Source organism: Sphingopyxis sp. CR5 (assembly GCF_059693785.1).
Map to the genome: position 1 here is coordinate 226,129 of NZ_JCATIE010000006.1, position 57,671 is coordinate 283,799.

Sequence of the window (57,671 nt, forward strand, 5' to 3'; positions counted from 1 at the left end):
GCGCCCGAGCGTTTCGCTCCAGCGACACGGCAGCGCATCGGCGTTGGCACAGCCGGCTACGTCGGTGATCGAATCGCCGAAGGCCACGACGACAGGCTTCGCCGCAGCCCCGCCGACATCGATCCCGGCGACGAGCGGGCGTAACGGCGTTGTGGCGATCGCCGACCAGTCGCCCGCGCCGCTATGATCGCCGGGGCCGGAGATGCGCGTCGGATTGCCATAATCGCCGTGGATGCCGGCGAGAGTCGTCGGCCCGGGCAGATGGACAGAAATGTCGATCACATCGAACGCTGCAACGGTAACCCGCACCGGATCGCTGACCAGCGGAGCGCCGATCGCAATGCGCCCTCCGGTCTTGCCGCCGAAATGCACCGGCATGGTCCGCCCGTCGGCCAGGCGAAGGGTGACGGCACCGAAGTGGACCGGCATCGTCCCGAAATCATTGGCGAGCCAGATGCGGAGCGCGGTCCCGGAGGCGCCGACCCGCGCCTGCATACGGATCGTCTGATTGTCGAGGTCGATCGCCTTGTCGGGCGGAGCTTGCCATAGGCTCGACGTCCAGGCGCGCGTCCAAGCGTCCTGCGCCGCGGCGGGCAAGGACGGGACAAGCAACGCAGCCGCCAGCATGGCAGCCGCGACGCGGGCTTTCGTCAGCGCGCCTCGCCGCCGGCTTGCGCCTCGTCGAGCCAGCCGCCCTCGAACCCGATCCGCCTGAGCCCCCGAACGATATGCGGGTTCTTTCGCATGATTTGCCATATTAATCCGCTCCGATGATTTTCCATCATCGCGAGGATCGGCCCTTGGTCAATGCCTAAATAGTCGTTCGCGACCCAGCCCTGGCGGGGATCGACCGCGCCCGACCGCGATTGCGCCTGGGGAAAGGTGAAACTGGGGTTGATCGCATCCTTGAAACCATAGCGGGTGTAAAGGCGCGCCCCATATTTCGCCCGCATCGCCATCAGCGCCGGGATTGCGACCTCGGGAGCGAAGGCGACCGAGCCGCCGGGCGCGGTCGGCACGACCGTACCGTCGTCGACGATGCGAACGCTGCTCACACCGCGGGCCATATAGCCGTTGAAGCTGCGCAGGCGGCCGTTGACGCTGTATTCATCCTTTGAATAGCCCGGCCCGTCGGAGGCGGTCCATCCCCAGATGTCGGCGCTGTAATCGGTCCAGCGGTTCGGATTGTCGGCGCCATAGGCACGCTGCGACAGCGTGGCGCGGCGGCTGTTCTCGAAATAGTCGATGCCCTTCCGGCGCATGAAGTCGTCGCGAATGCCGCGAAAGTCGACCCAGACATGGCTGTACTGATGTCCGAAGAGCGGTTCGAACTGCAGGAACTGCTGGCCGTAGAAGCTGCCCCAGTCCTTGTCGAGATGCGCCGCCCAGCCCTTGTCCCACGCCTCTTTGCTCAACGCGTGGGTCGGCGACCCGAGCGCCAGGATATAGACGAGCATCCCTTCGTTATAGCCCACCCAGTCATGCGTGCCGAAATCGCCGCCGTTGCCGCGCTCGGGGTACCATCCCATCGCAATCGCCTTGGGCCCGCCGCCGTTCCCCGACGGGATGTCGCTGTTTTCGCGCTGGACGAAGCTCCAGTCGACGCGGGCGTAGATCTTCTCCGCCAGGTCGCGGATCTCCGCCTCCACCGGCGTATCGCGATCGTAATAGCTTTGCGCGAACAGCACGCCGCCCAGAAAAAGCGACGTATCGACGGTCGACAACTCGGTCTTGCCGTGCCGCGTCCCGTCCTCGTTGTTCAGGAAGTGATAGAAAAACCCCTTGTAGCCGGTGACGCCGCCGACCGCCGCGCCCTGAGGCGCGTTCCAATAGAAGTCCAGGCAATCGCGCGTCCGTTTCGCCGCCTCGTCGCGCGCGACATAACCGCGCTCGGCGCCAATTCCAAAGGCGGTCAGCGCAAATCCGGTCGATGCGATCGACGAAAAGGGATTGCTCGGCCAACGATCGGGCGCGAGGCAATGGGTGCGGTCGGTCGTGTCCCAGAAATAATCGAAGGTCCGCTTCGTAAGCTCTTCGGAAAATTGCGCCTGGGTCAGGTCGGGAAGCGCCTGTGCCGGGGGTGTGACGCCCGTGGGCGGCGCGCTGGTCGCGGTGCAGGCCGCCAGCGCGAAAAGAGGCAAGGCGAGCGACCCGAGCCGGAAAGACATTCGATACTCCACATATAGAAAAGCGGGCGGCCGGTCACGGGAGGGGGGTGTGACCGGACGCCCGCAATTTCAGCCGGTCAGAATTGGAAGCCGGCCGAAAGCTTGATCGTTCGCGGTTGACCGTCAATGCTGACATTGTCCCAGTTGCGCAGACCGGTGGCCGCGTCGAAGCTGTTATAGTTACGGTCGTTGAACAGGTTGATGATGTCGATACGGAAGCGCAGCCGCGCCTCATCGCTGACGAATTTGATCGGTACATATTTGGTGATCGAAAGGTCCATTTGGCGATAGCCCCAAAGATCGCCATTACCCTTCGTCTCCGTCGAAATCACGTCGCGCGACGCCGGCGTGTCGCCGTCAGCTGCGGTCGATACAAGCCGGGCAAGATATTTGGGCGATGCAATCTGGAACTTGCCGGAAAGCGTGAACCCGCCCGGGATATCGACCGTACCCGCGACGACAAAGCGATGCTTGCGGACGCCGGTCGACGTAATGAACGGATAATCGTCCATGCTCGGAAAATCGAGGCTGAACGTTTCTCCGAACTGCCGGTTCTCTTCCGCATCGGTGAACGTATACGTCGCATCCAGACTCCACGGCGACGCCACCGTATAACGCTTGGTCAGCTTCAGATACGCGGTGTTGGCGCGGGTTTCGATCCCGTTGGTCCCAATAATGATGCTGCCGAACGGCGACGGATTGAAGCCGAACGGCGACCCCGGAATACCCGTCGTCGGATTGATGACGAAAAAGCTCCCATCTTCCTGTCGATTGCCGAGAAGATAGGCGAAACCGTCATGGCTGGCGACATAGCTGTACCCGACTTCGGCTTCGAGCAGGTTGAAGCGACCGCGCACGCCCAAGCTGAACTGGTCCGAATATGGCATCTTGAGGTCGTTCTTGATGAAACGAAGTTCACCACCTGCGCCTGCTGGCAAGCCGGCGACCAGCGCGTCGCGTCCCGCCTGGGTCAGGTAAACCGGATCCCAGTCGATGCACGTTGCGCTCGGCGTACACACATTGTCGCCATCGCCGGGATTGTTGAAGTTGAAGGTGCGGGTCGCATAGCGCCCCTGGTTCAATTCCTGTTGCAGGAAGTCGAACTGGGTACGGTCATAAGAGCGCCCGTAACCGCCGAAGACCGCAAAACGACCTTCATCATCGATTTCATAAGTGAATCCCACGCGCGGCTGCCATGCGCCGGTAAACGCCTTTCGTTCGCTTCCCGTCGAGATATAATCGCGGATGTCGTAATTGGCGTTGGCGAGATTGGTATAGGCCGGCGTCACCGTCCCGTCCGGGGCCGTATAGGAAGATTGCCCGCTCACAAACGCAGCAATTGCAGGGTCATGCGCGAAATTCAGGAATGCCGGCGTCCGTTCATAATCCCAACGCACGCCGAGGTTGAGCGTCAAACGGTCGGACACTTCCCAATCGTCCTGAATATAAAGACCAAGCTGGAAATTCTTTGAGCGAATGTCCGGATCCGCGTCACCGACGGGGGCGCCGAACGCCATGCGATAGGGAATGCTGTCGTTGAAGCTGCCATCGCCGTCGGGATCGTAATTGACATTATAGGTGAAAACCGGATTCACGCCGTTGAGCTGGGTCGTGTGAAGCGTCACCCACTTGGCTTTCGCTCCGACTTTGAAGGTGTGCCCTTCCAGACCGATGTAGGTGAAGTCGTTCGACACTTGCCAGCCCGACTGGCCTTTGTCCTGATAGTTGGTGCCGCCGCCGAAACGCAGAATGTCGCCGCGGCGCGTTCCCGTTCCACTGGCATCGGGGATAGTTGCGTTGAACACGCTGACGTTGCCGAACTGCACAGGGCGCGGCCCCCAGGTCACATCTTCGTAAGCGACCTTGAAATCGTTGATCCAGGTGTCGGCGGTATGCTCCCACCGCGCGAGGCCGCGCCATTCTTCGACCTTGGCGATCGTGCGCGTGTCGAAGGCGGATATCCCGCTGTTGAAGGTTTCGCCCGATTCATCCCGATATTTGACCGAGAACTCGAACAGGTCCTGTGTGGTGGGCGTGAAATCGAGCTTTCCGAAATAGAGATTCTCGTTGAACGTCTCGTTCGCCGGGCCGAAATAGCCCTGATATTCCGACGGGAAATAGCTCACCGGCAAATCCAGCCCAGGGTTTACCTCACGCGGATTGATGCGACGCTTGCCTTCATAGGTTGCGAAAAAGTGCAGCACATCCTTGATGATCGGCCCGCCCAGCGCGCCGCCGAACTGAAGATCACGCGTCCGGGTCTTGTCGATCGTCGTCGGGTAGATTTCGTTCGGCCGCCGTTCGCGCAGGTCCTGATTGGTGAAGTCGATGAACCCTTCACCGTGAAATTCGTTCGTTCCCGATTTGGTGACTGCGGTGATCGCAACCGAGCTGACCTGATCGAACTCCGCCTTGTAATTTGATGAAATAACGCGATATTCTCCGATCGCAAGCTGCGGAAACGGATTGCCTTGTGTCGAATCCTGGCCCGTGATGCCGTTTTTGAGGACATAGTCCTTCTGTCCGATGCCATCGATGAAGATATTGACGGCATTGCTACCCTGCGCGCCCCCCTGCAAACGCGACTGGTCGCTGCCGTTGGTGATAAACTGGACGCCCGGTGCCAAGTCGGCGAACGCCAGGAAATTGCGGTTGTTCTGAGGAAGCTGCTCGATCAGGCGCTGGCTGATATTGACCCCGACTTCACCGCCCTCCATCGTGCGGATGCGGCTTCCGGTAACGATGATCGCGTCATCATCGGCCGAGGCGATGTCGGGGGCGGAAAAGTCGAAATCGAGAACCGCATTTTGCGCGACGCGCAGCGTAAATTCGTCAGTGCTGCGCACACCATCAGGAGTAGTAAGCTCAAGCCGATACGTCCCCACCGGCAGCGACGCGAAATTGTAGGTGCCGCCAGCGTCGACAGCAACGCTGCGCTGAAATCCCGTGTTGACGTTTATCGCGGTGACCTGGCTGACGCCGCCCTCGGCCTTGACCGTGCCGCGTAGCGACGCGTTCGAAACCTGCGCGTGCGCCGGAACCGCAACGCCGATCGCAAGCGCGCCCGCGGCGCTGCTCCACGCGAGCGCCGCGGCGAATGCGCGGGTCCGCGAACGGCGCGAACTATTGGATTGATTAAGCTGAACTGACGTCACGGCATCCTCCCTTTTTATTGCCCCGGCGGTCCCGATCTCGTTCGCTGTGCCTGCCGGTCTTGCCACCGGCATGACGACGAGTCGCGGGACGACCTGTTGTCGTTTTTTGGGTTTGTAACCGGTTTCACAATCGCTGTATAGGGGGCAAGCGACAGGGGCGGACGAGAGTTCGTTCGACCCCAAAGGGATGGATTTCAGCGGATTTTCGCGTTGAAATGCCACAAGACACTATTTGGGAAGGACGAATCATGCCGCCGATGCCGCGCAATCTTACGCACCTCACGCTCGCGACGCTTTTGCTTGCGGGGACGCTCGCCCCGGCGCCGCTGCTGGCGAAAACGGGCGGCGAATCGGTCGCGGTCGATTCGGCGAGCTGGGAAAAGCCCGACCCGAAGATGGACCGGTTCATTGCCGACCTGATGGCAAAGATGACGCTGGAAGAGAAGATCGGCCAGTTGTCGTTGCTGACCAGCGACTGGGATTCGACCGGCCCGACGATCCGGCAAGGCTATCAGGACGATATTCGCAAGGGCCGTATCGGATCGATCTTCAACGCCTTCACCGCCAAATATACGCGCGATCTTCAGCGTCTGGCGGTCGAGGAAACCCGCCTGAAAATCCCCCTGCTCTTTGGCTATGACGTCATTCACGGCCACCGCACCATCTTTCCCATCTCGCTTGGCGAAGCGGCAAGCTGGGACCTCGATGCTATTGAAAAAGCGTCTCGAATCGCGGCTACCGAAGCATCGGCCGAAGGGATTCAGTGGACCTTCGCCCCGATGGTCGACGTGGCCCGCGATCCGCGCTGGGGCCGGATATCCGAAGGCGCGGGCGAGGACGTCTATCTCGGCAGCCGGATCGCGGAAGCCCGCGTGCGCGGATTCCAGGGCGACGACCTGGCCGCGACCGACACGGTGATGGCCACCGCCAAGCATTTCGCCGCCTATGGCGCCGCGCAGGCGGGACGCGACTATAGCACCGTCGACATTTCGGAGCGGACGCTGCGCGACGTCTATCTGCCGCCTTTCAAGGCCGCGGCCGATGCCGGCGCCGCGACGTTCATGACCGCGTTCAACGAATATGACGGGGTCCCCGCGTCGGGCAGCCACTATCTGCTCACCGACGTGCTACGCGACAAATGGGGCTTCAAGGGCTTCGTCGTAACCGATTACACGTCGATCAACGAAATGGTCGCGCACGGCTATTCGAAGGATTTGCAACAGGCGGGCGAGCAGGCGATCAACGCGGGGGTCGACATGGACCTTCAGGGCGCGGTGTTCATGGAACATCTCGCGAAGTCGGTTGCCGAGGGCAAGGTCGACGTGAAGCGCGTCGATGCCGCGGTGAAATCGATCCTCGAAATGAAGTATCGCCTCGGCCTGTTTGCCGATCCCTATCGCTATTCGGACGAGGCGCGCGAAAAGGCGACGGTTTACCGCGCCGACTTTCTGGAAGCGGCGCGCGACGTCGCGCGCAAATCGATGGTCCTGCTCAAGAATGACGGCGCGCTGCCCCTCGCCGCCTCGGCGAAATCGATCGCGGTGATCGGTCCGCTCGGCGACAGCAAGGCCGACATGATCGGCAGCTGGTCGGCGGCCGGCGACCGCAAGACGCGCCCGGTCACCCTGCTCGAAGGCATGCAGGCGCGCGCGCCCAAGGGACAGACCGTCACCTACGCCCAGGGCGCGAGCTATGCGTTCGAAGACGCCGGCAAGACCGACGGCTTTGCCGAGGCGATCGCCCTTGCCCGCAAATCGGACGTCATCGTCGCCGCGATGGGCGAACGCTGGGACATGACGGGCGAGGCCGCGAGCCGCACGTCGCTCGACCTTCCCGGCAACCAGCAGGCGCTCCTCGAAGAGCTGAAAAAGACGGGCAAGCCGATCATCCTCGTGCTGATGAGCGGACGCCCGAACAGCATCGACTGGGCGAACGACAACCTCGATGCGATCGTCGAGGCCTGGTATCCCGGGACGATGGGCGGCCATGCGATCGCCGACGTGCTGTACGGCGACTATAATCCTTCTGGGAAACTGCCGGTGACCTTTCCCCGCAATGTCGGGCAGGTGCCGATTTTCCACGACATGAAGAACACCGGTCGGCCGATCAAGCCGGAGGATCCGAATGCGAAATATGTCTCGCGCTATCTGAATACCCCGAACACGCCGCTCTATCCGTTCGGCTATGGTCTCAGCTACACCAGCTTTACCTATTCGCCGGTGACGCTGAGCACGAAGAGCATCCGCCCGGGCGAACCGCTGACGGCGAGCGTGACGGTCACCAACAGCGGCGGCCGCGACGGCGAAGAAGTGGTTCAGCTCTATGTCCGCGACCTCGTCGGATCGGTGACGCGCCCGGTGAAGGAATTGAAGGGCTTTGAAAAGCTGATGCTCAAAAAGGGCGAATCGCGCAAAGTGACCTTCACGCTGACCGACGCCGATCTTGCCTTTACCCGCGCCGACATGAGTTGGGGCAGCGAGCCGGGACAGTTCAAATTGTGGGTGGGGCCATCGTCGGCCGAGGGGTCCGAAGCCGGCTTCGAGCTGACCGAATAGGATCCGAACCATGCGCCCCCATCTCTCGATCGCCGCGCTCGCCCTTCCGCTGATGCTCGCGGGTGCGGCGAGCGCGAAGGACGGGCCTGCCCCGCGCCCGAACATCGTCTACATCATGTCGGACGACCACGCCTATCAGGCGATCTCTGCCTATGGGTCGCCGCTGTCGAAGCTCGCGCCGACGCCGAACATCGACCGGATCGCGCGAAATGGTGCGATCTTCACGAACAGCTTCGTGGGCAATTCGCTGTGCGGGCCCAGCCGCGCGACGCTGCTGACCGGGCGGCAGAGCAATGCCCACGGCTTCAAGCAGAACGGCAACCGGTTCGACAACAGCAGCTGGGTCTGGCCGCGCGCCTTGCGCCAGGCGGGGTACACGACCGCGATGTTCGGAAAGTGGCACATCAACCATTCGCCCGAAGGCATCGGCTTCGACGACTGGAAGGTGCTCGACGACCAGGGCGAATATTACAATCCCGACATCATCACCCCCAAGGGGCGCAGCATCGTCGCGGGCTATGCGACCGACCTGATCACCCGCTACAGCCTCGACTGGCTGAAAAACGGTCGCGACAAGTCGAAGCCCTTCGCCATCCTGATCCACCACAAGGCGCCGCACCGCAACTTCATGCCCGCGCTGCGCCATCTGACCAGATATCAGGGCGTCACCTTCCCCGTGCCCGACACCTATTTCGACGACTATTCGGGGCGCCAGGCCGCCGCGGCGCAGGAAATGAACATCTACCGCGACATGTACGAAGGGCACGACCTGAAAATGACGGTGGCGGAGGGGTCGGCGCGGCTGCGCTACAATCGCTGGCCGGGCGCCTTCGACCGGATGACGCACGACCAGCAGGCGCAATGGGACGCCGCGATGCAGGCCGACAACGACCGGATGAACGCAGCGCATCTGTCGGGCCGCGACCTCGCGCTCTGGAAGTATCAGCGCTACATGCAGCAATATCTCGCGACCATCGCGTCGGTCGACGAAGGCGTGGGCGAGGTGCTCGACTATCTGGAAGACAGCGGCCTCGCCAGGAATACGGTGGTCGTCTACACCTCCGACCAAGGCTTCTACCTCGGCGAGCACGGCTGGTTCGACAAGCGTTTCATGTACGAGGAATCGCTGCGCACCCCCTTCCTGATCCAGTATCCGGGGCATATTCGACCCGGCACCCGGATCGCCGCGCCGATCCAGAACATCGACTATGCGCCGACCTTCCTCGCGCTTGCGGGGCTATCGGGTCCGGACACGATCCAGGGGCGCTCGCTGGTCCCGCTGTTCGGCGGACAGACGCCGGCCAATTGGCGCAAGGACATCTATTATCACTATTATGAATTTCCCGGCTTTCACTCGGTCCGCGCGCATTACGGGATGCGCGACGACCGCTACAAGCTCGTCCGCTTCTACAGCGACGACATCAACGCCTGGGAATTCTATGACCTGGAGAGCGATCCGCACGAGATGCACAACCGCATCGACGATCCGGCGATGCAGCGCCGGATCGCGGCGATGAAGCAGCGCCTGGCCGCGCTGCGCCGCCAATATGGCGATACCGACGGCCCGGCGGTCGCTGCACCGTTGAACTAGGGTCAGGACCCGTTAATCGCACGATCGAGGTTTGAAGCGATTTTGTTCAGTGCGAGGCGGAAAGGCGAAGGAATATGTCGATATTTCCAGTCTTTCCAACGACGCAATGGACAAAATCGGTCAAATCCCGAAGGGACGTCGAAATGGCTTCGATCTCAGGCCCGCGCGGCCTTGCGGGTAGCGATGCTACCCGCTGCGCCCGCCCGAACCCGATATCTTCGCCATTTCGACGCCTCGACCGTGCAATTAAGGGGTCCTGACCCTATCGGGCGCGGCCGGTAGTCCAAGCTGCTCGGCGGCCACCCGCTGCAACGCCGCGGCGCTGTGCGGCGACAGGCCGATGTCATAGGCGGCGGTTTCCTCGTCGCCCAGCGTGCGCGGGTCGATGCCTGTCACGCGGCCGAAAACGACCAGTGCTTCCAGATAATAGCCGGCGGCGCTTGCATGATATTGATCGTAGGTCCATAAATCGAGCTTTCCGAAACCGACACCGTCATAGGGATTGGGGTCGGCTACCCCTTCGCCCATCGCCCTGTTCCAGGCTTCGCCAACGGGGATGACTCCGTCGATGTCGTCAGACGCTGCATCGACGCTGTCGAGGGCGACACGCAGGTCGCGCGCCATGCGGTCGATCGGCTGGCCGTACCAATGACCATCGGGCTTGTAGGTCAGGTCGGCGCGCGACCAGGTCGCGGTCATGTACACGCGCACGTGGGGATTGGCGCGGGTTACGGCCCCGGCGATCGCCGGCGCACTTTTCAGCGTAGCCGCCGGATTTCCCGGATTTTTGGGATCCAGGACGCTGAATTCCTGCATGACGACGACATCCCAGGGCTTTGCAAAGACATCGGGTCGATCGACGAGATGCTGGGCCAGCGTCCGTCCCCCGCGCAATTCGTGCGAGACGGTCCATGCCTCCCCCGATTCCTCGGCAAAACGATGAAAGAGCGCCGGGACGCCCCCGATCCCGTTGCCATTGAGGTCGGTCACCGACGCGGCGCCATAGCGAACCGCGGCCGAATGCGCCCCTTGCGTAAAGCTGTTGCCAATGAACAGGATCGACCGCGGCGCCTGGGCCTTCGCGTCGGGGGTCGGCGTATCCTGGGCTACGGCGGGCACCGCGGCGAGAGCAATCGCAAGCGGCAGGGCTTTGAAAAGACGAGCTATGGGCATGGGGTCGACGATAAGGCGAAGCCGCGGGCACCACAAGACGCCCGCGGTGAATAGGTAGGCGGTCAGCCGGCAAGCAGCCAGAAAAGCCCGCCCATGAACAGCAGCACACCGCCGACGAACATTGCATATTCGCCGATGCTGACGCCGAGCGCGCGCCGATGTTCGTGGCGGAACGCCTCGATGCTCGCCTCGAGTTCGGGAATCCCCGTGACGCGGCCAACGTCTATGTGGCGGCCTGTCTTCAAAAAGATCAGCGCTTCCTGCGCTTCTTCCGCGGAAATAGCGGGATAACGGCGAAAAATGGCTTCCGCACGCGCTGCTTGCGGCGACTGCGATGCAGCGCCGTTAGGTTCATCTGTCATGGTAAATCCGTCTCTGGCCCCCCGAACGACGGGGAGCGATCGATCTCCGACGCGCCGGGCGGCGCGTCGCGGCAGGGGATCAGCTTCGACGGAGCGGCGGTGCCCGCGCGGTATAGGGATATATCCGCCGGACCGGCGGCGTATGCACGTGGCGGGACCGCTTGATCGCGGAATCCTTTGCCGGCGCAGAAATCGCGATCGCGCGCGGCACGTCGGCCGCGCCCGCAGGACCCGGGCCTCGGGGATCGTCGTCGCCGTGGCGTAACGCCGTCGCAATCTTCGCCGCTGCAACGCGGACAATCGGTCCCGGCCCATCGGTCGCGGCGCGGGCCACGGCATGCGACTGCAATCCGTCGACCGCCGCGGATTCAGACGGAACGCCCATCGCGCCCAGCGATGCGACGGCAAGCCAGGCAAGAAGGGTCGCCAAACGCAAGCGGCCGAGGGACAGGATCGAAACCATCGCACCGATCGCTTAGGAGCAAGCGCCGGCGACGTAAAGTTCGCCCGAAAAATAGGTGCTTGCTCCGCGCGCCGGGACCCGCGAGCAAATTTGGCGCATCGCCCGCTTAAACGCGTCAATTCGCGCCCGTTAATCTCCGCATGACCACAAGAGCGACATCTTCTAGCGAGCCGGTCGGGCGGCTCCTTGGCTGGCTGGGACTGCGCCAATCCCGAAGCGACGGCACATCCTGTCCGGATGCCGCCCCGGACCCCGGCCATGCCGGTGACCGAGCGCGCGAGGCGCGAGCGGACCTTGTCGACGCCATCGGCCGCTTCCTGATCGACAACGACCTTGAGGTGTCGCCCGCCAATCTCGTCATCGCCCATGGCGCCTTTTCCGGCAGCAATCCGGCCTTCGCGCGTCAGATCGCGGCGCGCGCCGGGTCGCCCGAGGGCGTGACCCAGCAATGGATCGACGAGATGTGCGGCGAAGAGACCGCCGCGAAGGGCCAGGCCGACCTTGAACGGTTGATGGCAAAGCTCGAAACCAATCTGGAAGCGTTTCAGACCCGTACCAAAGCGGCGCATCAGATGACGCGCGACTATGGCAGCGAGCTCGAAGACCATCTGACCGACCTCGAACAATTGCAGAAGACCGGCCAGATCGTCTCCAGCCTCGCCGACCTTGCAAAGGCGATGCTCGAACGGACGCGCAAAGCCGAAGACGACATGCGCAAGAGCGAGGATGAGGCCAAATCGCTCCGCCGCAACCTTGCCCGCGCCAAACGCGATGCCGACCTCGATTATCTGACCGGCCTTCCCAATCGCCGCGCCTTCGAAACCCTGCTCGACCGCCAGTATCGCGAAGCGAAGCATAGCCCGATCGCGCTCAGCGTCGCATTTTGCGACATCGACAATTTCAAGGCGATCAACGACACCCACGGCCACGACGCCGGCGACCGGGTGCTCAAGGTGATTGCCGACACGCTCGCCCAGATTTCGAACGATAATTGCCATGTGGCACGGCATGGCGGCGAGGAGTTCGTCATGCTGTTCAGCGGGCTGACGCCCACCGAGGCGGCAAAGAAGCTGGACGAAGCACGCGAGCGCATGGCCGACCGCAGGCTGATCAACCGCAAGACCGACCAGCCGTTCGGGGTCATTACCTTTTCGGGAGGGGTCGCGGACGTGTTCGGCTATGCCGATCCGCGCGCGGCGCTCAAAGCCGCCGACGAAGCCCTGTATCGCGCCAAGGAAGCCGGACGAAACCGGATCGAGGTCGCATAGCCGCTCCGCTTTTCGGCGGAGCGCGAACGGGGCGGGACGGACAGGGGGTGCGTCCCGCCCCGTTCATCGATCAGCCGTTCGTCGTCGCGTCCTGCCAGCCGCCACCCAGCGCCAGAAACAGTGCGACAAGATAGGTCGAACGCTGTTGTTCGGACTGTGCGATCGTCGCCTGCACCTGCGCGAGCGAGCGTTCGGCATCCAGCACGACCTGGAAATTCTCGCGTCCTGCCCGATAGCGGAGCCGCGCGATGCGCGCCGCCTCCCCTGCCTCGTCGGCAGCCCGGCGCAGCGCCGCAAGCCGGTCGAGTTCGCCAGCATAGTTGGCAAGGGCACTTTCGGTTTCCTGAAGCGCCGACAGCCATGTGCCGTCAAAGGTAGCCAATGCCGCATCGGCGCCGGCTTCGGCCTGCCGCAGGCGCGAGCGCGCGACCGCCATGTTCGGAAAACTCCACGAGATCAGCGGCCCGATCGAGAAGCGGAAATTGTCGGAATCGCCCAGCCCCGACACCGATGCGGCGGTCGAGCCGATCGAGCCGCCGATACTGATACTCGGGTAGAGATCGGCGGTCGCGACATTGACCCGTGCCGACGCGGCCGCGAGTTGGCGCTCGGCGCGTCGAATATCGGGCCGACGCGCGAGCAGGCTTGCACCGTCACCGACCGGAATGGGCCGGTCGAGCTCGGGCGGCGCCTGGCAATGGAGGACCACAGCCGGCGCTTCAGCCGGCGGTTTGCCGGTCAGCACGGCGAGCCGGTAGAGCGCCGCGGAACGCTGGGCCTCCAGCGTCGGCAGCGTCGCGCGCGTCTGTTCGAGCAGCGCACCCGCCTGGCCCGTATCCAGACGCGTCGCGCGGCCGCCCTCGAACAGGCGACGCGTCAGGTCGAACGTCTGTTCCTGAATCCTCAGCGTTTCCTGTGCAACCGCAAGTTGGCGATTGTACGAGCAGACATCCGAATAGGCACGCGTGGTTTCGGCGGCGACGGTAATCCGTGTCAGGTCGAACGCCGCCTGCACGGCATCGGCGTCTGCCCGGCTCGCGCGGATGGCGCTGGCGACGCGCCCGAACAGATCGACCTGATAACCGACGTCGAGCCCGACATCATAGCTCTCTCCCTCGACCGGACCTATTCCGGTCGTCGCGCCCGACTGGCGGGCATAGGTGCCGCTCGCACCGACGCTGGTGGTCGGCAAACGGCCCGCCTGCGCTTCCTTGAGCACCGCGCGCGCCTGCGCGAGGTTCGCTGCCGCGACGCGTAAGTCGGTGTTCGCGGCAAGCGCCTGCTCGACGAGAGCGTCGAGCGTCGGATCGCCGAACAGGCTCCACCATTCGCCCGCGGGCTGGTCGCCGGTAAAGGCAGGCGACTTGCCGGCCTCGATGAACGGCGACTGCGACGGCGCGGCGGGCGTCGGCGAACGATAGGCGGGTCCCACGGCGCAAGCCGATAGGGTCAGCACCCCGGCCGAGGCGAGAAGGATCGAACGGATCATTATTGAGCCTCCACGCTCGTTTCGCTGCCGGGCCGGCGACGCCGGCTCTTCACCCAGGCCTTGCCGCGCGCGGCGAGATCGCGGCACACAACATAGAAGACCGGCGTGAAGAGCAGCCCGAAGAAGGTCACGCCGAGCATGCCGAACGTCACCGCCGTACCGAGTGCCTGCCGCATTTCCTGTCCCGGACCCGACGCGATCGCGAGCGGGATCACACCGAAGATGAAGGCGAAGCTGGTCATCAGGATCGGCCGCAGGCGCGAGCGCGCGGCATGAACCGCGGCATCCATGGGGTTCATCCCCTCTTCCTCCTCCGCTTGCTTGGCGAATTCGACGATCAGGATCGCGTTCTTCGCGGCCAGCGCGATCAGGACGACAAGCCCCACCTGCGTCAGGATATTATTATCCATGCCGCGCAGGTTCACTCCCAGCATCGCCGCAAGGATACACATGGGCACGATCAGGATGACCGCGAGCGGCAGCGGAACCGATTCATATTGCGCCGCCAGCACAAGGAAGACGAACACCACCGCGAGCAGGAAGATCAGCACCGCGCTGTTGCCCGCCGCCTTCTGCTGATAGGCGAGCGCGGTCCACTCGTAATCGAACCCGTCGGGCAGCGTCTTGGCCGCCATATCCTCCATCGCGGTGAGCGCGGCGCCGGAAGACACGCCGGGGGCAGCCTGTCCCTGCAATTCGACCGCGGGGAACAGGTTGTAGCGTACCACGCGCGTCGGCCCGCTGTCGTTGCGGAAGGTCGCCACCGACGACAGCGGCACCATCTCCCCGGTCGAGGAACGGACCTGGAGCCGCCCGACATCCTCGAGCCGGCTGCGTGCGGTCGGCTCGGCCTGTGCGGTCACGCGGAAGGTGCGACCAAGATAGTTGAAGTCGTTGACATAGGTCGATGCCAGATAGGTGCCGAGCGCGGCATAGACCTGGCTGGGATCGACACCCAATATCTGCGCCTTGTCGCGGTCGACGTCGGCGAAGATGCGCGGGCTGCCGGTATTGAACAGCGAGAAGACCTGGCTCACCTGGTCGCTCTGCGCCGCGGCGCCCATCATCGCCTGCGTCGCCTTTTCAAGCTCGCGATAGCTCTGGCCGTTGTGCGCCTCGATCATCATCATGAAGCCGTTGCCGTTGCCGAGGCCTTGCACCGCCGGCGGCGCGATGACGAACGCATTGGCTTCGGGCAGCGCCATCGCGAGCGCACCCGACAGCTTCTGCGACAGGGCCGTCGCGCTCAATTCGCTGCCCCGGTCGCTCCAGTCGCTCAGGCGCATGAACATCGTGCCGGCATTCGACGATTGCGAGAAGCTCGATCCGTCGAGCCCGGCGAAGGTCGCGATGCTGTCGACGCCTTCGACCTTCGATATCACCTGCTGGGCGCGGGCCAGCACTTCGCTCGTGCGGTCGAGCGACGCCCCGGGGGGAAGCTGCACGACGCCGATGAGGACGCCCTGATCCTGGTCGGGAATGAAGCCCGTCGGCGTGTCGGTCAGGCGCCACCCGGTCAGCGCGAGCAGCACCGCATAGATTGCGAGCATCAGCCCGGTCTTGCGAACCAGCTTTGCGGTCGTGTGTCCGTAGCGGGTCGACAATTTGTCGAAACCGTCATTGAACTTGTCCGCAGCGCGGCGCCCGAAACGCATGATGGCATTCCCCGACTCGGCGTGATGCCCCTCTTCGTGCGGCTTGAGCAGCAAGGCGGCGAGCGCGGGAGACAGGGTCAGGGACGTCAGCAACGAAAAGACCGTCGCCGCGGCGATCGTCACCGCGAACTGCTGGTAGAAGATCCCCGGGATGCCGGGAACGAACGCCGTCGGCACGAACACCGCGACGAGCACGAGCCCGATGGCGATCAGTGCGCCCGACACTTCGTCCATTGTCCGGTGCGCCGCCTCGCGCGGACTGAGCCCGTCGCGAATATGCTTCTCGATCGCCTCGACCACGACGATCGCGTCGTCGACGACAATGCCGACCGCGAGCACGAGCGCGAAAAGCGAAAGCGAGTTGATCGAATAGCCCAGCGCCAGCTGGACCGCGAACGTGCCGACGAGCGAAACCGGGATGGCGACGATCGGGATGATCGCGGCGCGCCAGGTCTGCAGGAAGACGAGAACGACGAGCACGACAAGAATGAGCGCTTCGAACAGCGTATGCTGCACCGCCTCGACCGAGGCCGCGACATATTCGGTCGGGTTGAACGGGATCTGATATTCCAGCCCCGGAGGGAAGTCTTTCGACGCATCCTTGACCTCGTTCAGGACGAGGTTCGCCGCATCGAGCGCGTTGGCGCCCGGCTGCTGGATGACCGCCATGCCGACACCGGGTTCGCCGTTGAACACGCCGCGAACGCTGTAGTCCTGGCTGCCGAGCTCGACCCGTGCGACATCCTTCAGACGCGTGATCGCGCCATTCTGGACGTCGGTCTTGATGACGACGTTGGAAAATTGCTCGGGCGACACCAGGCGCCCCTGGACCTCGAGCGGCAGTTCGAAGGCGGGGTTCCCCTTGCCATAGGGCGGGGCGCCGACCGAACCGCCGGCGACCTGGACATTCTGGCTCTGGAGCGCCGCGACGATCTCGCTCGCGGTCAGGTTGCGCGCCGCGGCCTTGTCGGGATCGATCCACACCCGCATCGAATAGAAACCGCCGCCGAAAATCTGGACGCCGCCAACGCCTTCGAGCCGCAACAGGCGATCACGCAACGTCGAATTGGCATAGTTTCCGACATAGTCGGTATCGATCGCGGGATCGGTCGACGTCAGCGCGACGATCATCAGGAAGCCGGTTTCCTGCTTGTTCACCTGTACGCCGATCTGGCGCACCTGTTCGGGCAAACGCGGTTCGGCGAGCGCGACGCGGTTCTGCACCAGCACCTGCGCGGCATCGAGGTCGGTGCCGGGCTGGAATGTCACCGTTATCTGCGCCATCCCCTGCGTCGAGGAGGATTGCAGATAGAGCATATTCTCGACGCCGTTGATCTCCTGCTCGAGCGTCGAGGCCACCGTCTCGGCGATCGTGTCGGGCGATGCGCCGGGATAAGAGGCGGTAATGCTGATCGTCGGCGGCGCAATATCGGGATATTGGGCGAGCGGAAGCTGCGGATATGCGAACGCCCCGATCAGGGTGATGAAGATGGCGATGACCGCCGCGAAGATCGGGCGGTCGACGAAAAACCGGCTGAATTTCACTGGTCGGCGCCCTTCTTCGCGGCCGAAGCCTTGGCGGGTGCCGCCGCTCCCTTCGCGGCGGCCGGCGCCTGGCCCTGCTCGGTCACCACCTTGCCGTTCGCCGTGATGCGGCCGGGCTGGGTCTTCGCCGGCTGGCCGGGCATCGCGCGCTGGATACCGCCGACGACGATCTTTTCCTTGCCGGTAAGACCCGACCGGATGACGCGCAGCCCGTCGATCACCGGGCCGAGGGTCACGGGACGCGCCTGCACCTTGTTTTCGGGGCCGATGACATAGACGAGGCGGCGGGCCGCGTCGGTGACGATCGCGGTATCGGGAACCATGATGGCATCATGCGGGGCAGAGGCTGCAAGCTGGAGCTGCCCGAACAGACCGGGGCGCAGCTTGCCATCGACATTGGGCACGCGGGCGCGGACGGTAATCGTGCCCGATCCGGTGCTCAGCGCATTGTCGACGAAGTCGATCTGTCCGTTGTAGCGATAGGCGTCCTCGCCCTGAAGGCGGATGCGAACCGGCGCACCCTCTAGCGTGTCGCCCCGATCCTCATAGGCGAGCAGGTTCGATTCGGAGCCCTGGAAGCTGAAATGGAGCGGGTTGGTCGACACGATCGTCGTCAGCACCGTCTGGTCGGCCGTCACGGCATTGCCCGGATCGACGAGCCGCTGCGAGACGCGGCCCGATATCGGCGCGGTAACCCGGGTGAAGCCGACGTTCAGTTCCGCCGCCCGGACGGCCGCCCGGCTCGCCGCGACATTCGCTTCCGCCGTGCGCTGCGCGGCGCGGCGCTGTTCGACTTCTTCCTGGCTCGCCGCCTGCGACGCGGCAAGCGTCTGCGACCGCGCCAGCTCGGTTCTGGCATTGGCCAGTGTCGCCTGCGCGCTGGCGAGCTGCGCGCGCGCCTGGTCGAGCTGCGCTTGCGCCGGCCGCGCGTCGATCGAGAACAGAAGCTGCCCTGCCTTCACATATTGCCCGTCGGTGAAATGGGTTCGCGTCAGATAGCCCGAGGCGCGCGGACGCACCTCGACGCTCTGGATCGCTTCGAATCGGCCGACATAATCGTCCCACTCGGTGACCTTTTTCACCAGCGGGCTGGCGACCGTGACCGGCAATTGCGGCGGACCGCCCTGCCCTTCGCCCCCGCCCGAACAGGCGGAAAGCAGCATGGAAAGGCCGAGCACGGGCGCAAGGAAGGCGCGCTTGTTCATGGATATTTCTCTTCTTTCAAGGCGGTTCGGCATCGCGCGGCGTAGGGAGGGGGGAGGGGCACCGCGCGATACCGTTGCGCCGACTAATCTGCATCAGCGAGCAAGTCAACAGCTGTTGATTTATTTCTCAGCCGCGATAAATGGCGCGCATGGCAAAGATGACGACGGTTAAAAAGCGCGACGCTACGGCAACGCGCGCGGCGATCCTGGCAGCGGCGCACCAGCGCTTCCTGCGCGAAAGCTACGACAATGTCGGGTTGCGCGAAGTCGCGGGCGACGCCGGCGTCGACGTCGCGCTGATCGGCCGCTATTTCGGCGGCAAGGAAGGTCTGTTCCGCGAGGTCGTGCTTGCCGACAAGGACGAGGGGCTGATCCGCGAACCCCTGACCGCCGCCGAACTGCCGGCCTATCTGGCGCAACTCGTCGTCGAAGACGGCGACGAACACCGGCATCACCGGATGGAGATGTTCGTGATCATGCTGCGGTCGGCCTCCTCGCCCCAGGCGGGAGAGATTATTCGCGACCTCGTCCACCTCGACGTTCTCGGACCGCTTGCCGAAATCATCGGCGACGACCATGCCGACATGCGCGCCAATATGCTGCTCGCGATCCTGATGGGGATCGGCGTGCTTCGCACGATCATGAAAGTCGAAGCCCTCGACGGCTCGACCGAACAGCGCGCCGAATGCGAATACCGCTTCCGGTGCCTCTTCGAGGCGGCCCTTACCTGCTGAGGCCGTCGCGCACGGCACAGGCTTGCCCGGCCGCGGTCGCGGGTCTAGTCGCATTCTCGTGAGTCCCGACACGTCCTCCGCTCCTTCCGCGCTTGCTCCGTTTCGCTTTCCCGCTTTTCGCGCGATCTGGATTGCGAATCTCGCCTCGAACATGGGCTCGACGATCCAGGCGGTCGGGGCCGCCTGGTTGATGACGGAGCTGACGCCTTCGCACCTTTATATCGCACTGGTTCAGGCCAGCGCGACCATTCCCATCATGCTGATCGGGGTCTTTGCGGGCGCCATCGCGGACAATTTCGACCGGCGCCGGGTCATGCTTGCCGCGCAGACCGGCATGCTCGTGGTTTCGGCCGTTCTCACGCTGATTACCTGGTCGGGCGCCATCACTCCATTCCTCCTGCTGTGCTTCACCCTCGCCGTCGGCTGCGGCACCGCACTCAATGCCCCGGCGTGGCAGGCTTCGGTGCGCTTGCAGGTGGGGCACGAACATCTTCCACAGGCCATCGCGCTCAACACGATCGCCTTCAACCTTGCCCGCAGCGTCGGCCCGGCGCTTGGCGGGCTGCTCATTTCCTTCGCCGGTCCTGCCGTCGGCTTCGGTCTCAATGCGTTGAGCTACGTCGCTCTGATCATCGTTCTCCTGCGCTGGCATCCCGAAATCACACCACCAAAACGGTCGCCGATCCTGTCGGCGATCGCAACCGGCATACGCTTCTGCGCCCAGTCGAACCCCGTTCGGCGCGTCCTCATCCGCGGCTTCACCTTCGGGTTCGGAGCCGCAGGTTTCCAGGCGCTCCTTCCTTCGGTGGTTCGCGACCGCCTGCTTGGCACGGAACTGACCTACGGCTTGTCGCTGGCGGGGTTCGGGGCCGGATCGATCTTCGCCGCCCTGTGGGTCGGCAAGGCCCGGCATCGCTGGGGCAGCGACGCGCTGATCGGCAGTTCCTCGCTGGTTTTTGCGGCATCGCTGGGCGCGATAGCATTGTCCCGCAGCCTTCCCCCCGTCATGGCCGCGGCCTTCGTCGCCGGAATGTGCTGGGTGTGCACGATGACGACGCTCAACGTCGCGATGCAGCTTCGTTCGCCGGAGGCGATCCTCGGCCGCTGCCTGTCCATCTACCAGGCGGTGACCTTCGGCGGCATGGCGCTCGGCGCCTGGCTACTCGGCACACTTGCCGATATATGGTCCCTGCCCGCCGCGATCTTTTCCGCGGCCATATGGCTTCTGCTTTCGTCCACCGTGCTGCGCTATGCGGCACCGATGCCCCGCCGCGACGAGGGGCGCGTCGTTCCGTAGGATCAGCGAGGAAGGCAACGCATGAGCGAATGGCAGCAATGGGTGGGCCGCGAGGAAGAGCGTCGCGACCGGATCGACGAGAGCGCCTTGACACGCTGGCTCGCGACGCTCGATCGCGAAGCCACCAGCGATGGCGCGGTACCGCAGGGCTTTCACTGGTGCCTCGCGCTGCCCGATGCGCCAACCGCATCGCTCGGGACCGACGGCCATCCACGCCGCACCGGCGACGCGCAAAGCTTCATGCCCCCCATCCCCCTGCCCCGGCGCATGTGGGCGTCGAGCAAAATCGAATTCTTGCGCCCGCTTCGCTGCGGCGATGCGATCGCACGCCGGTCGCGGATCGCGGCCGTGACGACCAAGCAGGGCAGCAGCGGCTCGCTCGTCTTTGTGGATGTGGCCCACGAAACCCGCGACGGCACCGGCGTGGCAATCAGCGAAATCCAGTCGATCGTGTTTCGCGAAGCCGCCGCTCCCGACGCGCCGCTGTCGCCGCCGCCGCCAGAGGACACCCGTTTCGACGTCGGCGCGTGGGATGGGCACCGCGCGATCGAACCATCGGCGGCGCTGCTCTTTCGCTATTCGGCGCTGACGTTCAATAGCCACCGGATCCATTATGATCGACCCTATGCAATCGACGAAGAACGCTATCGGGGACTCGTCGTCCATGGACCGCTGACCGCCACGCTGTTGCTCGACCTCGCGCGGCGGCGCTTCGGCGACAATGCGCTGTCCCGGTTTGCCTTTCGCGGGGTGTCGCCGGCGGTCGCGGACGAACCGCTGCACCTCGCGATCCGCGGCGACGGGGACGCGATCGAGCTCGGCGCCTTCGCCGGGGATGGGCGGCCGGTCATGCACGCGACGGCCGCACGGTGACGCCCGAGGGACCCTCGACACCGGTTCGGGCTCGGAAAATCGGATTTGCGGATCGCTCCGATTCCGATCTTATACGCGAGGTCGCGGTCGAAACGCCCGTGTCGATCGAAATCGGCGGCCTTGCCTATGCGGTGATGATGGCGACCCCTACCGACCTGGAGGACTATGCCGCGGGCTTCGCCCTGTCGGAGGGACTGGTCGCCGACGCGTCGGACATCGACCGGGTCGATGTCCAGCCGATCGAAGGCGGAATTGCGCTTCGCCTCTGGCTTGCGCCCGACCGCGCCCGCGTGGCACTCGACCGTGTCCGGCGACGCGTGTCCGAAAGTAGCTGCGGGCTTTGCGGCATGGAGAATATCGCAGAGGTGCTGCGGCCCCTGCCGCCGATTACAGCGCGCCTGGTGTGCGACCGCAACGCCGTCGCGAAGGCGCTCGCCGCGTTGCCCGATCATCAATCGCTCGGACGCGCGACCGGGGCGGCCCACGCGGCCGCCTTCTGTTCGACTCGAGGAGACATCCTCTGCCTGCGCGAGGACGTCGGGCGCCACAATGCGCTCGACAAGCTGATCGGCGCCCTCGCGCGGAGCGGACGCCGGCCGGCCGAGGGGTTCATCGTCCTGACCGCGCGGTGCAGCTACGAACTGGTCGAAAAGACGATACGGGCAGGCTGTCCGATGCTGGTGACGATATCGGCGCCGACAAGCCTAGCCGCCGAGCGCGCTCAAACCGCAGGGCTGACGCTGCTGACGCTTGCCCGCGCCGATTCCGCCCTGCTGGTCAGCGGTGATCCCGAACTCTAGGGTCAGGACCCTAGCGGACGATCCGCACCGGGATGGACTTCGCGGCCGGGGTTCCGCTGACGCGATCATAGTAATCGAGCGGAAGCAGCGGGTTGAGTTCGGGGTAATAGCCTGCCAGCGCGCCGCGCGGCATCGGATAGTCGATCAGCGTCAGCCCCTCGACCCGGCGAGCGATGCCGTCGGTGGCGATCGTCTCCAGCGCGACCTTTTCGCGGGCATCAAAACCGCGCGCTTCGCGATCCTCTGCATTGACGAAGATCACCATCCGGTCGTCGTACACCCCGCGATAGCGGTCGTTATAGCTGTATATCGTGGTGTTGAACTGATCGTGCGAGCGCACGGTGGCGAGCCGCAGCATGTCCGGATCGTCGACCGGGGCGTCGACGTGCAAGCCGGGAAGGATCAGGAAATTGGCCTTGCCGTTCGGAGTCAGCCACACACGGCGGCGCGGCGCGACGTCGAGGTGGAATCCCTGCGGCGCCTTGATCCGCTCCGCGAAATCTTCGTAGATCGCGGGATAGACCTCGGCGATCTTGTCGCGGATCGCGTCATAATCGTCGATGTAGCGCATCCAGTCGACCCGGCTTTCGGGCAATGTCGCCATCGCCATGCGGCAGACGATCTCGACCTCGGGCATCAGATGCTCGCTTGCCGGATCGAGCACCCCCCGCGACGCCGTGACGTTCGACATCGAATCCTCGATCGTCACGAATTGTTCGCCCGCGGCGGTCTCGATGCGCTCGGATCGCGCGACGACGGGCAGGATCAGCGCGTCGCGACCATGGATCAGATGTCCGCGGTTGAGCTTTGTGGCGATACCGACGGTCAGGTCGAGTTTCGCCATTGCGGCATAGGCTCGCGGCGTATCGGGCACCGCGCGAACGAAATTGCCGCCGAGCCCGATGAAGACCTTGGCCGTCCCCGCCAGCATCGCTTCGACCGATTCGACCGTATGATGCCCGTGGACGCGCGGGGGTTCGAAGCCGAAGACGTCGCGCACGCGATCGAGGTAGGTCTGGCTCGGTCGTTCGTCGATCCCCACCGTGCGGTCGCCCTGGACGTTCGAATGCCCGCGGATCGGCGAGATGCCCGCACCGGGCTTGCCATATTGCCCCTTCAGCAACAGCAGGTTGGCGACCTGTTGCAACAGCTGCGAACCCAGCTGGTGCTGGGTCAATCCCATGCCGTAACAGATGATCGTCGCATTCGAGCGGATGTAGATTTCGGCGCAGCGGCGGATCTGCTCCTCCGAAATGCCCGACACGGCGACGATCTCGGCCCAGTCCTGTGCCAGGATGTCGTCGCGCAACGCCTCGAACCCCTCGGTATGTTCGGCGATGAACGCGTGGTCGAGCACCGCCTCCCCCGCCGCCTCGCGCTCGAACAGCACGCGCATCATGCCCTTCAGCAGGGCAAGGTCGCCGCCGATTTTCACATGCACGAATTCGCTCGCAACCGGGGTCGAGCCAAAGGTCGCCATCTGGACGACGTCCTGCGGCTCGGTGAAGCGAATGAGCGCGCGTTCGGGCATCGGATTGACCGCGACGATCGGCACCCCGCGCTTGCGCGCTTCGACCAGGCAGGTCATCATCCGCGGCGCGTTGGTGCCGGTATTCTGCCCGATCACGAAGATCGCTTCGGCATGCTCGAAATCGTCGAGGACGACAGTCCCCTTCCCGACCCCGATCGCCGGCGGCAGGCCGCGGCTCGTCGGTTCGTGGCACATGTTCGAACAGTCCGGGAAATTGTTGGTGCCGAACTCGCGCACGAAGATCGAATAGAGGAAGGCCGCCTCGTTCGGGGTGCGGCCCGAGGTATAGAATTCCGCCGCGTCCGGGCGTTCCAGCGCGCGCAGGTGATCGCCGATCAGCGCAAAGGCGTCGTCCCAGCTCACCGGCGCATAATGATCGCTCGCCGCGTCATAGCGCATCGGTTCGGTCAGACGGCCCTGCATTTCGAGCCAATAGTCGGACTGTTCCATCAGTTCGCTGACGCTGTGCCGCGCGAAAAAGTCGCGGGTGACGCGGAATTTCGTCGCCTCGTGCGCGAGCGCCTTGGCGCCGTTCTCGCAGAATTCGAAGGTCTTCTTGCAGGTCGGGTCCGGAAAGGCGCAGCTGGGACATTTGAAGCCGCCCGGCTGGTTCATCGACAGCAGCGCGCGCGAGCCCTTCGTCACCACGCTCTGTTCGAGCAGGACCTTCGCGGTCGCGGCGGCGGCGCCCCATCCGCCGGCGGGGGACGTGTAGGTCTTGTAGTGCGGCTTGCGGTCGGCCATGGCGTCGTCCCGGCGTTGTGGAAGCATCCCTTAGAGCATTTCGCGCTTGCGATTTCCACTCCCGACGCCGACCGAACAACAGCGAGCCGGGGATCGGTGCCGATAATGAGAATGACAGCCGCCCGCCTTCCACTCGCCGCGCTCGTCCTGCTGCCCGGGGTGGCGGCGGCGCAGGACCAGGCCCCGATCGTCGTCACGGGGACCGGCCTTGCCGACACGCCCGCGACGCCCGCCTACGACATCGGCATCATCGAGCGCGACGCGCTGACCACGACCGCATCGGGACGCCTTGAGGACGCGCTCGCTTCGGTGGCCGGGTTCCAGCAGTTTCGCCGCTCCGACAGCCGCGCCGCCAACCCCTCGGCCCAGGGGATCACGCTGCGCGCGCTCGGCGGCAACGCGACGAGCCGGGCGCAGATGCTGCTCGACGGCGTGCCTGTTGCCGATCCCTTTTTCGGCTACATCCCGCTTTCGGCGCTCGCGCCCGAGCGGCTGGCGAGCGTGCGCGTCACGCGCGGTGGCGGGTCGGGGCCCTTCGGCGCCGGTGCGCTGGCCGGCACGATCGAGCTGACGAGCGCCGATGCCGCGACGCTCGGACCGCTGAGCGGCGCGCTGCTTGTCGACGATCGCGGCGAAACCGAAGCCAGCGCCACGCTCGCTGCGCCGCTCGGCGCAGGCTTTGCCGTCGTCTCGGGGCGCTGGGATCGCGGGCGGGGATTCCATACCACCCCCGCCGACCAGCGCGTCGCCGCTACCGCGCGCGCGGCCTATGACAGTTGGTCGACCCAAATCCGCCTCGTGGCACCGCTCACCGACACGGTCGAGCTTCAGGCGCGTGCGATGGCNATTCCATACCACCCCCGCCGACCAGCGCGTCGCCGCTACCGCGCGCGCGGCCTATGACAGTTGGTCGACCCAAATCCGCCTCGTGGCACCGCTCACCGACACGGTCGAGCTTCAGGCGCGTGCGATGGCGTTCGACGACCAGCGGACCTTGCGGTTCGACGGCGCGGCCTCGACGAGCGAAGGGCAGGAAGCGAGCCTGCGCATCGTCGGGCGCGGCGACTGGCAGTTCGATGCGCTGGCCTATGTCCAGGCCCGCAATTTCACGAATGTCGTGATTTCGTCGAGCAGCTTCACCCCCGTCCTGGACCAGCGCAATACACCGTCGACCGGCCTCGGCGGCAAGGTCGAACTGCGCCCGCCGGTTGGCGGCTCCCACGTCCTGCGGCTGGGCCTGGACTATCGGCGGTCCGACGGCGAACTGTTCGAAACCGCGCTGAGCGCGATGACCGGCAATGTTACCGCGCGCCGCAACGCCGGCGGGACCAACAGCGACCTGGGCCTGTTCGTCGAAGATGACTGGAGCATAGGCGCCCTCACCCTGACCGCCGGCGCACGTGCCGATCGCTATGTCGTGGCCGACGGCTTTTATCGGGAACGCAGCGGCGCGAACATTCTGGTGGCCGACGATCGCTTCGCCAGCCGCGCGGGCTGGCAGGGCTCGTTTCGCGGCGGCGCAACGTGGCGGGCCAGCGACGCGCTGCGGCTGCGCGCCGCCGCGTACAGCGGGTTACGCCTCCCGACGCTCAACGAGCTTTACCGCCCCTTCGTCGTGTTCCCGGTAACGACCCAGGCGAACGCGGCGCTGCGCAACGAACGTCTGATCGGCTATGAAGCCGGCATCGACATGACGCCGGCGCCAGGCATCGATCTCTCGGCGACCATGTTCGATAACGAGGTCCGGCATGCCGTGGCCAACGTCACCATCGGCACCAATTTGCGGCAGCGCCGCAACATCGATGCGATCCGCGCCCGCGGCATCGAACTGTCGGCCGGTATCACGCGCGGGATCGTCGGATTTCGCGGCTCGGCGGCCTACACCGATGCCAAGGCGCGGGGCAGCGGCCTCGCCGCGGCTCTCGACGGCAACCGGCCGGCGCAAACGCCGCGCTGGGCGGCAAGCGCGACGCTCGACCTGCGCCCCGCGGACGGCTGGACATTCGCCGGCACGCTGCGGCACGTCGGGGCTCAATATGAAGACGATCTCGAAAGCGACGTACTGAAGCCCGCGACGACGCTCGATCTCTATGCCGAACTGCCGGTGACGCGCCGCATGGGCGTCGTGCTTCGCGCCGAGAACGTCACCGGCGCGCGCGTGATGACGCGCAACCAGGGCGGTTCGATCGACCTCGGGACTCCCCGCACGCTCTGGATCGGCGTGAAGTTCGGGAAGTGACCGGCGCGCGGGCGCCTATTTCGCGCATAAATCCGATGTGGACCCGCGGCTTTGGACTCACGCCGGTTCAGCCGATGTTGCGGGCGAGCTCGCGGTTGAGCCACAGCGCGACGAGCGTGCCGATCGCTCCGGAGAGCAGATAGCCGCCGGCCGCGAGCAGACCGAACTGGCTCGACAGCCACAGGGCGACCATCGGCGCGAAACCCGCACCGAACAGCCAGGCCAGGTCGGAGGTGAAGGCCGAACCCGTATAGCGGTGTCGGGGATGGAACTCCGACGACAGCGCGCCCGACGATTGACCGAACGACAGGCCGAGCAGGGCAAAGCCCAGCAGCATGAAGGCCGCCTCGCCGGCCTCGCCCGCGTCCAGGAGTTGGGGAGCAAACCCGCTGAACGCCGCGATCGCGGCCGCGGTAAAGCCCAGCATGGTCCGCCGTCCGACGCGGTCGGCAAGGCGACCGGACGCGATGATGGCAAGAACGCCGACAAAGGCCGCGACGGCTTCGATCAGCAGGAAGCGGGCCGGGGTCTCGTCGGTGAACAGGAACACCCACGACAGCGGGAATACGGTGACCATGTGGAACATCGCGAAGGACGCGAGCGGGGCGAAGGCCCCCGTCGCGATCACCTTCCAGTTCGATCGCAGCGTTTCCGACATCGGCGCCGGCTCCAGGTCGCGGTGCTGGAACGAGCGTTCATATTCGGGCGTCACGACGATACGCAGCCGGGCGAACAGCGCGACGACGTTGATCGCGAACGCGACGAAGAAAGGATAGCGCCAGCCCCAGTCGAGAAAGTCCTGCGCCGGCAGCGCAGAGATCAGGAACATGAAGAGCAGGCTCGCGACGATCAGCCCCAGCGGGGCGCCGAGTTGCGGGATCATCGCATACCATCCGCGCTTTCCTTCGGGCGCGTTGATCGCGAGCAGCGAGGCCAGCCCGTCCCACGACCCGCCGAGCGCGACGCCCTGCCCCATGCGGAACAGCGCCAGCAACGCCGCCGCGCCGAGGCCGATCGAATCATAGCCGGGCAGAAAGGCGATCGCCGCGGTCGAGCCCCCGAGCAGGAACAGCGCGATCGTCAGTTTCGCGCCGCGGCCATAGGCGCGGTCGATCGCAGTGAAGATGACCGTCCCCACGGGCCGCGCAAAAAAGGCGAGCGCGAAAATCGCGAACGACCAGAGCGTTCCGGTCAGCGGATCGAGATGCGGAAAAACCAGCTTGGGAAATACGAGGACCGAGGCGATCGCATAGACGAAGAAGTCGAAAAACTCGGACGTGCGGCCGATGACCACCCCGATCGCAATCTCGGCGGGCGAGATCGGGTGGCCATCGTCGTGCAGCGCGCGCGCGTCGTGTTCGGCCTGCTCTAGGGGCGCGGTATCGGCGGACATGAAACTCGGTTCCTGCATCTGGCGCGGAGGCAGTCGAACTTGCCCCGGCGCGAGTCGGTATATTAGGGCATCGGCCCCACACATGAAACGCCCTCTGCGTCATTGATCGCGATCAAGGGATTGGACAAAATGTCCTATGTGCAGTGCAGCAAAGTCGGCCTAGGCGCGCCGCATGCCTAGTCCCGCCTTCCGTCTCTTGCGCCGAATCCGGCTGTTTTCCGCCGCGGCGGCAATCCCCCTGCTCGCCGGCTGCAATCTGGTGGTGCTCGATCCGGCGGGTGATGTCGCGCGCCAGCAGGGCAATCTGATCCTCGTTTCCACCGCGCTGATGCTGTTGATCATCCTTCCCGTCATGGCGCTGACGATCTTTTTCGCCTGGCGCTATCGCGCCGCCAACAAGGCTGCGACCTACAAGCCCGACTGGGACCATTCGACCCAGCTCGAACTCGTAATCTGGGCAGCGCCGCTGCTGATCATCATCTGCCTGGGCGCCGTCACCTGGGTCGCGACCCACCTGCTCGATCCCTACCGCCCGCTGGCGCGCACGGCGCCCGGCGCCCCGGTCGCCGCAGACGCGAAGCCGATCGACGTCCAGGTCGTCGCGCTCGACTGGAAATGGCTGTTTATCTACCCCGAACAGGGAATCGCCACGGTCAATGAACTCGCCCTGCCGGTCGACCATCCGGTGCGATTTCGCATCTCGGCCTCGTCGGTGATGAACAGTTTCTATATTCCCGCCCTTGCAGGACAGATTTACGCGATGCCGGGGATGGAAACCAAACTTCACGGCGTCTTCAACGAGACCGGACAATTCACGGGATTCTCGTCCAATTATTCGGGCGCCGGCTTCTCCAACATGCGCTTTGCGGTCAAGAGCCTGAGCGAGCCCGATTTCGCCGCATGGGTCGCAAAGACGCGGGCAAGCGGCGGGACGCTGGACCGCAACAGCTATCTGACGCTCGAAAAGCCGAGCGAAAAGGTGCCGGTGCAGCGCTTCGCCTCGGTCGAGCCGCAGCTGTTCGACGCGGTTGTCAACCTGTGCGTCGAACCCGGCAAGATGTGCATGCACGACATGATGTCGATCGACGCCGCGGGGGGCGCGGGTATAGCGGGTATCCGCAATGTGCGCAGCCTGACCTACGACAAGTTCGCCGCGCGCGGCACCGAACCCGGCTATTGGGGCAAGCGGTATGTCGGCGCGCTCTGCAGTTCGCCGCTGATGGCGAGCAGCGATATCCCCGATGCGACCCCGGTCGACCTCGCACCGCTCACCGGTGCCGGCCTGCCCACTCCGAACGAACGCGCCGCGCGCGCGGTCACCGCGCTCAACGACCGCCGCGCCCCTTCGCCCAGATCCTGATCGGCTGAGACCATCGACATGACCCCCCATCCCGCTCCCGAAACCGGCCCCTTCCTCGGTCGCCTGTCGCTCGACGCGATCCCGCTGCACGAACCGATCCTGATCTTCACCTTCCTCGGCGTTGCTGTCGGTGGACTGGTGGTGTTCGGGCTGATCACCAAATATCGTCTCTGGGGCTATTTGTGGAGCGAATGGTTCACCACCGTCGATCACAAGCGCATCGGGATCATGTACATGATCCTGGGCCTCGTCATGTTCCTGCGCGGCTTTGCCGATGCGGTGATGATGCGTTTGCAGCAGGCGATGGCGTTCGGCGGCTCCGAAGGATATCTGCCCGCCCATCACTACGACCAGATTTTCACCGCGCATGGCGTGATCATGATCTTCTTCGTGGCGATGCCCTTCATCACCGGCCTGATGAACTATGTCGTACCGCTCCAGATCGGCGCGCGCGACGTCAGCTTCCCCTTTCTCAACAATTTCAGCTTCTGGATGACGACGGCGGGTGCGATCCTGTGCATGATCTCGCTGTTCGTCGGCGAATTCGCCCAGACGGGCTGGCTCGCCTATCCGCCGCTGTCGGGGATTGCCTACAGCCCCAATGTCGGCGTCGATTACTATATCTGGTCGCTTCAGATCGCGGGGGTCGGCACGACCCTGTCGGGGATCAACCTGATCGTAACCATCCTGAAGCTGCGCGCGCCGGGCATGGGCTTGATGAAAATGCCCGTCTTCACCTGGACCAGCCTGTGCGCGAACATCCTGATCGTTGCGAGCTTCCCGGTGCTTACCGCGTGCCTCGCGCTGCTCAGCCTCGACCGCTATGTCGGGACCAATTTCTTCACCAACGACTTCGGCGGGTCGGCGATGATGTACGTCAACCTGATCTGGATCTGGGGCCATCCCGAAGTCTACATCCTGATCCTGCCGCTGTTCGGCGTCTTTTCCGAAGTCACCTCAACCTTTTCGGGTAAAAAGCTGTTCGGTTATACCTCAATGGTTTATGCGACGGTGTGCATTACCATTCTCAGCTATCTGGTTTGGCTGCACCACTTCTTCACGATGGGCTCGGGCGCCAGCGTGAACAGCTTCTTCGGCATCACGACGATGGTGATATCGATCCCGACCGGCGCGAAGCTCTTCAACTGGCTTTTCACCATGTATCGCGGGCGCATCCGCTTCGACCTGCCGATGATGTGGACGGTTGCCTTCATGCTGACGTTCGTCGTCGGCGGAATGACCGGGGTGCTGCTGGCGGTGCCGCCGGCGGACTTCGTGCTCCACAATTCGCTGTTCCTGATCGCGCACTTCCACAATGTGATCATCGGCGGGGTGCTGTTCGGCCTGTTTGCGGCGATCAACTATTGGTGGCCCAAGGCGTTCGGCTTCAAACTCAATGTCTTCTGGGGCAAAGTCAGCTTCTGGTGCTGGGTCGTCGGCTTCTGGCTCGCCTTCATGCCGCTCTACATCCTGGGCCTGATGGGCGTGACCCGGCGGATGCGTGTGTTCGACGATCCGGGCCTTCAGATCTGGTTCGTGATCGCAGCGATCGGGGCCGCGGTTATTGCGGCCGGGATCGGCGCGATGCTGGTGCAGTTCGCCGTGAGCATCTGGAAGCGCAAGGAATTGCGCGACGAAAGCGGCGATCCGTGGGGCGGCCGAACGCTCGAATGGGCGACCAGTTCGCCGCCGCCCGACTATAATTTCGCCTTCACGCCGGTCATCCACGACCTCGATGCCTGGCACGACATGAAAACACGCGGTTCGGGCCGGCCGACCAGCGGCTTTCGCGACATTCACATGCCGAGCAACACCGGGGCGGGCTTCATCCTCGCCGCGATCAACCTGGTGATGGGCTTCGCGTTGGTGTGGCACATCTGGTGGCTCGCGGCGCTCGGTTTCGTGTCGCTCGTCGGCGGGGCGATTTTCCACACCTTCAACTACAAGCGCGACTTCGACATTCCGGCGGCCACTGTCGCCGAGGTCGAAGAGGCGCGCACCCGCCAGCTCGCGGCGGCCGGAGCCTGACATGAGCACGACCACGCTTTCCCCGGCCGACGACACGGCGCCGCGCTTCTACGATCTCGACGAGCATCCGCATCCCGAAGGCCACAGCACGATGCTGGGGTTCTGGATCTACCTGATGAGCGATTGCCTGATCTTCGCGATCCTCTTCGCCTGCTACGCGGTGCTCGGCGGCAATTACGCCGCGGGGCCGGCGCCAAAGGACCTGTTCGAACTGCCGCTTGTCGCGCTGAATACCGCAATGTTGCTGTTTTCGTCGATAACTTACGGTTTTGCCGTGCTCCAGATGCAGCAGGGCAAGGTGCGCGGAACCCAGCTCTGGCTAGCGATTACGGGCCTGTTCGGCCTCGCCTTTCTCGGCATTGAACTCTACGAATTCCACCACCTAATAGAAATCGGCGCCACGCCGCAGCGCAGCGCGTTTCTGTCGGCCTTCTTCACGCTGGTCGGTACGCACGGACTGCATGTGACCTTCGGCATCGTGTGGCTGATCACATTGATGGTTCAACTCGGCAAGCACGGACTGGTCGCGGCGAACAGGCGCCGCGTCATGTGCCTGTCGATGTTCTGGCACTTTCTCGACGTCATCTGGATCGGCGTCTTTACGATCGTCTACCTCATGGGAATGCTGCGATGAGCGCGAACCACGACCCTCATGAAATCGAGATGCCGCACGCCTCGCTGCGCGACTATGCCATCGGTTTCGTCCTGTCGGTCATCCTGACCGCCGTACCGTTCTGGATGGTGATGACGATGCCGCTGTCCGCGTCGGCGACCGCCGCGATCATCATGGCGTTCGCAGTGGTCCAGATCGTCGTCCATATGGTCTTTTTCCTCCATATGACGCCAAAGGCCGAAGGTGGATGGTCGCTGACCTCGCTCGTCTTCACAATTATCGTCGTCGGGATCATGCTCGCGGGGTCGCTGTGGGTGATGCACCACCTCAACACCAACATGATGCCGATGCCGCACGACATGAACCAATTGCCGTGAAACGCGCCCTGTCGACGGGGCTTGCGCTGCTGTTCGCGGCCGCTTTCCTGGCGCTCGGGGTTTGGCAGGTCGAGCGCCGCGCGTGGAAGCACGACCTGATCGCCGCCGTCGATGCGCGCATCCATGCCGGCGCCGTCGCCGCTCCCGGCCCGGCGGCATCGCGCGACCTGACGGTGGCAAAGGACGCCTATCGGCGGGTCCGGGTATCCGGCCATTTTCGTCATGGCCGCGAAGTGCTGGTCAAGGCTGTTACCGAGCTAGGCGGCGGCTATTGGGTGATGACCCCGCTTGAAACGCGGCACTTCACCGTCCTCGTCAATCGCGGCTTCGTGCCGCCCGCGCGACGCGACGCCGCCACGCGTCCTGGCGGAAATCCTGCGGGCAAGGTCACTGTAACCGGCTTGCTACGATTTTCGGAGCCTGGCGGCGCCTTTTTGCGCGCCAACGACCCGGCTGGCGACCGCTGGTTTTCGCGTGACGTCGCCGCGATCGCCAGCGCACGCCGGCTGGGGCCGGTCGCACCCTATTTCATCGATGCCGATGCGTCCGCAAACGAGGGCGGCTACCCCGTCGGCGGCCTTACCGTCGTTCGATTCCCCGACAATCATCTCGTCTACGCGCTCACCTGGTTCGCGCTTGCCGGCCTTTCGCTGTTTTTTGCGTGGCGCCTGTGGAATCTCGATCGCCTTCGGTCCAATATAGCTCCCTGATGACGGCCCCGAACCCGACGACTGCGCTGCCGGAAGCCGATGCCGGTCGCCGCAACATGACGCTGCTGATCCAGTTGCGTTGGCTCGCCGTCGGCGGTCAACTTGCCACGATTGCCGTGGTCAGCGGGTTTATGGATATCGTCCTGCCGTTGCCCCCCCTGCTCGCGGCGCTCGTCGTCCTGGTGACGATCAACCTCGCCAGCCTTGCCCTGCTGGGCCGTGGGCGCGCGGTCACAAATGCCGAGTTGACCGCCGCGCTTCTCTTCGACGTCGCCGCCCTCGCATGGCAACTTCATCATAGCGGCGGCCTTGCCAACCCATTCGCCTCGCTCTTCCTGCTGCAAGTGGTGATCGGCGCGATCCTGCTGACCCCGCGTTCGTCCTGGGCGATCGTGGCGGCGACGCTTGCCGGTCTTGCCACCTTGCGGTTCGACCCGACGCCGCTGCTACTGCCCGAACGCTATGCGATCGATCCGCTCGGACTCTATCTGAAAGGCAGCCTGGTCTGCTTCGTGCTGATTGCCGTCCTGCTCGTCGCGTTCGTTACCCGCATCAGCCGCAATTTGCGCGACCGTGATGGTGCGCTGGCGGCTGCCCGTCAGCGTGCGGCCGAAGAAGACCATATCGTCCGTATGGGGTTGCTGGCGTCGGGCGCCGCTCATGAACTTGGAACGCCCCTGTCGACGCTATCGGTGCTGATCGGCGACTGGAAGAATGCCACGGCCACCGCCCGCGACAGCGAGTTGCAGGGCGATCTTGCCGATATGGACGCGGCCGTTCAGCGCTGCAAGACGATCGTCAGCGGCATCCTGATGTCGGCAGGTGAAGCGCGCGGCGAAGCACCACAGCTTACAACGATGCGCGCTTTTCTGAGCGACGTAGTCGAAGCGTCGCGGGCGGGGCGGATGCCGGGGACCGTGGAGTTCAATGATGTTTTCGGTCCGGACGTGGCGATCGTTTCGGATCCCGCCTTGCGCCAGGTTATCGGCAACGTCATGGACAATGCCGCCGAAGTGTCGCCCGACTGGATCGGCGTGACGGCCTCTCGCGACGGCGACATGGCGGTCATCGAAATCGCCGATCGCGGCCCCGGTTTCAGTGCCGAGATGCTGGAGCATTTCGGCCAGCCCTACCGTTCGAGCAAGGGCCGGCCCGGCGGCGGGCTCGGGCTCTTCCTGCTCGTCAATGTCGTTCGCAAGCTGGGCGGCGGCGCAAGCGTTGCGAACCGGGACGCGGGCGGAGCCCTCGTCCGCATCACCCTGCCCATTTCCGCCATCGCGCGCGACGAAGGAGAGACGCCATGAGCGACCAGCGCCGGTTGCTGATCGTCGAAGACGACGACGTCTTTGCCCGCACGCTCAAACGATCGTTCGAACGTCGCGATTACGATGTCCGCGTCGCCCACGGCCCCGACGAACTCGATGCGCTGCTGGCCGATTATCGGCCCGCCTATGCGGTTGTCGATCTGAAGCTCGGCAACGCCTCGGGCCTCGCGTGCGTGCAGACGCTGCGTGCCGCCGACTCCACGACGCGAATCGTCGTCCTGACCGGTTTTGCGAGCATCGCGACCGCCGTCGAAGCGATTAAGCTCGGCGCCTCCTATTATCTCGCAAAGCCTTCGAACACGGACGACATCGAGGCGGCGTTCGAGCGCACCGAAGGCAATGTCGACGCCTCGCTCGACGCCCGCCCGACCTCCATCAAGACCGTCGAATGGGAACATATCCACCAGACGCTCGTCGAAACCGGGTTCAACATATCGGAAACGGCCAGGCGGCTCGGCATGCATCGGCGCACGCTGGCGCGAAAGCTGGAGAAGCGGCAGATTCGCTAAAGCAGACTTTGCAGCGAGACGCCAAAGCCGCTAATCGAAGCCGCCCGTAACGAGCAAGAGGTGCAACGTTGAAGACTCTCCTGACCGGTGGCGCCGGCTATATCGGCAGCCACGTCGCGGTTGCGCTCGCCGCAGCCGGCCATGACATCGTCTGCTTTGACAATCTTTCCAACAGCCAGGCCGACGTGATCGAGCGCATCGAAACGATCACCGGTCGGTCGGTTCCATTGGTTGTCGGAGACATCCGCGACCGCGAGGCCGTGCGGGCCGCGATCGAGCAGCACGGCGTTGAGGCGGTAATTCATTTCGCGGGCCTGAAAGCCGTTGGCGAATCGGTCGCGGAGCCCATAAAATATTATGACAACAACGTCCGCGGCACATTGTCGATGATCGAGGCCATGCGCGACTGCGGCGTCAAAACGCTCGTCTTTTCGTCGAGCGCCACCGTCTATGGCGAACCCCGATATCTGCCGCTCGACGAATCGCACCCGACATCGGCCACCAATCCCTATGGCCGGACCAAATTGATGATCGAAGAGATGCTGGCGGATATCGCCGCCTCCGACCCCGAATGGCGGATAGCGGTGCTGCGCTACTTCAATCCCGTCGGGGCGCACGACAGCGGGTTGATCGGCGAAAACCCCAGCGGCGTGCCGAACAACCTCATGCCGTTCATCAGCCGCGTCGCGGCAGGCCGCCTCGATCAACTCTCTGTGTTCGGCGACGATTACGACACGCCCGACGGAACCGGCGTGCGCGATTATGTGCATGTGGTCGACCTGGCCGAAGGCCATGTTGCGGCGCTGGATTGCATCGCCGCGGGCGATACGTCGCTGGGCATCTGGAATCTGGGCACCGGCGAAGGCTATTCGGTGCTCGACATGGTGGCGAGCTTCGAGCGCGTGAATGGGGTCAAAATCCCCTATCGTATCGCCCCTCGCCGGCCGGGTGACGTTGCAAGCTGCTACGCCAGCCCCGATCGCGCGAGCGACGAACTTGCCTGGACGGCGAAGCGCGGCCTCGACGATATGTGCGGATCAAGCTGGACGTTCGAAAGAACGCTGGCGATGCGCAACGCGCGAAGCGACAGCGAGAGCTGAACGATCCCGAGGGCCGCGTGCTCGACGAATGAAAAGGGCGGCAGGAGATCCCGCCGCCCCAATCACATCCCGTAAGGGAGTGCTCAGCTCTGCGGAGGCGGAGCCGGCTCGTCGGCGGGAGCCGGTGCCGGATCGTCGGTCGGCGCCGGAGCCGGGTCTTCCGACGAGGCCGGCGCCGGGTCTTCACCCGGCATCGGCGCCGGATCCTCCGAAGGGGGAGGTGCCGGCTCGTCCGAAGGCATCGGCGCGGGCTCATCGGTAGGCGCGGGCGCCGGATCCTCGGTAGGGGCCGGCGGCGTGGTGTCCTGCGCCGCGACTGCCAGCGGCGAGGCAAGGACGCTTGCGGTCACAACGGACAGAATAGCAATCTTACGCATAATATCTCCTGATCATTCAGCGACCGGACCGCAGGCAAGCCGTCTCGATCGCACCGGACCTGTCAGTTCAGACACAGGTCACAGGCACAGACCGGCGAGCGGTTCGAATGTTCCCCTTGTCCTGGCGGATTGCGATGGACTTCACCGTTCGAGCGGCGGACCGAAGGCCATTATCAATGCGTTACGCTCAACCGGCCCAGCCCGCCGTTTGCACGAGCACCCACAGACCGATCACGAGAAAAAGCGTTGCGGCGACGAGGCGCACTTTGGCGAGGTCGATGCGTTTGAGCAGCGCGTGCCCCAGAAAAATCGCGGGGACATTGGCGATCATCATGCCGATCGTCGTTCCGGTGGTCACCGCGATGACGTCATGAAAGCGCGCGCCGAGCGCGATCGTCGCGACCTGCGTCTTGTCGCCCATTTCGACCAGGAAGAAAGCGACGAGCGTCGTCAGGAAAGCTCCGAAGCGGGGGGCGGGGCTCTCGTCCTCGTCGAGCTTGTCCGGCACCAGCGTCCAGGCGGCCATCGCGATGAACGACGCGCCGATCACGTAGCGGAATAGCGGGCTGTCGAGGAAAGCCGCAGCCTGCGCCCCGATCAGGGCGGCAAGGGCGTGGTTCGCGATCGTTGCAGCAAATATGCCCAATATGATCGGCACCGGCTTTCTGAAGCGCGTCGCGAGCAAGATCGCCAGCAATTGGGTTTTGTCGCCAATCTCGGCGAGCGCGACGATTGCGGTCGAGGTGAACAGGGCTTCCATGAACAAACTCCGGGGCCGGGCGGCTTGCGATTCCAACGAGCACCGGGCCCGCCGCCCGGCCCGGACGGAGACGCGATGCCATTGGTCTCGCCCGAACGGTGATCCCGCTCCCGCCGTACCACGGCCTCTCGACCGAGTATGTTGATACGGTGGCCCGCCACGATGGTGGCAGCTGGCTACTCCCCAGATGACTTTGGCGGGGTAGCGGCGCGCAGCCTTGCTGGCAAGGCCCGATCAGGCCACCGCATTCTGTGTCACTCTCACGTCAGCTGGGGGGAGGCGCCGGCGTCCGCGCGTCGGGCTTTTCGGCCTCGGTGTCCGCCACATCGGCGTCCAGCGCCCTGGCGCGCGCGTCGATTTCCTGCGCCGCCTTGTCGTACCGCGTATCGAAGTCGGGCTCATCGTGGCATGCGCCGAGCAGCAAGCCGGCGAGCAGCAGCGCGGCGCCCCGCACCTTCAGTAATCCTTGCGATAGCGGACCGACAGCGACGACTGCCCGGACCCGCCCGCCTGGCTCAGGATGGACAGCGCCCGGCTCAGGCTGATCTCGAGCTGGGTCGCGGTGTAGCCGCGCGCGTCGGTAATGACCTCGATATAGATATCGTCGGAGATATACTGCCCTGCGGCCAACGCGGTGCCGCGGCCCTGCGTGTCGTCGGGACCCAGGATACGCAATCGGTCGATGCCAGTGGCCGAGCGCAGCGATCCGAGCGGGCTAAGTCCGCCCCCGCCGCTGCTGAGCGTATTGAGCGACGAGGCAAGTTGCACCGCCTGCAGCGGTGAGAGCGACGTGATCGAACTGCCGAACAATATCCGCGAGACGATTTCATCCTGCGGGAGCCCCGGCGTGCTGGAGAAGGTAATCTGCGGATTGAGCGCACGGCCGGCGACATTGATCGTGACGTCGACGTCCTCGATCGTGTCGGTCGCGGCAAGCTGGATCGACGGGTCGTACGCATTGCCCGTCGGGAAGGTAATCCGGCCCTCCTCAAGCTCGAAGGACCGTCCCGCGAAACCCAGCGTCCCGCGGACCAGGTCGATCGTGCCGGTCACGCGCGGAGCCTCCGTCGTGCCCTTGAGCGCGATGTCGGCTTCCCATTCGGACTCGAGCCCCATGCCGCTGACGAACAGCTCGTCGGGTGCCCGCAATCGAATATCGAGGCGCAGCGCGTCGAACAGGCTGCCGCCCACCGCCGCCAGCCCTTCTCCGCTGATCCTGCGTCGTCCGGTCGGCGGCTTGCGCCTGACCCCGGTCAGCGTCGGCACCTGCGCGGCGCCTTCGCGAACATAACGATAGCGGGTTTCGGGAAGGCGCAATTCGCCCGAGAGCAATGCGGCTTCGCCCTTCACCTTTTCGAGCTTGAGCGTTCCGGTCGCGCGCGCCGCGATATTGTCGCTGCGCGCCAGCCGGGCATTGTCGAGGGTAGCGGTCAGGCTCATCGGATATCCGTCGGCCTGCGCAAGGCTGACATAGCCGTTCGCCTTGATGGTACCGTCGCCCGCGGTGGCGTCCAACTGCTCGATCTCGAGCCGATTGCCGCTGAAGCGCCCGTTTACGCTCATGTCGGTGAGGCGCGTGCCGTAGGTGACATTTTCATAGGTGAGCTTTGTCCCGCGCACGACACCGTCGAGACAGGGATCGGCCACGCTGCAACTGAAATCCGCTGCCACCGCAACCGGGCCCGCAATTCGCTGGTCGGGCATGCCGGCAAAGGACGACAGCGTCTCGGCGGGACCGTTGTAGCGTATGCCGCCGCTGAGCGGAGCGGCGCGCAGCCGCTCGGTCCACGCGCCCGCCCCGGGGCCGAGCGGCCGCAACGAAGCCTGTAGCCGTCCGATCACGCTGCCGCGCTTGCGGATCACGGCGCGCGCCTCGCCGCCGTCGGCGAGCAGCTTGCCGGCGAAATTGATGTCGACGGGATCGCTCACCTGCGCCGCCGTCGTGCGGGTGAAATTGTCGATGGTCAGGCGCGCATCGGCGCGGGGGAAGGCGTCGGCGCTTGCCTGCTCGAAATCGAGGCTGCCGGTCGCGCGCCCACCAAGTCCCATGTCGGGGTAGACGGCGTTGAGCAGCGCCATGTTTACGCGGTCGAGACGGCTCTGCAACAGGATGCCATCGCCGTATTTCCCGGCAATTCGTGCGCTGCTCCCCCGCCCGAGATCGATCGTGGTGGGCAACAGCTCATAGCCGTCGGCGCCAGGCACGATGCGCGCGGGCGACTTGGTTTCGAAGGCAATCCCGGTCGCGCGTCCCTTGATCGAGGCGCGCCAGAGATCGGGGGCGAGGTCGGCGTTCGCCGCGATGCGGAACGGGACACCGCTCGTCCCCTCGACAAGCGCCTGCGCGCGCCCCTTGCCGCCGGCATAGTCGACCTTCACGCGCCCGACCGCTATGTCGATTTCGCGAAGCCGGGTATCGGCGAGCTGGATATCGGCCACCACGCGCGGCTGATCGTAGAGGGTGACGTCGGCGTCGACCACCGCCGAACCGACGGTCAGGCCGGCTGGCCCGGGCAGGGTCATATTATTGGCGCGCACATTGATGGCCGCCGCCTGATATTGCCCATCCGCGCTCAGGCGGACGAGGCCGCCCAGCCCCTGCCCCGACGCATCGAGGCGACCGGTGAAGGGGCCGGCTTCGCTCTGCACGAGGCGCCCCTTCATTTCGATCCCGGAGAGGTCGGCGCGCTCGACGTCGATCGTCAACGGACCCGCCGCGGTGAGCAGGACCACGTCGGCGGACAGCGGGCCGTAATCGGTGTCGCCGGTCGCGGCGAGGCGATAGCCTTTCGGTGCGCCGGTCAACCGCGCCTCGAGATTGGCAAGGCCGATCCCGAGCCCCGGACGCTCGGCGCGCAGCACCGCGCGCGGATCGCTGATCGTCCCCGCGACCTCGACGCCGAGCGGGCCATATTGCGCCGAACGCGCTCGCGCCGCCAGCTGGATGCGGCCATCGGGCGCATAGCTCCCCTGCCCGCCGGTGATGTGCAGTAACGGCGCGGACAGGCGCAGATTGCTGAATCGTACGATGCCGTCGGTTCCGTACCGGACAGCCGCGGTGGTGACGGCATTGCCGCCCAGCAGGTTGCGTACGCCGGTGTTGAACAGCTGTGTCGACCGCGCGCGCACGTTGCCGGCAATCTCGAACCCGCCGCGCGGGGCGGTTTTCAGGTCCATGTCGGTGTCGATATTGAACACCCCGACGCTTTCGATGCGGTAATTGTTGACCCGCCCGTCGATCGCGCCGGTATAGAAGCCCTTGTTCAAATCGGCGACGACGATCGCCTTCGCGTCGATCCGCGGCGAGCGCAGCCGCAGATTGTCGCTGAGCAACCGTCCCGCACTATAGGCGAGGTCGCCATCGAGACGAACCCGGCTCAGCTGTCCACCGGCAACCGTATCGAGCCCCCGGATTCGCGCCGCTCGTCCTTCGACCGGAATCACGATTTGATCGGCATCGACCCGCGCCTTGCCAGCGAGGCTCAACGCTTCGACGAGGATGTCGTTCACGCCAAGCGCATTCGCTCTGGCCTGATACTCGATCGTCGGCGTCGCAAAGGCTCCGTCGAGCCGGGCGGTGGCACGCACGCCATTGCCCCGCATTCCGGGCGCGATCGCACCGGGCCGCAGCAGTTGGAATGCCAGGTCGAGCCCATTGTAGCGATTGTTCGCCAGGTCGAGTCCGCCCCCGACGTCGAGACGGAACGCGTCCGACGACACCCCGCCGTCCAGCGCCGCGCTGCGCTCGGCGAGTTTCGCCGTCAGGTCGATATCGGTGCGGGGGCCGAGCAGCGCCGCAGCCGATCCCTCGAACAAGCGTGAAAGCTCTGTCCGTCCCTTGACCGCGAATGTCCCGTCGCGGGCGGCGAGGCCGATGCGTGCAAGGGGTTTGGCACCGAGGTCCGCGATGAGCGTCCCGTCCCATTTCGTCCAGTCGCCGCGGCCGTCGAGCCTGGCGGTGAGCGGTTCGTCGAACCCGCCCATTGCCGCGAGGACGCCGCCTTGCGGCGCGCGAAGGTCGAGCGTCATCGCGAGCCGGTTCTTTTCGGGGACGGCATCGAGGAGGAGCCGAACCGCGTCACCCTTCGCATTCGCGCCGATCGTTTCGGCTTCGGCGATGACCTGCGCACGCCGGTCGGCGATCGCGACCTTGCCGGACAGCCGCGCTTCCTGCCGCTCGCCCGCGACCGCCGGTTCGAATATGATCCGGTCGACCTGCAGCTTGCCGATATCGATATCGATATCGGGGAGCAGAGGTTCGCCCGTGTCGGGCACGTCCTTGAACGCGGGGAGGCGTTCGACGGTCATCGTCCGGGCGGTCGCCGAGCGGATGTCGACGTGATTGGCGAGGAAGGCGAATGGGCGCCAGTCGACCTTGACCTCTGGCGAGGTGACAAAACGCCCCTTCGGATCCGATATCGAAAGGTCGCGGATGACCATCTCGCCATAGAGCGAGCCATCGAGGCGGCCGATGCCGATCTTCATCCCGTTTTCGAAGTCATATTTTTCGATCTGGGTTACGACGAAGCGGCGCCCAGCGTCGCTGTTCAGGCCGATCAGGAACAGCGCGACGAGCGCGATCGTGCCCAGCAGTGCGATTCCCGTCCAGCGCGCCAGGCGGCGCGGCCAGGGCTTGCCGCCCGCCTCTCGCGTCTTGGGCGCCGTTTCCGGGTGCGTTTCGACGGCCATCAGAACGCCTGGCCGATCGAGACATAGACGCTGATCTTCGACTCGCCCGGCTGGCGATCGATCGGCGTCGCGATGTCGAACCGCATCGGGCCGAAGTTCGTGTAGTAACGCGCACCGACACCCGCACCGAAACGCAGGTTGGAAAAGGTCGGCGTCGAGCCGCGATAGACCTGCCCGGCATCGACGAAGCCGACGACGCCGAAATTGCCGAACCGATACCGCGCCTCGACCGCGGCTTCGTTGACGCTGCGCCCGCCGATGGGATCGTTGTTCGGATCCTTGGGGCCAAGTTCCTGATAGCCGAATCCGCGCACCGAACCGCCGCCGCCGGCGTAGAAGCGCCGCGATGGCGCAAGCCGCTCGCGCGCCGCGCCGAGGATCGACGCTACGCGGACACGCCCCGCGAGCACGATATTGTCCGTAACAGGATAATAGCCGCTCGCGTCGATGCGCGTGCGAACATAGGGCGAAAAACTGCCGCGCATCGAGCCTTCGGGCTGGATCAGCGTCGTCAGGCGAAAGCCCTTGGTCGGATCCAGCAGGCTATCGGTGCGGTCCATCCCGACCTGTCCGGTCAGACCCAGGATGGTGTAGAAATCGTTGACGCGCTCGCCGGTGGCAAAGTCGTAGTCGTCTTCGCGCGTCGCGATCAGGTCTGCGCCATAGGCATAGGTGAACTTCTTTTGCCACAAAGGCGTGGAATCATAAGCCCAGCGTACCCCAACGCGTCCGGTCAGCGCGTTATAGGCGTCGTAACGGCTGCGCGTCGCTTCGGCGACCAGCTCGAACGTCTTGTCGCGCTGGCCGGCATTCGATCGCCGCATCGTGACCCCCAGGCCCTGTTCCTGCGTCCCGGCGACCCCGCGAACGATCAGCGCGCCCTCCGGCGGGAACAGGTTGCGATGCGTCCAGCTGCCGACGAGGCGGATCCCCTGTCCGGTCCCATAACCCGCGGTCGCGGCTATCGTGCGGGGCGGTCCCGCATCCTGCGTCACGTCGACGCTGACATATTCGGTCCCGTCGCCCGCGTCTTCGCCGGTGCGCTTGGGCTCGACCGCGACGTTCGAAAACAGCCCTGTCGCGACGAGGGCCTGGCGCAGATCGTCGACTTTCCGGCTATCGTACAGATCGCCGCGCTCGAAGCGCGACAATATCCCGACATGGTCGGCATCGAAAGCCAGGTCGCCTTTGGTTTCAAATCCGTCGAACCGGGAACGCGGTCCTATGTCTACGGGAAGGGTGTAGGCGCCCTCCCCTGTTGCTCCATCGAGCAGGATATCGCGCTGCCCCACCTTGGCGAAAGGATAACCTTCCTCGGGCAGCTTGAGCGCAATGGCCGCTTCCGCGCCCTGAACGCGCTCGGCGACGATCGGCTCACCGACGGCAAGCGGGAAATTATCCTCGATCAGCCGCGGCGGTACGGTGGGATCGGCCTTGATGTCGATCGACGAGAACGCATAACGCTGCCCCGGCGTGACCGCGATGACCGCCGTCAACGGGCCGCGGCGGCGCCGGCGCCCTTCGCCGGTTTCGGCGGCGTCATCTTCCCCGGCCACCGGCGCGCGATCGATCCGCGTCTCTATGGACGCGTCATAATAGCCTTCCGACGACAAGATCCGCTGCATCAACTCGGCATCAGCGCCCAGCCGCGCCCGGAGCATCGCCACATTGTCCGCCTTGCCGTCGCCATCGCGAAGCGCGGAAAGATCTTCGAACAGATCGTCGAGGTCGATGTCGGAGGATTGATCGACCGCATCGAGCCCCGTCACCTGCACGCTATACTCGACGCTGCGGTCGCGTCCTTCTTCTTCGGGTTCGGCAAATTCCACCGGCTCGACATTGAAATCTTGCAGGGCGGGAAGCGGCGCTGCGAGTTCGCGGTCGCTGATCGGTGCGTCACCGATTGCCTCGGCGGCATCGCCATCAGCCAGTTCGGGCACGGGCGCGGCGGCGCCCACGGGCGCGGCGGCCGCGTCCTTGCCCGCACCGGACGCCGTCTCTCGCTCCGCCTTCGCCTCGTCGGCCTGGCGGCGTTCGAAATCGGCTATCGATTCGAGCGGGCGGTCGAGTTCCGGATCGTCGTCGGCACCGATCGGGGGCACCGCATCGTCGAACTCGTCGTCGCCGATGATCGGTGCGACTTCGGGAAGCGGGGCATCGGGCGGCGGGGGTGTGGGCGCGCCAATGGCGCCGGATTCGTCGCGATCCGGTTCGTCGCCGTCCCGGGATTGTTCGGCAGTTTCGCCCGGACCGCGCGCACCGGCCTTTTCCGCTTCGGATTGCGGCGCGGCCCGCTGCGCCATGGCCGGGGCAGACAGCGCGACCGAAGACACCGACAGGGCAAGGAGCGCCCGCGCGACGGAGCGCGTGCAGCCGAAAAATAACCAAGGTTTTTCAATATATCGCATCAAGTCTCTGCCGTGCGGCCCTTGTGACCTGCCCGCAGCGGCAGCGCAACATCATTCTCTCGCCTTTGCGGTCAACCGAACGCCGCGAAAACCCGCCGAAAGCGTCAGCTATCGGCGCCGAACAGGTCGCGGCTATAGACCTTGTCCGCCACATCGGCGAGGTCATCGGTGACGCGGTTGGCGATGATGACGTCGGCTTCGCGCTTGAACGCGTCCAGATCGGGCACGACGCGCGAATTGAAGAAGAGGTCCTCCTTAAGCAGGGGCTCGTGGACGATGACCTCGATCCCCTTGGCCTTGACCCGTTTCATGATGCCGAGGATGCTGCTTGCACGAAAATTGTCCGACCCCGCCTTCATCGCGAGCCGGTGGATGCCGACGACGCGCGGAGACCGCTTGATGACCTCACCCGCGATGAAATCCTTGCGCGTGGTGTTGGAGGATACGATCGCCTGGATCAGGTTCTGCGGGACATCCTTGTAATTGGCCAGCATCTGTTTCGTATCCTTGGGCAGGCAATAGCCGCCGTAGCCGAAGGACGGATTGTTGTAGAAGGACCCGATCCGCGGGTCGAGGCATACTCCCTCGATAACCTGGCGCGGATCGATGCCGTGGTGCGAGGCATAGCTGTCGAGCTCGTTGAAGAAGGCGACCCGCATCGCGAGATAGGTGTTGGCGAAAAGCTTGATGGCCTCGGCCTCGGTATTGCCCGTCTGCAGGACGTCCGCGTCGGGCTTGAGCGACGCATCGAGCAGCAGCCCGGCGAATTCCGCTGCGCGCGGATGCGTGTCGCCCACGATGATCCGCGAGGGATGAAGATTGTCGTAGAGCGCCCTGCCCTCGCGCAGGAATTCCGGAGAAAACACGATGGTATCGCTGCCCGTTTCGGCGCGCATCCGCTCGGTGAAGCCTACGGGCACGGTCGATTTGACGACGATCAACGCCCCCGGGGCCATGGCCAGCGCATCAGAAATCACCGCCTCGACCGTGGTGGTGTTGAAATAGTTGGTATCGGGGTCATAGTCGGTCGGCGTCGCGACGATCACGAACTCGGTGCCGTCATAGGCCAGGGACTTGTCGGTGGTGGCCGTCAAATCAAGCGGCTTGTTCGCGAGATACTCCTCGATCTCCGGATCGGAGATGGGCGATGTCCTGTTGTTGAGCAGTTCGACCTTCTGCGGATCGATATCGAGCGCGACGACCCGGTTGTGCTGCGCGAGCAGGACCGCATTGGAAATGCCGACATAGCCGGTACCGACGACCGCGATCTTGCGGCCGGAACTCGTTTGCGCGGGAGAGTCGGGCAATGTCTGTATCCTGTCAATTGTGGAGCCGCCGTCCCCTAGCAAGCTCAACCGAGCCGCTCAACACGCCTCGAGCACCGGCGCCCCGTTTAGGTTCCGCAATAGGTCGTATAGGGCCCGAAATCGGACGGCGCGGGACAGGCATAGGCTTCAAGCCCTGCTCTTTCCACATAAGGCTGTTGCACCGCTTCGAGCAGCGCGGACCACGCCGCCATGTCGCCGCCTTCGGCATCGCCGAGAGCGGTTTCGACCATGTGGTTGCGCGGAATATACAGCGGGTTCACGGCATCCATCGCAGCCGCGCGCGCAATCGGATCGGCGCCCTCGCTCTCGATCGCGCGCCACCAGTCGGCAATCCACGGTGCCATCACGTCGGGACCGGGCAGCAGCGCCGCGAGCGGATCGCCGTCACCGCGCAGCAGCGCGGCGAGAGCCCGGAAGAAGCCGGTGAAATCGACGCCATGCCGTTCAAGCTCGGCGAACAACGCATCGATCAGCTCGCCCTCGCCTTCGCGTTCGTGCGCGAACCCCAGCTTGGCGCGCATCCGCACCAGCCAGGCGGCGCGGAAGAGATCGGGAATACGCGCGACGATCGCCTTCGCTTCCTCGACCCCGCTCTCGTCGACGGCATGGATTGCCGGCAGCAGGGCTTCGGCGAAGCGTGCCATGTTCCAGTGCATCATCTGCGGCTGGCGCCCGTAGGCATAGCGACCGTTCGCATCGATCGAACTGAACACCGTATCCGCGGCGAAGCGGTCAATGAAGGCGCAGGGGCCATAGTCGATCGTCTCGCCGCTGATCGCGACATTGTCGGTGTTCATCACGCCGTGGACGAAGCCGACGGCGAGCCAGTGCGCGACAAGCTCGCATTGCAGGTCGATGACCTTTTCCAGCAGCGCAAGCGGCGGGTTGCCGGCGTCGGCGAGTTCGGGAAAATGACGCGCGACCGAATAGTCGGAGAGCCGCTTCAGATGGTCGGCCCCGAAATGGGCGGCGAAGAACTGGAAGGTGCCGACGCGGATATGGCTGCTCGCCACGCGCGTCAGGACCGCACCCGGGTGGGCCCGCTCGCGCTGCACACGCTCGCCGGTCGCGACCGCGGCGAGCGAGCGGGTCGTGGGAACGCCCATCGCCGCCATCGCATCGGACACCAGATATTCGCGCAGCACCGGGCCGATCGCCGCCTTGCCGTCGCCGTTGCGGGAAAAGGGCGTGGGCCCCGACCCCTTGAGCTGGATATCGAACCGCGCGCCGTCCGGAGCGACCACTTCGCCGAGCAGCAGGGCGCGGCCGTCGCCGAGCTGCGGGGAGAAATGCCCGAACTGGTGGCCGGCGTAGGCCTGCGCGAGCGGGGCCGCGCCTTCCGGCAGGTCGGCGCCGGACAAGAGGCGGGCGATGTCTGCGTCGCCCGCGTCGAGGTCGAGGCCCAGGCGCTGCGCGAGGGGGTGGTTGAAGGCGAGCAACCTCGGCGCAGGCGGAGGCGCCGCCTCGGCGGGCGCATAGAATCCTTCCATCGCGGCATGGAAGCTGTTTTCGAAGGCAAAGGTCATCGGTGCGTATCCTGGCATCTATGTCGGGCTCGTGGCGCCTGATGACAAGTCGCCCTGCCCCGGGACGCTATCCCGCCCTGTCGCCATCCAGCGCCCTATCCCCCGCTCCGTTCCGGCGTCACCAGCCGGAGCGCCTCGATCGTGATTTCGGCCGACGCATTGCGGCCCTGTGGGTAGCCGCGCATGACGAGGTCGGGGTAGTCGCACGGTGCAGGTCCATCCGCACGATAGGTTGCGACATTGTTCGAAATCCGACCATCATCCATGCGGAACGTAACCGGGCGCTGGCCTCGGCAAATCAGCTCGAACCGGAATTCGTCGAGGCTGCTCGCGGCATCGAGGCTGTCGACGGCAACCTTGAGATCGGGCACCTGATCCGCCTGGACGAGCGTCATCGTACGCGCAACAATGGGCGCCCCATTGCCATTCCAGCGGACGCGCAGTTGCCCGCCCTGCCCCTGTCCGACGATCTGGGCCGACGCCCCCGGCTGGCTGCGCGCGTCCCATTCGAAGGGCAAGGGATTCTCGCGGTCGCGTGCGGGCAGCGCCACAAATTTGGAAAAGTCGGGATCATAGACCAGTTCTCCGTCCGCACGGCTGCCATTGGCGCGCATGGCAATGCCCAGCGCCTCCTTGCGCAAGCCTTGCCGAACCATCGCATCGAGCGACGGCTTCAATTCGGCGTGACTCAGCTGGTCGCCATCGTCGAGCATCCGGTTCAACAAGCGCACCCGCGCCGCCACGCTGGTCGGATTTTGCGCCTTTGCAATGAAATGAAGATATTTCACTCGCCAGTGCGGATGCTTCTCCAGCCGGCCGGCAAGCAACGCCGTCGCCTGCGGGACCGCCTCGATCTGGAGCAGAACCGGCAGGATATCGTCGGTGAGCTTCCCGCGCCGCAGCAGCGCATCGATATGAAGAATCGCCGCATTCGGATCGTTCGTCCGGGCCGCTTCGACGATCAGATTCTGCTGGGTCGGCGTGTCGCGCCACCCCAGCTCGTTCAGCGTTTTTGTGAACGATTGCCGCCGTGCGGCCGCCAGATCGCCCTTCGCCTCGGTCGCAAAAAGCAGATTCAGCTTGGCCTGGTCCAGCGGTTGCCGGGCGAGCAGGCGCCGCAATTTGGCGGAGACCTCCGGAGTGGCCCGCGCATCGGCCGCGCTCAACAATTCCCACGAAGGCTCGCCCCGAATGCGCTCAGCGGCCTGCTGCGCGAACGCAAAAATGGTCAGCCCCAAAAGCGCCGCGAAAATCGCTATCGCCGATCCGATACGCATCATTGATCGGCCCCTTCGTGACGACCGGCACGTGTCCGCAACCGGACCTTTTCCACCGGGTCGGCAAAAAAGACCGCGAGGATCACGGCGAACAGCACCGCGATTGCCTGGGTCCGCAGCGGATAATCGACGACCGAGTGCGCCCCGATCACCAGCAGCGATATCATGGCGGCCGCACCGAACGGAGGCAGCGCCCGCCTGCCAGTGAGCATCGCGACCGCGCGGACGCCGATCGCCAGGACGAAGGTCCCGAGCGCGATCAGCCCGGGAATGCCCGCCTCGATCAATATCTCGAGATACTCGTTATGCGCGCGGTTGATATAGCTTGGCCGCAGACTGTCGATCTGCTCGATCGCGGCATAGGATGGCACGAAACTCCCCATCCCGCTGCCCCAGGGGAAATATTGCGTGACCAGCGGCCAGCTCGCCTGCCATATCTCCCAGCGGCCGTCGTCCTTCACATCGTTGAAACGGGCAAGCGCCTGATCGACGACACTGCTGTAACTGAGGAAGTAGACGACGACGATCGTCGCGACCACGAGACCGATCGGCAGCCAAGGTCGCTTGCGGCCGAGCCCGCTGAAAAAATGCACGTAGCTGATCAGGGCCAGGCTGACCACCGTGAGGCCGAGGGCCGCGCGCGAGGTCGTTCCAACGACCACCGCAAGAAACGTCACGGCCAAGATGGCCGACCAGGACGCCGCCGCCTGCCAGGGGCGGACATAGCGGTGAATGACCGCGATGGCGAAACATGCGGAAACCGCGAGCATCAGGCCCTGATGATTGCGGTTGGCGAAAAACCCGATCAAATTGCCGCGATGCCCGCTGGCGAAGAAATCGAGCACGGCGCCCCGCGTCGCCACCTGGACGATGCCGACCGCAACGGATAGCGCCGCCACGGCCAGAAAGATGAAGATGCACCGCGTGCGGGACCGCGCGTCCAATGTCGTTGCCGCAATGAAGGCGGCATAGGGCGGCAGCAGCATGAGCAGTGCGAAGAGCGTGTTGCGGGGGGTCAGCGTGAGCGGGTGCCATTGGCCTGAAGCTCCCACGAGCTCGAAAACCGAAGCCGGCGTATCGCGACCCGGAAGCGCGCTCCACACCGCCGGGGGCAAGGGGATCAACTGCGCGAGAGGCACCAGCGGCACGAGGATCAACCCGATTCGAAGCAATAGCGGCAATCTGGCGAGAGCGGGGCCGGCCCCCGCCACAACGGTCGTCGCAACCAGCAGCGATCCGATCAGGCACAACAGAAAAATGCGCGCATTTGCCCCGATGTGCCCGCCGCCCAGCAACAGGGCGGAGAGCAGCAACAGGTAAAGCAGGATTTCCGTAACCCTGCTCGCGAATATCTGTCGACCGGCAGCGCCGTGACCAGTTGCCATGACCGAAATATCTCTTTCAATACCACAGATTGAGCTGCGCACCGCAGGGATGCCGAAACAGCCCGCCCCGGTCAAACCGCGTACCAAGCCTGCCTCGCTCTAGAAATACACCGCCATGCCGTCAACGGCGACCCATGAGACGATACGGCGGGACAACGCGACGAGACGAGCGCGCGCGCCTGTTCACCGCAACAAACCCGCGGCAGAAGCGTTTCTGGACGCGGCGTATCAGCGGCCGCTTTTCGGGCTTAGAGGGGCTCAGGTGAAATTTGCCAAGGTTGACAAATGCATACCTGCGCGTCAGGGCATCCGGGCTAGTGTGCAGTGCAACATAGCAGGGTCGCCCATACATATACGAAAGCAAAATTGCTGGCTTTTGGTGCCGGTGATCAGAGTTCGACGTGAGATTGTGAGGCCCAGATGAATTTCGAATCTTCCTTTGGCGGTGCCAAGCCCCCCAAGATGGATGGCGCCAGGCGTCCCGACATGCACCCGCTGCCTGCAAGATTAGGCAGGAGGACGCTGAGCCTGCTGACGGGCAAGAAGCGCAAGCGCGCGTTGCTGGCCACATGGTCGCTGATCGTCGACCTGCTGTGCATCAGCCTCGCGTTCGTCGCGGCAAGCCTTGTGCGTCACGGCTATCTCGACGACGACCAGGTCGTACGGATCCTGGTTATCCTGCTTCCGATCTATTCGGGGATCAGCCTCAACAATCGCGCGCACAAAGTCACCGCGCTGCTGGAAAATTTCAAGAGCGCGACTCGCGCGGCAACCGCCTTCCTGTTTGCCGCATCGTCGATCCTGCTCGTGGCATTCTTCCTGAAGATCGGCGCGGATTTTTCGCGTTTGCTGTTCGGGATCGGGACACTTATCGGCTTCAGCCTGCTAGTGGCGTGGCGAAACGTCCTCGCATCCCTCTCTCGTCGCTATCTCGGCGCGTTCCCCTTTGCGACCCTGTGCATCTACGACGACGTCTCGCGCGGCATCAGAAGCGGCGACGGATCGATCGCCGCCAGCGATTTTGGACTTTTGCCCAATCCCGGCGACCCGGCCATGGTAGATAATCTCGGTCATCTGGCGCGCGGAATGGACAGCGTGGTCGTCCATTGCTCTGCGGAAAAGCGCATCCAGTGGGCCTTCATGCTCAAATCGCTCGATGTTCCGACCGAGATAGTCATGCCCGAGCTCGACGCGCTGGCGCCGCTCTCGATCGCGCAGCGGTCGGGCCAGACGAGCCTGGTGCTGACGAGCGGGCCGCTCGATTGGTCGCAAAGGTTGATCAAGCGTAGCTTCGATCTCGCGGTGACGCTCGCGATACTGCCGGTTCTGGCTCCGATCCTCGCGGTCGTTGCGATCGCGATCAAACTCGACAGCCCCGGACCCGTCTTTTTCAAGCAGGACCGCATCGGGCTGGGCAACCGCAAGTTCAAGATATTGAAATTCCGCTCGATGCGCGTCGACATGCAGGATGAACGGGCCGCCAAGCTGACCGAGCGAAACGATCCGCGTGTCACGCGCGTGGGCGAATTCATCCGCAAGACGAGCATCGACGAACTGCCCCAGTTCCTGAACGTCCTGTTCGGCGACATGAGCCTCGTCGGTCCGCGGCCCCACGCCGAGCTCGCCCTCGCGGGCAAGTCGCTCTATTGGGAAGTCGATTCCAGCTATTGGCATCGCCATGTCGTGAAGCCCGGCATAACCGGTCTCGCCCAGGTTCGGGGGCACCGCGGCAATACCTTCCACGAACAGCAGTTGCGCGACCGGCTGAACGCCGACCTGGAGTATGTTTCCGAATGGTCGCTGACCTCCGACATCAAGATCCTGCTCCAGACCGCCAGGGTGCTGTTTCACAAAAACGCCTTTTGAGCGAAAAGGGCACGGAAGAGCATAGTTCTCCGCGCCCTCTCCTGCACCTCACTCCGCCCGGACACGCGATACCATAATGAAAATCCTGCATATCTGCGAGACCATCAAGGGTGGCGTCGCGACCTATCTCAACACGTTCGACACCCTATGCGGCGGCGAAACGGACAATATCTTCCTCGTGCCCGAGCATCATGCGGACCAGTTGACCGTCGCCGGGCGTATCGAGACCTTTCCAGCCCAGGGACGTGGCGCGGGAACCGTTGCCGCCCTGTGCCGCGCCGCACTGCGGATGGCGCGCGCCGAAAAGCCCGATATATTATTCTTTCAATCCTCCTTCTCGTTGATCGCGATGGCGTGGCTGCGACTGCATCGCGTGCCGGGGAAATATGTCTATTGCCCGCACTGCTGGGGGCAGGTGCCTTACTCCGAGCAGCCTTTCAAACGCAGGCTGGTCGCGGCGGTCGAGGGGCGGCTCGTCGGCCTGTCCGACATGGTCGTCAACATCGCGCATAACGACCGCGCGATCGCCGAGACGAGCGGCTATCGCGGCCGCCATATCGTGGTCGAGAACGCCCTCCCCGACCTGCCGGCGGGCGCCGCCGACGTTTCGCCCTATGATGCGGGCGAAACAAAGCGCCTGAACCTGCTGTTCGTGGGCCGGTTCGACCGGCAGAAGGGGCTCGACCTGCTGCTCGATGCCTTTGCCGAGGCGGTGAAGCGCAATCCCGATCTTTACCTTCACGTCGTCGGCGCGGGGGTCGTCGATGGCGGCCGGGCGGGGCCCGTCGCGCCGCCGCGCACCCATTTCCACGACTGGGTTCCGCCGCAGCGGATCGCCGCCTATTATCGCCATGCCGACCTGGTCGTCATGCCGTCACGATGGGAGGGATTGCCGATGGTGCTGATCGAAGCCTTGCGCGCCGGAACGCCGGTCATGCTGTCGAACCGCAGCGGCATGGAACAATTGGTCGAGGACGGACGCAGCGGCTTTGTCCTGCCGCTTTCGGTCGAGCGTTTCGCGGAGGCTCTGGGCTCGGTCGACGCCGCGCGCCTCGCCGCCATGCGCCCCGCCGCGCGGGCGCTTTACGAAAAACGCTATGGCCCCGAACGGTTCCGGCGCGAAACGATGAAGGCGCTCCGCGACATCCTCGGCGATGCAGGGCCCAGCCGCTGACATGGAGCAGGCAGAGAAACCCAGACCGCATCTGATCGCGATCCAGGCGCTGCGCGGAATTGCCGCGCTGGTGGTCACGCTCGGCCATGCGGTCACCGAGGTGCAGCAGGCGCGCGATCATTTCCCCGGTTTGCCGTTCGATTTCGGGATCGGCGTCGATATCTTCTTCATCGTTAGCGGCTTCATTATGGTCTTCACGAGCCTGTCGACCGCCGGAACGCCGTCCGCACCCGCCTATTTCCTGCAACGCCGCTTCATCCGCATCGTGCCGCTTTACTGGTTCTACACCGTGGCGATGCTGGCGGCGATCCTGCTCGTGCCGTCGCTGCTCAACAACAGCAGCATCGACACGGGAATGGTCGTCAGTTCCTTCCTTTTCTTCCCCTATCGAAACACGATCGGGGAATTCACGCCGGTCCTCGCGCTGGGGTGGACGCTGAATTACGAGATGTTCTTCTATCTCCTATTCGCGCTGGCCCTGCTCGCAAAGACGCCGCGGGCATGCTTCCTCGCCCTCTCCGTCCTGATCGTCGCGTCGCTGGTGGTCGGGGGGGCCTATGGTGCGGGACCCTGGGCCTTTTGGGGGAACAGCATCATCCTGGAATTCCTGTTCGGGGCGGTGCTGGGAATGATCTTCCTGACCGGCAAGGTCGAGGCCCGCGCATGGATTTTCTGGCTCCTGCTCGCCGCAATGGTGCCCGCCTATCTCGCGCTATTGTCCTTTTCGGACATCCGCGCGCTGCATCTGGGCATTCCCGCGGCCTTCATCTCCACCGCCTTCATCCTGTTCGTGCCCGAACATTTTTTCCGGCACATCACGGCATTCGGCAAATATGTCGGTGACAGCTCGTACAGCCTCTACCTGTGCCACCCCTTCGCGCTCGGGATCGTCAAGGCGGTCTGGATGAAGCTCCACGGCGGAAGCATGGAACAGCCGCTCGTCTTTATCGCCCTGGCGGTGATCGCTTCGTTGATCGCGGCGCGGCTATCCTACCTGATGATCGAGGTGCCCGTGACGCGCTTTCTTTCGCATTTCATCAAGCGCAGGAAACCAGATCACGCCTGATCCGGCTCAGCTGGCCTGACCCCAAGGGCGGATTGCATCACATATTGGCGCGGGCCACCCTGTTCCGCAGTCCCCAGCTGTGCAGTGCCTTTACCATCATCACGAACAGATAGATCGGGACGATCTTGTAGATGTATATAATCGGCGCAACGGCGTTATATCCCACCTGAAAAACTTCCACCGACATAATAAACAAGAAAAGAAAACTGAACGGATTCGTCGTAAAGTCTCTGCATCGAAATTGTATCGACCGAAAAATCAGACCCGAGACAAGTCCGCCAAGAATCATTCCATAGATTGCGAAATTCCAGTACCACTCGCCAACGGACTTCAACGGCCAGCCGGTAACAGCCGGCTCGAACAAATTATGGAATTCGTAGTTCATATAGAGATCGTCGGGCTTGTCGGGCCAAACCGATCGAGGCACGATGGCGATCACGGAATCCACGAAACCCGCACCATATTTCGTTGGCGGCTTCCTTTCCAACAGCAATATGAATTTATCGTATGAATCCAGATTGGCCGCGTCGGAAATCGTCCGAACGACACCATCATCTTGCGCCTGCTCGCGCTGATACCAGCTATACTCGCTGTACCATAGCGAGTTGCGCACTTCCTTGAGCTGCACGATCAGAAAGACCACCACGAGCCCCAAGGACACGATTTTTACGGTGCTGATTTTCGAAATGAATATTCTGTATCCTAGAACGGAATATACGACAAAATAGATAAATGACGATCGCCCACCAAAAATAAGCGAGCTGACCGAAATCGCCAAAGCTATCGGAATTATAATGAGATTTATGTTTTTCCGATCCTTGTATTTTGTATGCGACATGTAGAAGACAAGCGTCATTATCAGGTATGATACGGTGGTCGGGATATGTTGGATAAAAGAAAACCCAGCCAGAGCGCCATCAATTCTGGTAGCCCGCGTCAATTCCTGGATGTTTGAACCATATATAGATATCAAATAGGCTATAACTCCGAGATAAATAGCCATAACGGGAAATAAGAGTATCACATACAACCGTGGGTTATATATGCTCTTTATTTTCGGAAAAAGCTGAGGTGGCAGAACTCCCTTGCGACCCAGCGATCCAATAATGAAAAATATACTCCACAATATCGTAAGTATATTAATATATATTTGAGCATCACCCACCCCGGAAAAAAAGAACTTTTCTGGAAAGGGAACATCTAAACCCAGAAATATTGCTGCGGGACGGAATATGTACACCATCCCGAAAATTAAATAATAAAGGAAAAATGAATCGCCAATTCGGCGAGACAGCAACCTGAATCCAACAAGGTTGACAATTAGTAACATTGTCCAGGATAGAATAAACGACATTATTGTGCCTAGCTGGATAACAGAATCGGGTTACGATATTTTGCGCGATTGAACTTCCGACAACGGCGCTCTCGCGACCGATCCATCGGGCATCGATTCCAGAACGACCGAATTGGCTCCCACCACGCTTCCATGCCCCAAAATGACCCCGCCGACCACGACGGCGCCAGCATAAATTATGCATTCGTCATCAACGGCCGGATAGGCGTCGTCCCTAGCATTTTTTCGACCAAGCGTAACATTCTGGTAGATAGTCACGTCGCGGCCGATAACCGATCCGTCGCCGATCACGATACCCGTAGCGTGCGGCAGCCGGAGCCCCGAGCCGATGGTCGCCCGGGGCGAGATGTAGCAGCCGTTCAACACGACATTCAGATACCAGAGCAGCTTTCCCAACGGCCAGAGCGGCACGATACGCATACACCGCCTCGCCAGCCTCGCCCGGAAAACGACGTGAAAACCGGGATGAAAGACAAATACGGCCAATCGCCGCATGAAGGTCGGGTTTCGGTCGAGCTGGGCGTCGATATCCGACACAATCCGGGCGCGCGCGGACATTCGCATTACCTCTTAACAACTATCTCCGACCGGATAGCATAGGCCATCAGCAGAATCATCGCCGCTTCGGCTACGCCGCGGGCAATGACCATGCCCCAGGCGCCGGTCTGCGGGATCGCCACTATGGCCGCAACAAGGCCGAGGCCGGCGCCCCAGATGATCGACCGCGAAACCTTGCGATCGGCATGGAACGGAACGAGGGTCAATTCACCAAGGGTCTCCCGCAGCGCCATCGGAATGCAAATCCAGCCGAGGATACGCACGAAATCCTGCGCGGGGGCCATGCTGTCCGAAAAAAGCAGGGAAATGACGAGCGGTGCGGCGATCTGAAGCGCGAGAGCGCAGAGCGTGCCTTGCGCGAGCAAAAGCCCACCATATTTCCGGACCAGCACCAAGGCCTCGTCGGTCGAACCGCTGGCGGCTTTCGCAATGCGGGGCATCACCGAAAAAATCACGGGCTGGGTCAGCGACGTCGCCGCGCCGACCAGCTTGCTGGCGATGCCGAAATAGGCGGCCTGTGCCGACGACGCCATGATCGACACAAGCCAGACAGATCCCGTCGTCAGCAAGGACGAGGAGGCGCGCAGGTAAAACAAGTCCAGCCCGGACCGGAGTCGCGACAGCGTATCGCGAAGCGGGATGCGCGACAGGCCGCCGACCTCCTTCACCGCGGCGAGCAGGCCGGCGAGCGACGACAGCAGCGGCCCCGTTGCATAGAGGATGGCGATCGTGCCGACCCCCATAGGCAACAGCAGCGACAGCAGGACAAGAACGACAGCAACGCCCTGCCCCGCGAAATCGATCGCCATGCCGCGCGCGGTTCGGGTGGTGCCGCGAAAATACCAGGCGGGAGAAAGGCCGGTGCCGATTGCGGTGATAACTGCCGAAACAGCCAAAGCGAGAGCCGAATCGGAGCGGCTGCTGTGGACGATTACCGGTGCGATGACGAGCGAAGCGACCAAGCCGTTCACCAACTGGCACTGGACCACGCGCGAAGCGATCAGCCGGTGTTCGGCCAGGTCCGACGTCAGGCTGAGTTCGCGCGGGGCCGACTGGTGAAAGCCATATTGGATGAAGATCGAGCCGAGCAGGCCGAGCGATTGCGCCGCAAGCAGATCCCCCATGTCGCCGGGCGACAGGATATGCGAAAAGAGCGGCAGCGCGATCAGTGGCAGCGCCAGCCGCATGCCGAAGAAAATATAGGTGCCGAGAATTTCCCGAGCGCCGCCGTATTTCACGAGGCGGCCCGCTTCGCGAGCCAGGTCGCGAGATCGGCCGGCATCAGATAGAGCAGCATCGATCGAACCATGCCCGCAACCCAGTGCGGGTTGAGCGGCTGGCGATGCGTCCACTGCGCCTTGATCCGCATGCGCAGCGACGTCTTGCGCCGCTGAAGGCTGAGGCCGGCGGGGTCGCGGACATAATCGATGACAATGTCGTCGAGACAGCGCAACACGCCCATGCGATGATAGCGGAGCGCCATCTCGTAATCCTGCGCCATGACGAAATCGGCGTCGTAATTGCCAAGCCGCCGCAGCGCATCACAGCGGATGAAGAAGGTCGAGTGCATGAACGGCGTCGCGCGATAGACGGATCGCGCCAGCGCCGCGGGGTCCGACACGCCATAGCGGAAGAGCGATT

At 64.1% G+C, this 57,671-nt stretch carries 44 protein-coding genes (2 of these 44 only partly in view); 20 read left to right on the forward strand and 24 right to left on the reverse strand.

Going from position 1 to position 57,671, the window contains the following annotated elements:
* The 3 genes from AC58D2_RS11390 to AC58D2_RS11400 all read right to left on the reverse strand — a co-directional run.
* A protein-coding gene (locus tag AC58D2_RS11390) for an SGNH/GDSL hydrolase family protein (protein WP_497390344.1) crosses the window boundary here: on the reverse strand, positions 1 to 627 show its 5' portion. It extends 516 nt beyond the left edge of the window; 627 of the gene's 1,143 nt are visible here — the first part of the coding sequence; it begins with the start codon at positions 625 to 627; the stop codon falls past the left edge of the window.
* 23 nt (positions 628 to 650) lie between these two features.
* A complete protein-coding gene (locus AC58D2_RS11395; RefSeq protein ID WP_497390346.1) occupies positions 651 to 2,168 on the reverse strand; it encodes a glucoamylase family protein in 1,518 nt (505 codons plus the stop codon).
* Positions 2,169 to 2,245: 77 nt separating this feature from the next.
* Positions 2,246 to 5,323 carry a TonB-dependent receptor gene (locus AC58D2_RS11400; protein ID WP_497390348.1) on the reverse strand — a complete coding sequence of 1,026 codons (3,078 nt, stop codon included), beginning with the start codon at positions 5,321 to 5,323 and terminating at the stop codon, positions 2,246 to 2,248.
* A 248-nt stretch (positions 5,324 to 5,571) separates the two neighbouring features.
* On the opposite strand from AC58D2_RS11400, the gene bglX reads away from it, so the two are divergent.
* Positions 5,572 to 7,878, forward strand: a complete 2,307-nt coding sequence (gene bglX / locus AC58D2_RS11405) for a beta-glucosidase BglX (protein ID WP_497390350.1) — start codon at positions 5,572 to 5,574, stop codon at positions 7,876 to 7,878.
* Positions 7,879 to 7,888: 10 nt separating this feature from the next.
* Positions 7,889 to 9,469, forward strand: a complete 1,581-nt coding sequence (locus tag AC58D2_RS11410) for a sulfatase family protein (protein WP_497390352.1) — start codon at positions 7,889 to 7,891, stop codon at positions 9,467 to 9,469.
* Between the two features lie 246 nt (positions 9,470 to 9,715).
* Here the strand turns inward: AC58D2_RS11410 and AC58D2_RS11415 are convergent, their stop codons facing one another.
* The 3 genes from AC58D2_RS11415 to AC58D2_RS11425 form a co-directional block, all read right to left on the reverse strand.
* Positions 9,716 to 10,642 carry an SGNH/GDSL hydrolase family protein gene (locus AC58D2_RS11415; protein WP_497390354.1) on the reverse strand — a complete coding sequence of 309 codons (927 nt, stop codon included), beginning with the start codon at positions 10,640 to 10,642 and terminating at the stop codon, positions 9,716 to 9,718.
* A 62-nt stretch (positions 10,643 to 10,704) separates the two neighbouring features.
* Positions 10,705 to 11,004, reverse strand: a complete 300-nt coding sequence (locus AC58D2_RS11420; protein WP_497390356.1) for a hypothetical protein — start codon at positions 11,002 to 11,004, stop codon at positions 10,705 to 10,707.
* A 79-nt stretch (positions 11,005 to 11,083) separates the two neighbouring features.
* Entirely contained in the window at positions 11,084 to 11,467 is a 384-nt protein-coding gene (locus AC58D2_RS11425) for a hypothetical protein (protein WP_497390358.1), read from the reverse strand.
* 140 nt (positions 11,468 to 11,607) lie between these two features.
* On the opposite strand from AC58D2_RS11425, the gene AC58D2_RS11430 reads away from it, so the two are divergent.
* On the forward strand, positions 11,608 to 12,735 hold the full coding sequence (locus AC58D2_RS11430; protein ID WP_497390360.1) for a GGDEF domain-containing protein: 1,128 nt from the start codon (positions 11,608 to 11,610) through the stop codon (positions 12,733 to 12,735).
* Between the two features lie 70 nt (positions 12,736 to 12,805).
* Here the strand turns inward: AC58D2_RS11430 and AC58D2_RS11435 are convergent, their stop codons facing one another.
* Genes AC58D2_RS11435 through AC58D2_RS11445 form a run of 3 tightly spaced genes read right to left on the reverse strand, consistent with a single transcriptional unit; the run spans position 12,806 to position 18,629 of the window.
* Complete coding sequence (locus AC58D2_RS11435) at positions 12,806 to 14,224, reverse strand: efflux transporter outer membrane subunit (RefSeq protein ID WP_497390362.1); 1,419 nt, start codon at positions 14,222 to 14,224, stop codon at positions 12,806 to 12,808.
* Positions 14,224 to 17,424: an efflux RND transporter permease subunit gene (locus AC58D2_RS11440; RefSeq protein WP_497390364.1), complete on the reverse strand. Its 3,201-nt coding sequence runs from the start codon at positions 17,422 to 17,424 to the stop codon at positions 14,224 to 14,226. Before AC58D2_RS11440 ends, AC58D2_RS11435 begins: the two co-directional genes overlap by 1 nt.
* A complete protein-coding gene (locus AC58D2_RS11445) occupies positions 17,421 to 18,629 on the reverse strand; it encodes an efflux RND transporter periplasmic adaptor subunit (protein WP_497390366.1) in 1,209 nt (402 codons plus the stop codon). The genes AC58D2_RS11440 and AC58D2_RS11445 overlap by 4 nt, the downstream gene beginning before the upstream one ends.
* Before the next feature lie 158 nt (positions 18,630 to 18,787).
* On the opposite strand from AC58D2_RS11445, the gene AC58D2_RS11450 reads away from it, so the two are divergent.
* The 4 genes from AC58D2_RS11450 to fdhD are packed head-to-tail and all read left to right on the forward strand — an operon-like array spanning position 18,788 to position 22,333.
* Positions 18,788 to 19,363: a TetR/AcrR family transcriptional regulator gene (locus tag AC58D2_RS11450; protein ID WP_497390368.1), complete on the forward strand. Its 576-nt coding sequence runs from the start codon at positions 18,788 to 18,790 to the stop codon at positions 19,361 to 19,363.
* Positions 19,364 to 19,421: 58 nt separating this feature from the next.
* On the forward strand, positions 19,422 to 20,660 hold the full coding sequence (locus AC58D2_RS11455; protein WP_497390370.1) for an MFS transporter: 1,239 nt from the start codon (positions 19,422 to 19,424) through the stop codon (positions 20,658 to 20,660).
* A 21-nt stretch (positions 20,661 to 20,681) separates the two neighbouring features.
* Positions 20,682 to 21,533: an HTD2 family dehydratase gene (locus AC58D2_RS11460; RefSeq protein WP_497390372.1), complete on the forward strand. Its 852-nt coding sequence runs from the start codon at positions 20,682 to 20,684 to the stop codon at positions 21,531 to 21,533.
* Entirely contained in the window at positions 21,530 to 22,333 is an 804-nt protein-coding gene (gene fdhD, locus AC58D2_RS11465) for a formate dehydrogenase accessory sulfurtransferase FdhD (RefSeq protein WP_497390374.1), read from the forward strand. Before AC58D2_RS11460 ends, fdhD begins: the two co-directional genes overlap by 4 nt.
* Positions 22,334 to 22,343: 10 nt before the next feature.
* Here fdhD and AC58D2_RS11470 read toward each other — a convergent pair whose 3' ends face one another.
* Positions 22,344 to 24,608 carry an FdhF/YdeP family oxidoreductase gene (locus AC58D2_RS11470; RefSeq protein ID WP_497390376.1) on the reverse strand — a complete coding sequence of 755 codons (2,265 nt, stop codon included), beginning with the start codon at positions 24,606 to 24,608 and terminating at the stop codon, positions 22,344 to 22,346.
* A 111-nt stretch (positions 24,609 to 24,719) separates the two neighbouring features.
* On the opposite strand from AC58D2_RS11470, the gene AC58D2_RS11475 reads away from it, so the two are divergent.
* Positions 24,720 to 25,511 carry a TonB-dependent receptor gene (locus AC58D2_RS11475; RefSeq protein WP_497390378.1) on the forward strand — a complete coding sequence of 264 codons (792 nt, stop codon included), beginning with the start codon at positions 24,720 to 24,722 and terminating at the stop codon, positions 25,509 to 25,511.
* A 25-nt stretch (positions 25,512 to 25,536) separates the two neighbouring features.
* On the forward strand, positions 25,537 to 26,847 hold the full coding sequence (locus AC58D2_RS11480) for a TonB-dependent receptor (RefSeq protein WP_497390453.1): 1,311 nt from the start codon (positions 25,537 to 25,539) through the stop codon (positions 26,845 to 26,847).
* 67 nt (positions 26,848 to 26,914) lie between these two features.
* On the opposite strand, the gene AC58D2_RS11485 is transcribed toward AC58D2_RS11480, so the two are convergent.
* Positions 26,915 to 28,240 carry an MFS transporter gene (locus tag AC58D2_RS11485; protein ID WP_497390380.1) on the reverse strand — a complete coding sequence of 442 codons (1,326 nt, stop codon included), beginning with the start codon at positions 28,238 to 28,240 and terminating at the stop codon, positions 26,915 to 26,917.
* Between the two features lie 172 nt (positions 28,241 to 28,412).
* Here AC58D2_RS11485 and cyoA point away from each other — a divergent pair, with 172 nt between their 5' ends.
* From cyoA to galE, 8 genes are all read left to right on the forward strand, one after another.
* On the forward strand, positions 28,413 to 29,600 hold the full coding sequence (cyoA, locus tag AC58D2_RS11490; RefSeq protein ID WP_497390382.1) for a ubiquinol oxidase subunit II: 1,188 nt from the start codon (positions 28,413 to 28,415) through the stop codon (positions 29,598 to 29,600).
* 18 nt (positions 29,601 to 29,618) lie between these two features.
* Complete coding sequence (cyoB, locus tag AC58D2_RS11495) at positions 29,619 to 31,628, forward strand: cytochrome o ubiquinol oxidase subunit I (protein ID WP_497390384.1); 2,010 nt, start codon at positions 29,619 to 29,621, stop codon at positions 31,626 to 31,628.
* Position 31,629: 1 nt separating this feature from the next.
* Complete coding sequence (cyoC, locus tag AC58D2_RS11500; RefSeq protein WP_497390386.1) at positions 31,630 to 32,262, forward strand: cytochrome o ubiquinol oxidase subunit III; 633 nt, start codon at positions 31,630 to 31,632, stop codon at positions 32,260 to 32,262.
* A complete protein-coding gene (gene cyoD, locus AC58D2_RS11505; RefSeq protein WP_497390388.1) occupies positions 32,259 to 32,618 on the forward strand; it encodes a cytochrome o ubiquinol oxidase subunit IV in 360 nt (119 codons plus the stop codon). Before cyoC ends, cyoD begins: the two co-directional genes overlap by 4 nt.
* Complete coding sequence (locus tag AC58D2_RS11510; RefSeq protein WP_497390390.1) at positions 32,615 to 33,328, forward strand: SURF1 family protein; 714 nt, start codon at positions 32,615 to 32,617, stop codon at positions 33,326 to 33,328. Before cyoD ends, AC58D2_RS11510 begins: the two co-directional genes overlap by 4 nt.
* Positions 33,328 to 34,632: an ATP-binding protein gene (locus tag AC58D2_RS11515; protein ID WP_497390392.1), complete on the forward strand. Its 1,305-nt coding sequence runs from the start codon at positions 33,328 to 33,330 to the stop codon at positions 34,630 to 34,632. Before AC58D2_RS11510 ends, AC58D2_RS11515 begins: the two co-directional genes overlap by 1 nt.
* Positions 34,629 to 35,162: a response regulator transcription factor gene (locus tag AC58D2_RS11520; RefSeq protein ID WP_497390394.1), complete on the forward strand. Its 534-nt coding sequence runs from the start codon at positions 34,629 to 34,631 to the stop codon at positions 35,160 to 35,162. The genes AC58D2_RS11515 and AC58D2_RS11520 overlap by 4 nt, the downstream gene beginning before the upstream one ends.
* A 68-nt stretch (positions 35,163 to 35,230) precedes the next feature.
* Positions 35,231 to 36,262 carry a UDP-glucose 4-epimerase GalE gene (gene galE / locus AC58D2_RS11525; RefSeq protein WP_497390396.1) on the forward strand — a complete coding sequence of 344 codons (1,032 nt, stop codon included), beginning with the start codon at positions 35,231 to 35,233 and terminating at the stop codon, positions 36,260 to 36,262.
* Between the two features lie 83 nt (positions 36,263 to 36,345).
* Here the strand turns inward: galE and AC58D2_RS11530 are convergent, their stop codons facing one another.
* The 9 genes from AC58D2_RS11530 to AC58D2_RS11570 form a co-directional block, all read right to left on the reverse strand.
* A complete protein-coding gene (locus AC58D2_RS11530) occupies positions 36,346 to 36,612 on the reverse strand; it encodes a hypothetical protein (protein WP_497390398.1) in 267 nt (88 codons plus the stop codon).
* Between the two features lie 214 nt (positions 36,613 to 36,826).
* Positions 36,827 to 37,399 (reverse strand): TMEM165/GDT1 family protein, encoded by a 573-nt coding sequence (locus AC58D2_RS11535; protein WP_497390400.1) that lies wholly within the window; start codon positions 37,397 to 37,399, stop codon positions 36,827 to 36,829.
* A 265-nt stretch (positions 37,400 to 37,664) separates the two neighbouring features.
* Positions 37,665 to 37,853, reverse strand: a complete 189-nt coding sequence (locus tag AC58D2_RS11540) for a hypothetical protein (protein WP_497390402.1) — start codon at positions 37,851 to 37,853, stop codon at positions 37,665 to 37,667.
* 2 nt (positions 37,854 to 37,855) lie between these two features.
* Positions 37,856 to 42,088 (reverse strand): translocation/assembly module TamB domain-containing protein, encoded by a 4,233-nt coding sequence (locus AC58D2_RS11545; RefSeq protein ID WP_497390404.1) that lies wholly within the window; start codon positions 42,086 to 42,088, stop codon positions 37,856 to 37,858.
* Positions 42,088 to 44,391, reverse strand: coding sequence for an autotransporter assembly complex protein TamA (locus AC58D2_RS11550; RefSeq protein WP_497390406.1), 2,304 nt, complete (start codon positions 44,389 to 44,391; stop codon positions 42,088 to 42,090). The genes AC58D2_RS11545 and AC58D2_RS11550 overlap by 1 nt, the downstream gene beginning before the upstream one ends.
* A 209-nt stretch (positions 44,392 to 44,600) precedes the next feature.
* Positions 44,601 to 45,803 carry a nucleotide sugar dehydrogenase gene (locus tag AC58D2_RS11555; RefSeq protein ID WP_497390408.1) on the reverse strand — a complete coding sequence of 401 codons (1,203 nt, stop codon included), beginning with the start codon at positions 45,801 to 45,803 and terminating at the stop codon, positions 44,601 to 44,603.
* An 86-nt stretch (positions 45,804 to 45,889) separates the two neighbouring features.
* Positions 45,890 to 47,350, reverse strand: a complete 1,461-nt coding sequence (locus AC58D2_RS11560) for a protein adenylyltransferase SelO (protein ID WP_497390410.1) — start codon at positions 47,348 to 47,350, stop codon at positions 45,890 to 45,892.
* 95 nt (positions 47,351 to 47,445) lie between these two features.
* Positions 47,446 to 48,630 (reverse strand): hypothetical protein, encoded by a 1,185-nt coding sequence (locus AC58D2_RS11565; RefSeq protein ID WP_497390412.1) that lies wholly within the window; start codon positions 48,628 to 48,630, stop codon positions 47,446 to 47,448.
* Positions 48,627 to 50,012 carry an O-antigen ligase family protein gene (locus tag AC58D2_RS11570; RefSeq protein WP_497390414.1) on the reverse strand — a complete coding sequence of 462 codons (1,386 nt, stop codon included), beginning with the start codon at positions 50,010 to 50,012 and terminating at the stop codon, positions 48,627 to 48,629. Before AC58D2_RS11570 ends, AC58D2_RS11565 begins: the two co-directional genes overlap by 4 nt.
* Before the next feature lie 462 nt (positions 50,013 to 50,474).
* Here AC58D2_RS11570 and AC58D2_RS11575 point away from each other — a divergent pair, with 462 nt between their 5' ends.
* The 3 genes from AC58D2_RS11575 (at position 50,475) to AC58D2_RS11585 (ending at position 54,118) form a co-directional block, all read left to right on the forward strand.
* On the forward strand, positions 50,475 to 51,878 hold the full coding sequence (locus AC58D2_RS11575; RefSeq protein WP_497390416.1) for an exopolysaccharide biosynthesis polyprenyl glycosylphosphotransferase: 1,404 nt from the start codon (positions 50,475 to 50,477) through the stop codon (positions 51,876 to 51,878).
* Positions 51,879 to 51,954: 76 nt separating this feature from the next.
* Positions 51,955 to 53,052 carry a glycosyltransferase family 4 protein gene (locus AC58D2_RS11580; RefSeq protein ID WP_497390418.1) on the forward strand — a complete coding sequence of 366 codons (1,098 nt, stop codon included), beginning with the start codon at positions 51,955 to 51,957 and terminating at the stop codon, positions 53,050 to 53,052.
* A complete protein-coding gene (locus AC58D2_RS11585) occupies positions 53,033 to 54,118 on the forward strand; it encodes an acyltransferase family protein (protein ID WP_497390420.1) in 1,086 nt (361 codons plus the stop codon). The genes AC58D2_RS11580 and AC58D2_RS11585 overlap by 20 nt, the downstream gene beginning before the upstream one ends.
* A 37-nt stretch (positions 54,119 to 54,155) precedes the next feature.
* On the opposite strand, the gene AC58D2_RS11590 is transcribed toward AC58D2_RS11585, so the two are convergent.
* The 4 genes from AC58D2_RS11590 to AC58D2_RS11605 form a co-directional block, all read right to left on the reverse strand.
* Complete coding sequence (locus AC58D2_RS11590) at positions 54,156 to 54,779, reverse strand: hypothetical protein (protein WP_497390422.1); 624 nt, start codon at positions 54,777 to 54,779, stop codon at positions 54,156 to 54,158.
* A 723-nt stretch (positions 54,780 to 55,502) separates the two neighbouring features.
* The gene (locus AC58D2_RS11595; protein WP_497390424.1) at positions 55,503 to 56,030 is read right to left on the reverse strand and encodes a serine O-acetyltransferase; all 528 of its coding nucleotides are present in this window, start codon (positions 56,028 to 56,030) and stop codon (positions 55,503 to 55,505) included.
* Positions 56,031 to 56,035: 5 nt separating this feature from the next.
* Entirely contained in the window at positions 56,036 to 57,268 is a 1,233-nt protein-coding gene (locus tag AC58D2_RS11600; protein ID WP_497390426.1) for a lipopolysaccharide biosynthesis protein, read from the reverse strand.
* Positions 57,265 to 57,671, reverse strand: partial view of a glycosyltransferase family 2 protein gene (locus AC58D2_RS11605; protein ID WP_497390428.1) — the 3' portion only. It continues 376 nt past the right edge of the window; 407 of the gene's 783 nt are visible here — the last part of the coding sequence; the start codon falls outside the window, past its right edge — the gene reads right to left on this strand; its stop codon occupies positions 57,265 to 57,267. Before AC58D2_RS11605 ends, AC58D2_RS11600 begins: the two co-directional genes overlap by 4 nt.

Coding starts and splice junctions, on each gene's coding strand:
- AC58D2_RS11535 (WP_497390400.1), bottom strand. CDS start 37,399: ATGGAAGCCCTGTTCACCTCGACCGCAATCGTCGCGCTCGCCGAGATT.
- AC58D2_RS11595 (WP_497390424.1), bottom strand. CDS start 56,030: ATGTCCGCGCGCGCCCGGATTGTGTCGGATATCGACGCCCAGCTCGAC.
- cyoB (WP_497390384.1), top strand. CDS start 29,619: ATGACCCCCCATCCCGCTCCCGAAACCGGCCCCTTCCTCGGTCGCCTG.
- AC58D2_RS11575 (WP_497390416.1), top strand. CDS start 50,475: ATGGATGGCGCCAGGCGTCCCGACATGCACCCGCTGCCTGCAAGATTA.
- AC58D2_RS11450 (WP_497390368.1), top strand. CDS start 18,788: ATGACGACGGTTAAAAAGCGCGACGCTACGGCAACGCGCGCGGCGATC.
- cyoD (WP_497390388.1), top strand. CDS start 32,259: ATGAGCGCGAACCACGACCCTCATGAAATCGAGATGCCGCACGCCTCG.
- AC58D2_RS11515 (WP_497390392.1), top strand. CDS start 33,328: ATGACGGCCCCGAACCCGACGACTGCGCTGCCGGAAGCCGATGCCGGT.
- AC58D2_RS11445 (WP_497390366.1), bottom strand. CDS start 18,629: ATGAACAAGCGCGCCTTCCTTGCGCCCGTGCTCGGCCTTTCCATGCTG.
- AC58D2_RS11470 (WP_497390376.1), bottom strand. CDS start 24,608: ATGGCCGACCGCAAGCCGCACTACAAGACCTACACGTCCCCCGCCGGC.
- AC58D2_RS11550 (WP_497390406.1), bottom strand. CDS start 44,391: ATGGCGCAGCGGGCCGCGCCGCAATCCGAAGCGGAAAAGGCCGGTGCG.
- cyoA (WP_497390382.1), top strand. CDS start 28,413: ATGCCTAGTCCCGCCTTCCGTCTCTTGCGCCGAATCCGGCTGTTTTCC.
- AC58D2_RS11460 (WP_497390372.1), top strand. CDS start 20,682: ATGAGCGAATGGCAGCAATGGGTGGGCCGCGAGGAAGAGCGTCGCGAC.
- AC58D2_RS11425 (WP_497390358.1), bottom strand. CDS start 11,467: ATGGTTTCGATCCTGTCCCTCGGCCGCTTGCGTTTGGCGACCCTTCTT.
- AC58D2_RS11415 (WP_497390354.1), bottom strand. CDS start 10,642: ATGCCCATAGCTCGTCTTTTCAAAGCCCTGCCGCTTGCGATTGCTCTC.
- AC58D2_RS11570 (WP_497390414.1), bottom strand. CDS start 50,012: ATGGCAACTGGTCACGGCGCTGCCGGTCGACAGATATTCGCGAGCAGG.
- AC58D2_RS11560 (WP_497390410.1), bottom strand. CDS start 47,350: ATGACCTTTGCCTTCGAAAACAGCTTCCATGCCGCGATGGAAGGATTC.
- bglX (WP_497390350.1), top strand. CDS start 5,572: ATGCCGCCGATGCCGCGCAATCTTACGCACCTCACGCTCGCGACGCTT.
- AC58D2_RS11430 (WP_497390360.1), top strand. CDS start 11,608: ATGACCACAAGAGCGACATCTTCTAGCGAGCCGGTCGGGCGGCTCCTT.
- AC58D2_RS11410 (WP_497390352.1), top strand. CDS start 7,889: ATGCGCCCCCATCTCTCGATCGCCGCGCTCGCCCTTCCGCTGATGCTC.
- AC58D2_RS11395 (WP_497390346.1), bottom strand. CDS start 2,168: ATGTCTTTCCGGCTCGGGTCGCTCGCCTTGCCTCTTTTCGCGCTGGCG.
- AC58D2_RS11580 (WP_497390418.1), top strand. CDS start 51,955: ATGAAAATCCTGCATATCTGCGAGACCATCAAGGGTGGCGTCGCGACC.
- AC58D2_RS11520 (WP_497390394.1), top strand. CDS start 34,629: ATGAGCGACCAGCGCCGGTTGCTGATCGTCGAAGACGACGACGTCTTT.
- AC58D2_RS11585 (WP_497390420.1), top strand. CDS start 53,033: ATGCAGGGCCCAGCCGCTGACATGGAGCAGGCAGAGAAACCCAGACCG.
- cyoC (WP_497390386.1), top strand. CDS start 31,630: ATGAGCACGACCACGCTTTCCCCGGCCGACGACACGGCGCCGCGCTTC.
- AC58D2_RS11485 (WP_497390380.1), bottom strand. CDS start 28,240: ATGTCCGCCGATACCGCGCCCCTAGAGCAGGCCGAACACGACGCGCGC.
- AC58D2_RS11435 (WP_497390362.1), bottom strand. CDS start 14,224: ATGATCCGTTCGATCCTTCTCGCCTCGGCCGGGGTGCTGACCCTATCG.
- AC58D2_RS11545 (WP_497390404.1), bottom strand. CDS start 42,088: ATGGCCGTCGAAACGCACCCGGAAACGGCGCCCAAGACGCGAGAGGCG.
- AC58D2_RS11420 (WP_497390356.1), bottom strand. CDS start 11,004: ATGACAGATGAACCTAACGGCGCTGCATCGCAGTCGCCGCAAGCAGCG.
- AC58D2_RS11565 (WP_497390412.1), bottom strand. CDS start 48,630: ATGATGCGTATCGGATCGGCGATAGCGATTTTCGCGGCGCTTTTGGGG.